Raw genomic sequence first — 56,981 nt, 5'->3', positions numbered from 1 at the left:
AGACATCGCCGTTGACGGTCGTGTCCTTGGGCACGGCGACGCCGCGGTCCGTGAAGGAGACCAGGTCGGAGGTGGTGGCGAGGCGCCAGGCCGTGCCCACCGCGCCGGTGAGGTAGTCGGCGTTGTAGAGGTAGTAGTAGTGGTACTCGCCGTCGATCCAGACCGGGCGCTGCGGGTCGTTCTTCCAGGCGTCGGGGACCGTGAAGTGGTAGGCGGCGCGATAGCTCGCGCAACTCGCCCCGGCCGCCTTGGGTTTGGCGGCGGCCGGTGGTGCGGGCAGCAGCGCGGCGGCTCCCCCGGCGGTCGTTCCGGCCAGCAGGGCTCTCCTGGACATCCCACGCATCACTCGTCGTTCCTCTCGGACGAAGACGGCTCATGTGATGCAGGACTCTGGGACCTAACTCGTTAAAGGTCAAGTCGTCCCGACCCTTGACAGGGCACTGCCGCGCTTCCCATCATCTGGGACGTCAACCCTGATCTAACACGAGTTAGGCCCTCAGATGACCGACTCGCACCTCCCCCGCCGCACACTGCTGCGGTACGGCGCCTACGGGGCGGGAGCCGCCGCCCTGGCCGGCACCGCCGCGAGCTGGGACCGGCTCACCGGAGCCGACATCCCCGGGCGCGACGACGGCTCCCTCGTCGTCGCCACCCTCGGCCCCGCCTACGGCCCGGAGGCCATCCGCACGCTCACCGAGGGCTTCCGGAAAGTGCACCCGGACATCAAGCTCCGGATCAACGCGGTGCAGGCCGTCGACTGGTCGGACTTCTTCGCCAAGATCCTCACCCAGATCGCCGCGGGTACCGCACCCGACCTGGTCTACGTCGCCACCGAGGGCGTGCAGCTCTTCGCGCAGCGTCTCGGGGTCGCGCTGGACCCCTGGGTCAAGAGAGACGCGGCCGAGCTGAAGGAGTACTTCGCCGACGTCCACCCCTCGCTGGTCGAGTCGATGATGTACGAGGGGCACCTGTACCAGCTGCCGGTCGAGTTCAACGCCGCCGACATGTACCTCGACCGGCAGGTGCTGCGCCGGGCGGGTGCGGACCTCCCCGCACCGGACTGGACCCGCGACGACTTCACCGCGCTGCTGCGGGACATGAAGAGGTCGAGCGGCTCCCAGTTCACGCCGTACTTCTGGACCAACCGGCTGTGGGGCGGTGTCGTGCCCTGGCTCTTCGCCAACGGCACCAACCTGCTCAAGGAGTCCAAGGCCCCCGGCGGCTCCTGGCTGTGGGACTCCTTCTACCCGGCCGCCCAGCGCCAGGGCCGCGGCGGCGGCTTCCGCTGGACGACCCCGCAGGCCACCGAAGAGCGGGTCGAGGAGGCGTACGACTACCTCGCCTCCCTCATCCAGGAGAACCTCTGCACCCGCCCGGAGGGCGGCAACGGCCAGAACCTCGTCGGCGTCTTCTCCACCGGCCGCGTCGGCGTCACACCCGCGGGCGGCTTCTGGGCGGGCGGTCTGCATCTGGCCGGGATGAAGTCCGACGTCTTCGACGTGCAGTACTTCCCGCGCTGGCGCACCCAGCGCCACCAGTTCGGCGCCGCGGGATACGCGCTGCTACGCACCTCCAAGAAGCAGGCGGAAGCCTGGGAGTTCATCAAGTACGCGGCCCGCAGGGACACCCTGATGCGGCTGTTCGACACCAACCAGACCACCCCGGCGCGCCGTTCGATGCTGACCGCCGCCCGCTACCAGGAGTCCGGCCCGAAGCACTGGCAGGTCTTCTACGACACCCTCGACAAGTTCCCCGACACCGGGCCCATCCCCGCCCCGCCGCAGGTCGCGGAGGTGACCGAGGTGCTGCTGAAGCACACCGGCACCGCTCTCGCCTCGCGGCGCTCGGTGCGCCCCGCGCTGCGCCGGATGCAGGGCGACCTGGAGCAGGCCATGGAGCGTGACGTATGACGAACACCCAGGTTCCCGCCGTACGGCCGCGGGCCGCCACGCCGGCCGTGGACGTACCGCGGCGCTCGCCCCTGCACACGCGCGGCACGCGGTGGCTGGCCGCGCTGTTCCTCGCACCGACCGTCGTCGGCATCGTCGTCTTCACGGTCGTGCCGATCGTCGGCTCCATCGTGCTGAGCCTGTTCCACTGGAACGTGATCGATCCGCCGAGCTGGGCGGGGCTCGCCAACTACCGCGCGGTGTTCACGGATTCGACGGTGCGCGTGTCGTTCCTCAACACCCTCGTCTTCATGGTGTTCGCGGTCACCGCCCAACTCCTGGTCGCCCTGGCGCTCGCCCTCACCCTGAACGGGCGGATGCCGACGTGGCTGCGCTCGGTGTTCCGCTCTGCGTTCTTCTTCCCGCTGGTGCTGTCCGCCGCCTCCATCTCGGTCGTCATGAAGTACCTGTTCAACCAGGACTTCGGGGTGGTGAACTGGCTGCTCGGGCTGGTCGGCATCGCACCGGTGCCCTGGCTGACGTCGGAGCACGCGGCGCTGGCCACCGTGGTCCTCGTCTACGTGTGGCAGCAGTTCGGCTTCTCGTTCCTGCTGTTCATCGGCGGACTGAACAACATACCCAAGGAGGTCCACGAAGCGGCCTCCCTGGACGGCGCGACCGGCCTGCGCAAGCACCTGCACGTGACGCTCCCGCTGCTGTCGCCCACGCTGCTGGTCGCGACCGTGGTCGGCGTCATCAACGCCCTTCAGGTCTTCGAGCAGCCGTACGTCCTCACCAACGGCGGGCCCGGCGACTCCACCCGCACCGTCGTGATGGTCATCTACGAGACCGCGTTCGAGCAGCTGCGCTTCGGCGAGGCGTCCGCGGTGGGCGTGCTGCTGTTCGTGCTGATCATGGCGGTGACCGCACTCCAGTTCCGGCTCAGCCGGCGTTTCGTCCACTACCAGTGAGCCGGGTGACTCCCATGAGCCAAGCAACCCTGTCCGTCGGCCGTGCCCGGCACTCTCTCGGGCCGTGGGCGCGCGTCGCCGGCCTGGCCGTGTGCGCGCTGCTGACCCTCGGTCCGGTCATCTACACCATCTCCACGTCCCTGCGCACCCCGGCGGAGTCCTTCGACCTGCCGCCGCAGATCATCCCGAGCCATCCGACCACGGCGGCCTACCGCGGGGTCTTCGACCAGATCGACGTGTGGCTGCTCGCCCTGAACTCCACGCTGGTGACCGCACTGATCGCGGTCGGCCAGATGGTCACGGCGGGGCTGGCCGGGTACGCCTTCGCGCGTCTCGAATTCCGTTTCAAGAAGCCCCTGTTCGGGCTGGTCCTCGCCACCATGATGGTGCCCTTGCAGGTCACGATCGTGCCGGTGTTCCTGGTGCTGAAGTCGATGGGACTCACCGACACGCTGCTCGGCCTGATCATCCCTGCCTTCCCGACCGCGTTCGGCACCTTCCTGATGCGCCAGTACTTCCTCGGCATGCCCAAGGACCTGGGCGAGGCGGCCATGCTGGACGGCGCCGGGCCCTGGCGCATCTTCCGGTCGGTCTACGCGCCTTTGGCCGCGCCCGGCCTCGCCATCGTCGGCGTCCTGGCCTTCAACTATCACTGGAACGAGTTCTTCCGCCCGCTGATCCTCGAGACCTCCGGCCAGAACTACACGCTGCCGCTGGGCCTGGTCTCGCTCCAGGGCAACCTCGGCACGGGCTCCATCTCCGTCGTCCTCGCCGGAGTCGTCCTTTCCATGATCCCCGCCGTCGCCGTGTTCGTCGTCGGCCAGCGTCCTCTGCGCGAGGGCATCACGTCCGCAGGAGTCAACCGTTGAACCTCGACCCCAACGCCCCGCGCTTCAGGGTCCGTCCGCCCGCCGGCTGGATCAACGACCCGAACGGGCCCTTCCGTTGGCGGGATCGCTACCACCTCTTCTACCAGCACAACCCCGACGCGCCCGTGCACGCGAACGTCCACTGGGGCCACGTCTCCAGCCCCGACCTCGCGCACTGGGAGCACCACCCGATCGCGCTCGCCCCGACACCGGGCGGTCCCGACGAGGCGGGCTGCTGGTCCGGCTGCGTCGTGGACGACGACAGCGTGCCGACCGCGGTCTACACGGGCGTGGACCGCCACCACGCCGGCGCCGGCTCGATCTGCCTGGCCCGGGCGGTGGTCCCCGACGACGAGACGCTCACCGACTGGAAACCCCTGCCGGTCCCCGCCGTCTCCGGTCCGCCCGCCGACCTGGACGTGGTCATGTTCCGCGACCCGTTCGTGTTCATCCACGGCGGGCGGCGCTGGGCGCTGGTCGGCGCCGGCCACGAGGACGGCACCCCGTCCGTCCTCCTCTACGACTGCGCCGACCTCACCGACTGGCGGTTCGCCGGCGTCCTCGTCGACGGCCACGACCCGGTGGCGGCCGACGCGTTCGGCGACAAGGCGGTGGGCTGGGAGTGCCCGCAGATGTACGCGACGCCCAGCGGCGACTGGGCACTGGTCCTGTCCCTCTGGGACGGAGACCCGTGCGCCACGGGCTACTTGACGGGCCGTCTCCAGCTCGGTGGAGACGATGAGTTGCGCTTCGAGGCACGAGCCGGGGGCCGGCTGGACCACGGCCGGGACTTCTACGCCCCCGCCGTGCTCCAGGAAGCGGACCGGGCCCTGATGTGGGGCTGGTCCTGGGAGGCCCGCGACCAGAGCGAGGTCGACCGTGCCGGGTGGGCGGGGGTCCTCTCGGCGCCACGGGTCGTGGACGTCCACCCGGACGGCACCCTGCGCGTCGTACCGGCTCCGGAGCTCGAACTCCTGCGTGCAGATGCCCCGTTCGTCACCGCACCCGGCAGCGCGGTACCACTCCCCCAGTCGTACGACCTCACCGTCATCGCACAAGGGCCGACCACCGTGAGCCTGCTGCGCTCCGCCACCGGCGCCGAGATGACGCTGCTGCTGGACCCGGACGCGGGCACGGTGACGCTGGACCGCACCGACTGGCCGCGGACCCGGCCCGAGGGGTCGGCACCCATCGTCGTACGGACAACCGGCAGGCACGTGCGGGTACTTGTCGACGGTTCCCTGCTGGAGGTGTTCGTGGACGACCGCGCGACGCTCACGGAGCGCGTCTACCGGCGGCCGGGGGACGTGGCCGACCTCGTCGTGACGGGCATGGCGGCCACGGTCAGCGGCTGGGAGCTGATCCCGGGACTCCACGGCTGACACCGGACAGGCCACACCCCGGGCGCGGCAGACATCAGCGCGCGCCCCGCCGGTGTGCAGCAGAAGATCGGGGGCCGCCAGGCGGCTGGAGCGTGGCGGTCGACGCCGTCAGTGGGTGGGAGCCGGTCCCACGGACGCTCGGCTGATCACCGGGCATGCGATGCGCCGCGTGGCGGCGGGGGGTGTCCGGCCGGTCTCGATGGAGTCGAGGAGGAGACGGGCGGCGGCCTCGCCCATCGCGCGGTGGGGCAGAGCGACCGTGGTCAGGGGCGGGGTGAGGAACTCCGCCATGTGTTCCTGGTCGTCGTAACCCACCACCGAGAGGTCCCGGGGAACCTCGATGCCCAGCCGGGTCGCGGCGTGCAGGACGCCCGCCGCGACCCGGTCGTTGTAGCAGAAGACGCCGGTCGGGCGGCGGTCGGGCGCGGTGCCGTCGAAGATTCGCGTCGCGCCCTCGTACCCGCCGGAGATCTCGCCGCCCGTGCGCAGGACCCAGTCCTTGGGGACCGTGATGCCCTCGGCCCGCAGGGCGTCGCGGAAGCCGCGCAGCCGCTCGACCGAGGCGATGTCGTCCTGTCCGCCGATCACGGCGACCCTCCGGTGCCCTTCCTCCAGGAGGAGCCGGGCCGCCGTACGGCCCCCGGCGCGTTCGGCCGGGATCACGGCGGGCAGGGAGTCGTCCTCGGGCAGGCAGTTGGCGAGGACGGAGTGGGTGCGGTGCAGGCCCTCGGGGACGCGAACCCGGCGCAGCGACATGGCGGCGTAGATGATGCCGTCCACGCGGCGGTCGAGGAGCTCGGCGACGGCCGCGTCCTCCTTGGCCCGGTCGCCCCCGGAGTCGACGGTGAGCACCAGGTGGTCGTTGTCCCAGGCGGTCTCCATGGCGCCGCGCAGCAGCCGGCCCGCGAAGGGCGTGGACGCGATCTCGTCGGTGACCAGGCCGATCACGGCCGTACGGCGGCTGCGCAGACCGCGGGCGACGGGGTCCGGGCGGTAGCCGAGCTGCACGGCGGCCTGGCGGATGCGCTCCTGGGTGGCTGGCGAGAGGTTGCCCTCGGCGCGGCCGTTGAACACGAAGGAGACCGCGGTGTGCGACACGCCCGCGAGCCGTGCGACGTCCCGTGACGTGGGGCGTCCCGTGCCCGCCGGCCGCTTCTCCTCGGTGCTGCCCATGCCGTCCGCTGCCCTCATCCCCCACCCGTACGGTTGATCACAGCTCACCCTATCCGTGAGGCTGGAGGTACGGCACAGTCGAGGAAAGGTCCCACGGTGATCAGCATCCCGACGCACCACCTCAACGACGGAACGACGCTTCCCGCGCTCGGCCTGGGCACCTGGCCGATGAGCGACGAGGAGGCGGAACGCGCGGTGGCCGAGGCCCTGGGGACGGGCTACCGCCTGGTCGACACGGCCACCAACTACCGCAACGAGTCCGGCGTGGGCCGCGGTGTCGCCCGCAGCGGCGTCCCCCGCGAGGAGATCGTGGTGACGACGAAGCTACCGGGCCGGCACCACGGCTACGAGGAGACCCTCGCCTCCTTCGAGGAGTCCCGCGCGCGCCTCGGCGTGGAGTACGTCGACCTGTACCTGATCCACTGGCCGCTGCCCCGCGTCGACAAGTACGTCGACTCGTGGCGAGCGATGATCAAGCTGCGTGAGGACGGCCTGATCCGCTCGATCGGCGTCTCGAACTTCACCGCCGAGCACATCGAGCGGCTCGAGAAGGAGACCGGGGTGCTTCCGTCCGTCAACCAGATCGAGCTGCACCCCCTCTTCCCGCAGGAGGAGCTGCGCGCCTTCCACGAGACCAAGAACATCCTGACCGAGAGCTGGAGCCCGCTGGGCCGCGGCACCAGCCTGCTCAAGGACCCCGTCATCGTCTCCATCGCCGAGGCCCTTGGCGTGACGCCCGGCCAGGTCGTCCTGCGCTGGCACACCCAGCTGGGCGCGGTCCCCATCCCCAAGTCGTCGGACTCCGTGCGGCAGCGCGAGAACCTCGACGTCTTCGGTTTCGAACTGGGCCCCTCGCAACTCGGTGCTGTCGCCGGGCGGGCCCATCGGCGCATCGGTGGGGACCCTGAGGTGCACGAGGAGTTCTGAGTCACGGGCCGGGTACCCGGCCAACCGCGGAACGGGGTCGTACGGAAGGAGCCGGAGGTGGCCGACCAGGAGAGGCTGCGGGAGTACCACCGCAAGCGCGATTTCGGGCGGACCGCGGAACCGCGGGGTCAGGAGGCCGGCGCGGGCGAGGAACCACGGTTCGTCGTGCAGATCCATGACGCAAGCACCATGCACTTCGACTTCCGGCTCCAGGTCGGCGACGTACTGAAGTCGTGGTCCATCCCCAAGGGCCCCTCCGACGACCCGCACGACAAGCGGCTCGCCGTGCCCACGGAGGACCATCCGCTGGAGTACGAGGAGTTCGAGGGCGTGATCCCGAAGGGCGATTACGGCGGCGGCACCGTGATCGTGTGGGACCACGGCGTGTACGAGCCGCTGAGCCACGACCGGAAAGGGCGGCCCGTCGACTTCGAGGAGTCCCTCGAACACGGGCACGCACGCTTCCGGCTCAAGGGCTCGAAGCTGCACGGCGAGTACGCGCTCACGCGGTTCCGCGGCGGGAAGGACGACGGCGAGGAGGCATGGCTGCTGGTCAGGGCGGGCGGCCAGGCCCAGGGCCACGGGACGCCCGATCCGCGCCGGGCACGCTCTGTGAACAGCGGCCGCACGCTCGCCCAGGTCGCCGCGGACGACGGGGATCGGTGAACAGCGATGGCCGGCGTCCTGGACTCGCTCCCCGACGATCAGCGCAGGCTGCTGCGCGCGGCGCGTCCGGGTGCGGAACTGGCCGCCCGCCCGATGCTGGCCACACTCATTGACGCCTCCACCGCGTGAACGGGGTGGATTCCTGGCTCACGTTGCCTGCGGCCCGGCGGGCGCGCAGGTCTTGCACGATCAGCACCAGCCGGGTTGCAGACCAGCCCGGACCAGCATCACGCGCGCGGAGTTCTTGTCCCGGGGGGACTCGGTTCCGCACGCGGTGCAGGCATACGTTCGTTCGGACAGAGGGAGTGCGTGCTTGGTTCTCGCGCCGCACTGCGCACAGTCCATCGTGGTGTGCGCGGGGTGGACCAGATGGACGATGCGCCCGTGCTTGCGGGCCATCTCCACCAGGGCCTGCTTCGTGGCACCAATCGCCGCGTCGGCCGCTATACGGGCCATGGTGGACTTCGCCAGGAACTTGGGCCGGAAGTCCTCCACCGCCAGGGCGTCATGGTCGCGGACCACGCGCTTGGCCCACTTGCGGGCGGTGTCCTGCCGCTGCCGGGCCACCTTCTGATGCAGCTTGGCGGTCTGCCGCTTCGCCTCCCGATAACCGTGCGAGGCGGCCTGGCCCTTCGCGGGGCGGCGCCGGGCCATCATCCGCTGATAGCGGGCCAGCCTCTGCGCGGCGCTCTTCCCGTGCTGCGGGTGGGGAAGATCGTGGTCGTCGGACGTGGTGGTGGCGGTCTCGCTGACGCCCCAGTCGATCCCGATCACCCGTCCGGTTTCGGGCAGCTGCTCGCTCTGGGCCGCGACGACGAAGGACGCCCACCAGTGACCGACCGCATCCCGGTACACGCGCACCGACGAAGGGGGTGTGGGAAGCGCGCGCGACCACACCGGCCGCACCACGATCTCACCGGCCAGCTGCAGCCGCCCGTCCTTGAGACGAAACCCGCGCCGGGTGTAGTTCAGGCTGGGCAGCGCCTCACGCTTCCTCTTGTACCTCGGCATCCCCGCACGCCGGCGTGCGGGCACACGCGCCGTGATGTCCTTGAGCGCCTTGGCCCGGGACTTCGCGAAGTCGCGGATCACCTGCTGCTGCGGCACCGACGCACCCTCAGCCAGCCACGGCGTCCGGCTGCGAGCCTCGGTCAGCATCTTGTCCAGCTGCGCCGCACCACACGTCACCTTCGCACCGGTCACCCGATGGAGCTGGTGGAGGGCCTTCGCCTTGGCAACCGACTCATTCCAGATCCAGCGGCACCGATCCCACTCGGCCTCCAGCGCACGCCGGGCCGTGCACGACAGGCGCAGCCGGAAGGTGCAGCGGGCATGCCCGCCCTCCCCCACGGTCTGCGCGCCTGTCGTCACGAACCCGAACCTACCGGGCAGGACTGACAGTTGAACCCTATTGATCTTGGTGGGCCTGCGTACCCCGTCCTGTAGCGGCGGGCCCATCGCCCCAGCGGCGATGGACCCGCCCCACTCGCAGGAGTCCGATTCCTCTCCGGCCTGAAGGTCGGAGCATCCTCGAAGGAAACCGGTGATGCCGCGGGTTCAGCCGGTGGTTGAACGTGTTCAAATTCGATGAGAGCATCGTAATCAACTGCTCTGAGGGGGCGACGATGAAGCACAAGCCGGCGCGTCAGCGGGCGACGACCGCGGGAGGGTCCGCCGGGCTCCTTCCCATGTGCCTGCTGTGGGCGGCGGCGGTTGCCGTCAGCCCTTGGCTGCCAATGACCGTGGGCATCCTGGACCTGTCGGGCGTTAGCGCCATCCTGAGTATGCTGATCTGCAGCTTTGTACCTTCTCTGCTGCTGGGGACGCTCCTCGGGCGTGCTCGCGCCTGCCGGCTACTGGCAGCGTGTGGCGCTGCGGGGCCGTGCCTTTGGGCTCTCGACCTCACGGTTTTCAGCGATCCCGATGTCCACGCGTCGAACGCGGTGGCAGTCGCTTTCGCGGGAGTTTTGGGCTTGGTGCTCGTCATCGCCCCTCTCATGGGGGGTGCGGTGGCAGGTCGACTGTGCCGTCGCCCCTACGCGGCTCAATGAGCGACCAACGGCTCGGCGGCCGGCTCGCCTTGCACCGACCGGAGCCGCCGCCACGTACAGCCCGAGGTGGCCACGAAGGTGATCGCGGCCAAGGCTTCACGGTCACCAGCCCGACGCCGCCCTCGCCCTTGGACACTTCACCTCCGTGAGTGGCACCACCCGCCCAAATGAACGATCACGCCCCAGGAAACTACGTCGTAGCCGGGTGTCGAAAGGGTGTCGCCGACGGCGACGGGGGTACTCACCACCTAGGAACCATTGCACAGGGCAACACTGGAGAAGGAAGCCGCCGGGACTCTCGAAGGGGTGTCGGCCGATGGCGACAACGGGCCGCTCGACCGCACGGCTGTGGAGATGGCGGAGCAATCCGCTGCGACGACGCGTCGACGTCGTGGAAGCGTGGATCATTCTCGCGGCATGGCTGTGCGCCATCGCGGGTGGCCTGGTCGCCGCCTGGGTGACAGGCAGCAAGGCCGACGAGGGCTACGACCGGATGCGGGCCGAACACCAGCCGGTGCCCGCGGTCGTCGTGAAACCCGCCAACTCCCAGGCCACCACGGGTCCGACGAGCAATCGGCGAGTACCGGCGACCGTGCGCTGGACCGGCGCCGACGGACACACGCACACCGGCGTCACCCAGGTGAAGACGGGAGTCTCCCCGGGAGACCGGATCAGGGTGTGGACGAACTCGCGTAACCACCTCACAGCCGAGCCCCTGTCCCCCGCCAATGCGATGTTCCAGTCCGCCATGGTGGGTCTCACGGCCGCGGGCGGGACAGGTGTGGTGGTACTGATCGGCATACAGGGCTTGCAGGCAGGCCTGGGCCGACGCCGTATGCACCTGTGGGCCGACGACTGGGAGAAGGCCGACAGGCGGTGGGGCGGAACCATTGTGTGAGGCCTCCGCGAGATCGCCGGAGCGTATGCGGGCGCGCGGGTGCGCAAGGGTGCGCATGGGAACGCATGGGTGCGCATGGGAACGCATGGGTCACCGCACAAGCCTGTGCCGCCGGGCCGGCCCAGGGCTAGGCTGTTGCACACTGCAATGGCCGACGTGGATGCCGCGGCTGTACACCATGCCCAGTCCCACGCCCGGCTGCGAACGAGCCGCACCGAGGTCCGTCGGCCGCGGCACCGGTTGGTAGCCCGTTGAACTTGTCGCATCCCTCGAGCGGAGTTATGACGGGACAAACGCTTCGGCGTGGTGCACGACCGCACATCGGGAGGATCACATGGCCGTAGAGATCCAGCCCCTGCTCAAGCCTTCTCGGCTCAGGCGCCGAGGCGGGTTGTGGGGTGAGTGCCTGGCGGAGTTCCTCGGAACCTTCGTCCTGATCGCCTTTGGTTGCGGTGTGGTGGCGATGGCGGTCGCCGCCCTGCCAGGGTCGGGCCGTACGTCCGGGCCGACGACGTTCTTCATCAGCGCCGGGGACTGGCTGCTGATCACCTGGGGCTGGGCGATGGCGGTCGTCTTCGGCGTGTACGTGGCCGGCGGTGTCAGCGGCGCGCACATCAACCCCGCGGTGACGCTGGCGTTCGCGGTACGCCGCAAGTTCCCCTGGGTCAAGGTCGTGCCCTACTGGATCTCCCAGCTGATCGGGGCATTCGCCGGGGCGGCACTCGTCTACGCCGTCTACCACAACGCGATCAACACCTTCGACCACGCCATGAAGGGCCCCAAGACCAACGGACACACCCTCGCGTCGTTCTCCATCTTCGGCACCTTCCCGGCGCCCTACTTCCACGGCGGCATCTGGGGGCCGCTGATCGACCAGATCGTGGGCACGGCCTTCCTCGTGCTGCTGGTCGTCGCCCTCATCGACCTGCGCAACACCGCGGTGAAGGCGAACCTCGGCCCGCTGCTGGTCGGCTTCGCCGTGGCAGCGATCGGCATGTCCTTCGGCGCGAACGCCGGATACGCCATCAACCCCGCACGCGACCTCGGCCCACGCCTGTTCACCTGGGCCGCCGGCTGGCAGGACCTGGCCATGCCGGGCACCTTGTCCGGCGCCTTCAGCGACTACTTCTGGATACCCATCGTCGGACCACTCATCGGCGGGGTGATCGGCGTGCTGGTGTACGACCTGTTCATCGGCGACGTCCTCCACATCCGCGCCCAGGAGGCCGAACCACCGGAACCCGGCCGGACCAGGCCGGTCACAACGGCGGACGAGGAATAACCGCGCTGACGCTCGCTGAGGGCGGCAGGAACGAGTCCGAAGACACCTGGCGGCTGGGACGGTCTCTCAGCTGCCAGGGCGTCGGCCGGCGAGCCGGTAGAGCACGTACGCGATGCCCAGGACGAAGTCAGCTGCCACCCAGAATCCGACGATGAGACCGACACCGATCGTGGTCCCCACGTCACTGACGTCCTTGCATGTCTTCAAGGCGTCGCCGGTCATCCCTCGGCACGAGTCGGGCGGGCCGCTCCCACTCGCGATACCTGAGATGAGCCAGATCACGAACAAGATCTGAACCCCCAGGAAGAACCACAGGAAGACCGGGCGCCGCTTCTCAGGCGGTGGTGCCCCAGCACCCGCGTCCGAGGGCCGGCCGGGCGCAGGGCCTTGAGGCGGCGCTGTCCAGGCGGGCGGCAGTGGCGGCGTCGGCGCGCCCGAACTCCTTGGTCCCCATGTCTGGTGCTGCGGCATCCTCTGATGTCGAGCGTGGTGGGTGTTCATGTCCACGTCTCCCCTGGTCCTACTCACTCCATCGTGCGCTCGGACCGCCGGTGGCGCGCTCCGATGACTGGCACATGCTCAGGGTCCTGCGTGAACCTCCGGCACCCTTCACGTCGTCGGGAGGACCGGGTCGGAGACCTCCGACCCCGCGAAGTCGCCCTCCTCGCCTGCCTGGATTCGCAGTTCGGGAGCGGGGCGGCGGAAGCCCTTGGTGATCACTGCGAGCCAGACGATGCCGAGCAGCAGCCAGGCCAGGCCGAGTTCGACGGCGATGCCGCCGAGCTGGGTGATCAGGTAGACGTCGACCGCGGCGCCGGCGGCGGGCAGGAGGAGGTACCTCACCGCCGAGTGGCGGGTTCCCGAGCGCCACTGCCGTACGGCATAGGCGATCACGCAGAGGTTGACGAGGGTGAAGCCGAGGAAGGCGCCGAAGTTGATGAAGGAGGTCGCGTCGGCGAGCGAGAGGTTCATCGCGAGCAGGCCGACGGCGCCGATGACCAGCACATTGACGACCGGCGTGAGCAGCTTGCGGTGCAGGCGGCCGAAGACCGGCCGCGGCAGAGCGCCGTCGCGGCCCATGACGAACATCAGACGGCTGGTGCTGGCCTGAATGGCGACGCAGGAGGCGAACCCGCCCAGCATGCCGACGATGTTGGCGACATCGGCGAAGGTCTTGCCGCCGACGGTGGTGGACAGGAGGTACCCGGCGGAGTCCTCGTCGGGGAAGGAACCGCCCGGGTGGGCCCATTGCATCAGGAACGAGATCGCGATGAAGATCCCGCCACCGGTCAGCACGGTCAGGATGATGGCGCGCGGGATGGTGCGCCGCGGGTCGCGCACCTCTTCGCTGAGGGTGCTCACCGCGTCGAAGCCGAGGAAGGCGTAGGCGGCGACGGCGGCGGCAGCGGTCACGGCGGAGATGCTGGTCGAGCTGTTCCAGAAGGCGTGACCCGCCGCGCCGCTGCCGCCGTGACCGAGGCCGTAGTGGACGCACAGGGCGGCGAGTACGACGAGGATGGCTGTGACGCCCAGCAGCAGCACTCGGTTGATCCGGTCGGCGACCTTGAGACCGAGAACGTTGATGGTGGTGGCCAGGACCACGTTGATGACCAGCCAGGCCCACTCAGGAACGGCCGGGAACTGGGCGTGGAGGTAGATGGCCTGGAGCAGCCAGGCGACCATCGGCAGGAAGAGGTAGTCGAGCAGGAGCGCCCATCCCGCGAGGAAGCCGACGCGGGAGTCGAGCTCCTTGCGCGCATAGGTGTAGACGGAGCCCGAACTGGGGTGGACCTTGGCCATCTTGGCGTAGCTGAGGCCGGTCAGCAGCATGGCGCCGGTGGCGATCACGTAGGCGGCGGGTGCTGCGCCGTTGCTGGTGGCGGCGATGACGCCGAAGATCGAGGTGACGACGGCGGGAGCCATGTAGGCGATGCCGAAGGCGACCACGGAGACGAGTCCGAGGTCTCCACGCAGACGGCTGGGCTGATCTGTCACGGCATTCTCGCTTCCCCGGGTGCAGTACGGCTCCCGGTGGACGGGCTGGGGAGGGGGGCCGGTGCCGTGGCGCCGGCCCAGGTCGCCGGGTCCATCCGCCCCTGGTAGAGCGGCAGGGCGAGGGGCTGGTCGTCGGGGCGGAACTGCTGCCACGGCCGGTTGAGCGCGGCCGTGCCGAGACGGCGGACGTTGGCGACCTCGTCCAGGTCGATCACGTCGGTGAGCGTGGTGTCGCTGTCGCCCACGGCCTCGGAGCGCACGTTGCCCTGCGGGTCCACGAGCAGGCTGCGGCCCGTGCCGACAGGAGCGGCGCAGTTGACGCCGGCGACGAAGAGCTGGTTGACGATGGCGTTGGCGCGGGCCAGCACGACTTCCTGGGCCCGGTCGCTGCCGGAGGTCTGGACGAAGTTCAGTACCAGCTCGGCGCCCATCCACGCGAGGTGCCGGGTGGTCTCGGGGAACCAGGCGTCGTAGCAGATCGACAGTCCCACGCGGCCGATGCCGTCGAGGTCGAAGACGGTGAACTCGGCGCCGGGCGAGACCTTTTCGTACGGCCGCCAGGGGAAGATCTTCCGGTAGGCCGCGACGCGCTCGCCGCGCGGGGAGTACACGGGGGCGGTGTTGTAGACGCGTCCGTCGGCGGCACGCTCGTAGACGCTGCCGGGGGCGAGCCAGACACCCAGGTCGCCGGCGATCTGTGCGAGGGCGCGGTCGCGCGGGCCGTCCAGGGGCTCCGCGAAGGCCTCCGCCGGCTCGGCAGGCAGGGGGGTCGTATCGCCGACCGGGCCGCCCAGATGCAGCTCCGGATAGACGATCAAGGGTGCGGCGGGGAGCCCCGCCGTGCGGGTTCGCACGTCGGCGGCCAGGCCGTCGAGGTCGTCGGCGGCACGGCGGGCCGCCTGGGCCAGGACGAGGGGAAGGGGACGGGACATGGATCACCAGATTTGAGGTCGGGGACTGATCGGAGATGGGTGGCGGACCGGACAGGGAGGGGTCCGTGATTCGTTAAACGAAATTTAGTTAATGAATGAGGGCGGGTCAATGGTTCGCACCGGGCGAGATCCGAGAGCCTGTCGGCGGTGTGCGAACATGGCGCCCATGGCCCGACCGAGAAAACAGGCGGAACGCCGCGCCCAGCTGATCGAGGCGACCGCCAGGACCGTGGTGGATCTCGGAGCCACAGCCACCAAGCTGCGCGACGTCGCCAAGGCCGCCGGCGTCACCCCAGCCTCGGTGCTCTACTACTACGCCGACATCCAAGAGCTGTTCGCCGCCGTGTTCGAGCGCAGCGCCGCGACCTACTTCGTCAGCCGCGAGAAGGCCATCGCGGAAGCTGAGGGGCCCGTGGCCCGGCTGCGCGCCTGCATCCACACCGGGGTGCCCTGGCCCGGTGAAGGCGAGGAAAGCACCCGGCTGCTCTTCGAACTGTTCCCTGTGGCACTGCGCAGCCAAGGCGCCGCCGACCGGCAACGCGTCTTCACCGCCCAGCAGAGCGACCTCTACCGTCACGTACTCGAACTCGGCCGCCAGACCGGCGAGTTCACACTCACCGGCGACGCCCACGCCCTGGGCCGCTCCTTCGTGGCCCTGGAGGACGGCTACGCGATGGACCTCCTGGTCGGCAGTGCGAGCGCTCAGGACATCGAGGACCGCCTCCTCGACCACGCGCGCATCGTCACGGGCAACCCGGCCTTCGACCGACGCTCCTGACGGACCGACGCGGGACACGTGGCGGCGATCCCCACGCGCACCTGCCCGACGGATGCGATCAGGTCGTGGCCGTCCATCCCGGAATGGTCGGAAGGACTTCGTCCGCGATGCGCAGCAGCACCGCGTCGTCCGGAACTCCGCCGTCTTCGCGCCACAGCGTCAGCTCGAAGGAGCCGCCGCGGTCCTTGGCGTCCTGGGCCACGACGAGGGCGCGAGCCGGGACACCCGGCCCGCTCTCGGAGTCCTTGCCGTCCAGGCGGAAGCGGATGCTGATGGTGTGGTCGGAGTACAGCACGGCCTGACGGCCCAGGACGTGTCGCTGCTTCGCGTCGCCTCCGAGAAGGGCGGCGGTGCCCGACACCCGAAGGCGGTCGTACGTGGCCGACAGCGACACCGTGTAGGTCGCGAACTCGACCTGGGCCGAGGGATTCGCGACCTCCTTGCCACCCGCGAACGTGAACGAACCGCCGCTGCCACTGGCCGACTTGGCGCTCTCCTGCGGCGTGCCCAGCAGTTCGGCGAGATCGGGGCGGTTGAGCGCCTCGCACAGTTGCGCCCCCGAGACGTGCGAGGACGCCTTCTTGCTCGCGGAGCTCTTGTCGGCCTCTCCGCCCGTGCACTTGGCAGGCCCGGAGCCCGTAGAGGAAGCCGAGTTCTGGCTGACAGCCCACAGCCCCAGACTCAACGCCCCCACCAGCACGAAGGCGGCAACGACCTGCCCCCATGCGCCAACGCCCTTGTCCGGCGCTGCGTTGACGCCCTTTTCGGGCGTCTCATTGTCGTCCGCCATGCCCCCACCTGACATGATCCCCCACACGTGCGGGGCGACACTAACCTGCGATCACCGAGTGGACAAGGCGATTGGCCGTCCTGGCACACCGCGCGTCAAGTGACCCCGGAATTGCGCTCGAGCACGGCGTGGCCTGGGCATAGGCTTCGTTCGGCACGGACACGGCGGGGGCGGAGTGTATGAAGTCTGAGGAAGCGCAGCGGTGGGCGTCGTCGCTCGACGCTGTTGTGGTGTACGCACAGGGTGCGCTCTGCACGCGGGTGGCCCGGGGCACCGTGCCGGCGAGCGGCAGAGTGCGGGTGGCGGGACTGCCCCGCTCGATGGACCCGGACTCTCTGCGGGCCAAAGTCGTGGGCGAGAGCGGTGTCCGAGTCACCGAGGTGCGGGTGGAGGTGGACGCCGAGCCGTCCGACACCGACGCGGCCGACGCCCTGCGGCGCGAGATGGAGCGGCTGCGTGACGTGTACGCCGCGGCACAGGTGCGCCGTGACCGGCAACTGAGCAAGATCGCCGAAGTGATGGAACTGCGCCCGGTGCCGCCGACCCGGAAGCGCGAGGACCCGCCCCGCCGCACACCCGCCGACGCGTGGCTGCGGCTCGCTGACTTCGTGGACGAGCGGCTGCGTGGCCTGCACGGCCAACTCGCCGAGCTGGAGGAGGAGTTGAGCCGCGTCGAGCACGAGCTCTCCGTGGCCACGGACCGCTGGGCACGCGCCTCCACCGACGTACAGCCGGGGCAGGTGGCGACCACGGTCGGCGCGGTCCTGACTCTGGACGGATCCGGAGCCGTGGAACTGGAGCTCGAGTACGGGGTGCCGGGCGCCGTCTGGGTTCCGGCCTACCGCCTTGCGCATCGTCAGGGCGACGACAGCGGGACCCTGGTGCTGCGTGCTTCGGTCGCCCAGCGCTCCGGTGAGGACTGGAGCGGGGTGCGCATCGCTCTCGCCACCGCGGATCTGCGGCGCCAGACCGAACTGCCGAGGCTGCGCTCGATACGTGTGGGTCGCCGGCAAGCCGCTCCCGCGCCCTCCGGTTGGCGGCAGCCGCCTGCCGGGCTCGCCGATCTGTTCTCGGGGTACGACGCGGCGGGCGCCCGGCCCGCTGCGGGCCCGGGGCCCATGGCCGTAGGCGGGTCTGCCGGTGGTGCGGCCCTGCCTCCGCCGGCGCCAGGGGGGTACGGCATGGCGCCCGCCGCGCTTGCTGGGCCGGCCGGTTTCGCCGCTGAGGCGGAGGAGTTCGACGAAGCCAGGCCGGACGTGCCGCCTCCGGGGCGGTCGGGACGGCCGACGAGGGGCGGGTCCCCGGCCGCTGCCAAGCGCGTGGCCGCTCCCGCTGCCATGGCTCCCATGGTCCCCGCGGCTCCCGGCCAGGCGGCCCCTCCCCCAGCGCCGCCGGTCGAGTTGGGTCCGCCGCAGCCGAGCGGCACCGAGTTGGACTACGCCGCGCTCGTGCTGTCCGGCGCCGATGAGCCCGAGAGCCGTAGGGGCAGGCTGTTTCCCCACGCGCTGTACGACCCGGTGGCGGTCGAGTACCGTCGCCGCGCCGACGCGGTTTCCACGCTGCCGTTGCCCGGACACGCCGTGCGGCCCCGTGAGTCGGCGGGTTCCTTCGACCACCGCTTCGACGCCGTCGCCAGGGCCGACATCCCGTCCGACGGCACGTGGCACACCGTCACCGTCACGGAGATCCCGGTCGGGCTGCGTACCGAGTATCTGTGTGTGCCGTCCGTGGAGCAGACTGTCTACGCCACGCTCGTACTCTCCAACGCCACCGACCAGGCCCTGCTCGCCGGTCCGGTGGAGGTCACCGTCGACGACGACTTCCTGCTGACGGCGGCGCTGCCGACGCTCGCCCCCGGTGGTGTGCGCCGGATGGGGCTGGGCCCGGCGGAAGGCATCAAGGTCACCCGCCGGACGAACCTGCGCGAGTCGACGGCCGGATTGCGCAACAACACCACCGTGCTCGCCCACCAGGTTCATGTGGAACTGGCCAACAGGCTCGCCAAGGCCGTCACCGTCGAGGTCCACGAACAGGTTCCGGTCACCTCCGAGGCGGATGTCCGGATCGAGGAACGGGCCGACTGGACCACACCCGAGCAGGACAGCGGACCCGACCGCCACGCCCCGGGCACCCGCGTCTGGCGGGTGGACCTGCCCGCCGGCAGCAGTGCCGCCCTCGACGGCGGCTACGAGATCCGCGTCCCGGCCGCCAAGGCCCTGGTCGGCGGCAACCGCAGGAGCTGACACCATGGCCACTCGAACCCAGCCCATCCCCCTGCCCGTCACGGCTGTCACCTGCCTGGAAGACCGCGCCCACATCGAGCGGACCGCCGAACTCGAACTGGCCGCCGGGGTCCAGCGGTTGCGCCTCGGGCCGATCAGCGCGCTCGCGGTCGACCGCACCCTTCATGCGGAACTGTCGGGCGAGCAGCAGGCGACCGTCCTCGACGTCCGCATCGTCCGCACCTGGACGCCACGGGCCCCCCTGCCCTCCACCGACGACTCCGCCCTGCGCCGGGAGATACGCGCCCTGGAAGAGGAACGGCTCTCCCTCGGCCACCGGCGCGACCGGCTGCGCGCCCGTCTCGACCTGCTGGGGCGGCTCGCCACCGATCTGCTGCGCGACATCGTCGAAGGGACCGGCAACGGCGAGACGGACGAGCCCCGTTGGACCCGCGAACTGGACCGGATCGACTCCGAGCGTGATGCGTACGGCGAGCAACTCCGCGCCGCCGACGCACGGTTGACGGCCCTGTCCGGTGAACTCATGGAGGCGCGGCATGCGATCGAGCTCTCCGAGGAGCAGCCTGCCGAACTGATCGGCCACGTAGAGCTGACCGTGCGGGCTGCGGACGCCGGGCCGGTCCGGCTGCGTCTGGCCCACCTCACCTCGTGCGCACTGTGGCGCCCCGCCTACCGGGCCGAATTGGACGGGAACTCGCTGACGCTGGAGACCGACGCGATGGTCTGGCAGCGCACCGGCGAGGACTGGTCCGACGTCCACCTCACCTTGTCGACGGCCCGCTCGGCGCTGACCACCGACCCGCCACGGCTGACCGAGGACCGTCTCACCCTCAGGGACCGCTCCGCAGCCGAGCGGCGCACGGTCGACGTGGAGCTGCGGGAGGAGGAGATCGCGGACCTCGGTCCGGCCCCGGTGCTCGGCCTCCCCGGAGTGGACGACGGTGGCGAGGCGCGTGTGCTGCACTCCCCCGTGCCCGTCTCCGTCCCCACCGACGGCCGCGCCCACCGGGTACCGCTCACGGCCGTCACCACCGCGGCGAGCACCGAATACTCCTCCTCTCCCGAGTTGTCGCCGCTGGTCACCCAGGTGGTGCGGTTCGACAACTCGTCCGGCCATGCATTGCTCGCCGGCCCTGTGGACCTGGTCCGCGGGAGCGGATTCACCGGCCGCGGCACGCTGGACTTCTCCGCTCCGGGCGCCCGTGTCGAGCTCGCCTTCGGCAGCCACGACGACTACCGCGTGACCCGGCACACCGAAGAGTCCCGCGACACCGCGACGCTGACCCAGCGGACCCTGATCACCCGCACGGTCCGCCTTCACCTCTCCCGCTTCTCCGCCCCCGGAGAACACGGCGAGCAGATCGTCGCCCTTCGCGAACGCATCCCGGTCTCCGAGGTCTCCGCTGTGGAGGTACGCCTGCGCAAGGAAGCCTGCGCACCCGAACCCGGCACGATCGACGCCGACGGCATCGCCCGCTGGTCCCTGCGCCTGCCCCCCGGCGGACAGCACACGGTCACCCTCGTCTACGAACTCTCGGCAAGCGGCAAGGTCACCGGCCTCTGAGCTACTGCCGGCACGGCCAGCCCCGGCGGCGGGCCTCCGCGCCGGTCTCGGGGGGTCAAGGAGCGGAGGCCCTCGCCGGTGTTTCCCAAGGGACCGGCCCGGCGGACGCACTGCCCTGCCGTCTTGTTCACGGAGGAGCGAGGCGGACGTTTCGCATCCTCGGGGAATCATCGGGGCCGGAAGCGGGCTTCCAGCCATGACAGCGATGACTACGGGTGGACTGTGTCCGCCGCGGGGAGGGACGGAAGCCGATGAGTCTTCGCCAGTTCGAGTACGCCCTGGCGGTCGCCGAGGAGGGCTCGGTCACGGCGGCCGCGGAAGCGTTGCGCGTCGCTCAGCCGTCGATGTCCCAGCAGATTCGCGGTCTGGAGCGGGAGCTCGGTGTCGAGCTGTTCGCGCGTACGCCGACCGGACTGGTGCCCACCGTGGTCGGCCGGGCGTTTCTGCGGGAGGCTGAGGTCGCGGTGAGCGCGGCACGGCGGGCGCGGGCGACGGCGCGGGCCGGTGCCGACGAGCTGGTGGGCGAGTTGGTGGTCGCGGTGCAGATGGGCTTCGGTACGCGGCAGTTGCCGGGCGCCCTCGGCGAGCTGCGTCGCCGCTTCCCGCGGCTGGAGGTCACCGTCTTCGAGGAGCCGAGCTCCGCCGAGCTGGAGCGGCTGTGTCGCCGGGGTGTGCTGAATCTGGCCCTCATGGCGGCGTGCGAGCAGAGTCCCGCCGACGCCCACCACCTCGGCGACGAGGAGTTCGTCGTGGTGCTGGGCGCCGGGCATCCGCAGCTCGCCGCGGAGCGGGTCACGCTGCGCGATCTGGAAGGGGAGGCGTGGGTGCGGTTCGACCGTGACAGCGCGCTCGATGCCGTGCTGCTGAACGTGCTGCGGGACAACGGTCTGACCCCGATCACGGCCGCCCGCGTGTCCCAGACGGCGACAGCGGTGCGCTGGGCGGCGAACGGCCTGGGGGTGACCCTCGTCCCGGCGTCCGCGGTGCCCCCCGGTCACGAGCACCTCGTGCGGCCCGTGTCCCCGGTCGTGCCCCAGCCCGTCATCGCCGTGGTCCGGCCCGGCGCGGGTCCGGCGGAGGCTGCCCTTCTCGAAATCCTGCGTCAGGAGACCTGGTCCGAATCCACTTCTTTCTCGTCCGCCTCCTGATGGCCGGACCTGCCGTTCCGGAATGCCGTAGGTGTCAGCCCCTGGGGAATTCGCCGCCGTCCACGAAGATATTGCTTCCGGTCAGCCAGCTCGCCCGGTCCGAAACGAGGAACAGCACGGCGTGGGCGATGTCGTCGGGCTGACCGTCGCGCCCGAGCGGGGTGGTGTCGTCGGCGTTGACCTCTGCCGGCGCCGCGTTCAGGCGCGCCCACTGCTCGCGTGTCGCCTCGCCGCCGGGGGTGGTGACCCTGCCGGGGCTCACGGTGTTGACCCGGATCCCGGACGCGGCCAGCTCCAGGGCCAGTCCCCTGCTGTAGTTCTCCAGCGCCGCCTTCGCGGTGGTGTAGTGCAGGAACGGTCCCACGGGGGGGGGAGGACCGCGGCCGAGGAGACGTGCACGATCCGCCCCGAACGGCGTTCCCGCATCCCCGGCACCAGCAGCGAGTCCAGCCGCACCGATGACAGGAAGTTCAGGTCCAGGGCGTGCTGCCACTCCTCGTCGGGAATGTCCGAAGCGCCCGCGTAGGGCTGCGCGCCACCCGCGTTGTGGACCAGGATGTCCACCCCGCCGAGCTCGTCTCGTGCGGCTGCGGCGAGCGCCTCGGCTCCGGCCCTTGTCCGGACGTCGGCCTGCACGAAGTGGGCCCCGTGCGGCACCGTGGTCGTCGCCGATCTGGCAGTCGTGAGCACCTCGGCGCCCGTGTCCAGGAGTTGGCGCACGACGGCTGCTCCGATTCCGCGGGAGCCGCCCGTGACCAGAGCTCGCTTTCCCGCGAGTTCCCGTGTTCCCGTTCCGTTGTCGATTGTGGTCATGTCAGCAGCCCTCTCGATCGTGTATTGGTCCGCTTCACGGAAATGAGCTCGACGTGCGCAGAACGCGAATCTCCGGATGAAGCGCAGTGAGCACCTCGTTGAGCTGCTTCAACGTAGGTCGGGAACAGATCGAGGGGCAAAGACGAAATGTGAGCGGACGCCATAGGGAATTCCTATGCCTGTACGGCTGCCAAAGCGGCGCGGGGCCGCCCAACAGAGGGCGACCCCGTGCCGTTCGTTGCCGCTCTCGCGGCGGGCTACTCGATGTCGATCTTGAAGGTGCTGGTCGTGTTGCGGACGTCCTGGGCGTTGCCGCTCATGCGCAGGTTGCGGAAGGTGGCTTCGCCGACGGCGGGGCCCTGGCCGGGTTCCGGGAGCTCGTTGGCCCAGATGCCGAAGCCGGACTTGGCGTCGAGCGCGTCTCCGCTCTTCTTGGAGTTGGTGATGGAGATGTCGGTGAAGATGGTGTCCTTCACCGGGAACTGGGGCTGGCCTCCTACGTAGTTGGTCTGGAACATCACGCCTCCGTAGGTGGAGTCGTCGATGTCGACGTCGTTCACGCGGATCCCCTGGAAGACCTTCGAGGCCGAGAACGCCCAGATGGCCGGGAAGACTTGGGAGCCCCAGAAGTGGCCGCCCGTTCTGTCCAGGGAGACGTTCTCGATCGTCGTGGGCTCGGTGCCGAAACCGTTCATCGGGTAGCCGAAGTCCAGCGAGGAGATCGTGATGCCGGAGTAGACCAGGGTGTCGGCGACGCGAATGTTGCGGAAGGTGTTGTTGTAGCCGCCGTAGACGGCGATGCCGGCCGCGCGCCAGGTGAGTGTCGACGTCAGGTTCTCGTAGAGGTTGTTCTTCTCGTCGGCGCCGCCGGCGTCGATCGCGGAGAACAGGGCGAAGCTGTCGTCGCCCGTGGCGCGGGCGTCGTTGTTGACGACGTGGTTGTCCGTGGAGCCGTTCGTCATGTTGATGCCGTCGGCGAACGTGTCCCGGATGCGGGAGTTCTTGATGGTCATGTTGTCGGTGTTGGCGCCCCAGTAGAGGCACACCATGTGCTCGACCCAGATGTCGTCGATGGTGATGTTCGAGACGCCGGAGAAGTCGAACACCTTGCCCGGGCCGTCGATCCGGGACGTGTAGTTGCCGAAGTAGGAGAAGCCGGCGAACGTCGAGCCGTTGGCGGTGGCGTCGGCCCGGAAGCCGACGTCGGTGTTCTCCTGCGAGGAGGGGGCGTGGAAGCGGGTGAACCACGGCCCGGCTCCGACGACCTTGACCGCCTTGCCGTAGACCTGGAACTTGCTGGAGGTCTCGTAGTCACCGGCGGGCAGGTAGACGCCGACGAGCTTGCCGGTGGTGTCCATGCGGACCTGGTCGAGCGCGTTCTGCACATCCTGGTGCGAGAAGCCGGCCGGGACCGCGTAGGCGGCGGGATCGGGGTTCGGGCCGGCCGTCGCCTGCTCGGTGTTGACGAAGTCGATCGCGTACGTGGAGGTGTTGGCGGCGTCCTTCTGCAGCCGGATCCTGGAGCCTGCCGGGACGGTCTTGCCGAGCAGCAGGTTCGCCTCGTCGTAGATGTGGCGCGGGGCGCCGGAGCCGGGCGAGTTGCCGGGCGACGTCTCGTTGCCGTAGAGCCAGGCGTACTTGGAGGTGAGGTCGACGGCCTTGAGGAACTGGCCGTCGACGTAGACGTTGAGCGTGGTGTCGGTGCCGTCGGGGATCGAGAAGCGGGTGACCAGGGTGTTGGTCGCCGCCCGGGTGGTCCACTCGACGTACTGGCCGGTCCCGGTGAGGGTCACCGCCTTGCGGCCGCTCGCCTCGCCCGCGATGTCGCCGATGGTCCGGTTGGGGCCGACGACCTTGGCGCCGCCGCCGAGTGTGCCGTCCTCGGCCTCGTACATGTCGTAGGGCATGTCGGCACCGCGGCCGATGAACAGGGGTTGTGTGGTGGTGTTGTTGGCGCGCTTGACCGGCAGTTCGTTGGCGTCGTCGGCGATGACGGTCTTGACCGTGTACTTGCCGTTGGCGGCGGTCCACGAGCCGAGGCTGACGGGTGCGGTCGTCTGGCCCGCGGCGATGGCGCCGTTGTAGGTGCCGGTGAGTGTCTTGACGGTGGCGCCCTTGGAGTCCTGGACGGTCAGCGTGACGTCGTGGGCTCCGGAGGCGGAGGCCACCGTCCCCTGGTTCTTGATCGCGACGGCAAACTTGACGTCGTCACCGGCCGAGGCGCTGGACGGGCTCCAGGAGACCGGCGCGGCGAGCAGGTCGGAGCTGGAGACGGGTTTGACGACGAGGGCGTCGGAGCGGGTGAAGGTGTTGTTCGCCTCGTTCTGCTCGATGACCTTGTTCGACGGGTCCACCTCGGCGCCGACCGGGTAACTTCCCGCGTCCCGGGCGCCTATGCTCGCCGTGACCGTCGTCGACTGACCGGCGTCGAGGGCCGGTACGTCCGCGGTCGCGGCCTTCGTGCCGCCGAGCGTGAAGTTCACGTCGGTGGCCTTGGACGCCTTGCTGCCGCTGTTGGTGACGGTCGCGGTGAGGCTGATGGCGTCCGATTCGACCGGGGCGGACGGCGAGTTGGTGATTCCGGTGACCTTGAGGTCGGGGTTGGCGGCCGGGGTGCCGATCACCTGGATCTCGGCGACCTGAGCGCCCGGGGCACCGGAGTTGGACGTGAACTTGAGCTGGATGTCGGCGGCGGAGCCGGGGACCGGGATGGTCACGGTGTTGCCGCTCGACGGGTTGAACGTGTAGTCCTTCGCCGCGACGAGGCTCGTGAAGGACGTCGAGTCCTGGTCGCGCCCGAGGACCTGGATGTTCTGCGTGCGCGTGGACCAGGCGGCGTCCGGGTTGAGTTTGACGACGACCTGAGCGAGGTCGGCGTTGGCGCCCAGCTTGGTGGTGAGGGTGGCCGGGTAGGCGCCGCCCGCGCTCTCCCAATAGGTGCTGGTGAGACCGTCGTTGGCGTTGGTGGCGACGTAGGTGAAGGTGTACGAGGAGGCCTCGATGGGCTTGCCCTGGGCGAGGTCGGAGCCGGTGCCGGTCGAGCCGGGCCGGGTGACGCTGTTGCTCGCCGTCGACACGTTCTGGGCGGCGTCCTTCGCCTTCACGTAGTAGGTGACCGTGGCGGACGCCGACGGGGTGTCGGTGTACGTCGTGACGTCACCCGCCACGGACTTGAGCAGCTTGTCGTTGGCGTAGACGTCGTAGCCGGTGACCTTGGTGTCGTCGCTCGACGCCTGCCAGGTGAGCTTCACGTCGCTGCCGGACTGCGTGTAGGCGAGGTTGCCGGGCGCCGTGGGGGCCTGGGTGTCGCCGCCCGATCCCTTGCGGGTGACGCTGTTGCTGTCGGCGGAGACGTTGCCCGCGGCGTCCTTGGCCCGTACGAAGTAGGTGATGTCGCCGCCGGCCGGCTGGGTGTCCGTATAGGTCAGCACGCTCCCGGCGACACTGGCCCGCAACTGACCGTTGGCGTAGATGTCGTAGCCGCTCACCGCGGTGTCGTCGGTGGCCGCGCTCCAGGTCAGCTTGATCTGCCCGGTGGCCGGTTCGGTGTAGCTCAGGTTCGACGGCGCGGTGGGCGCCTGAGTGTCGCCGGTCGCGGGGCCGTAGACCTCCAACTCGGACAACTGCCCTGCGGGCCAGCCGGTGTTGGCGGTGAACAGCACGCGCACGTACCGCGTCGTGGTCGTGTCGAGGCTGATGGTCGTCGACCGGTCGTCGGAACTGTCGAAGCTGTACGCCTTGGAGGCCGTCAGGTCGGAGAAGTTCTGGTTGTCGGTCGAACCCTGGACCTTGAGGGTCTGGCTGCGGGCGGGCCAGCCACCGGGCAGCCGCAGCGTCACCTGGTTGACCTTGACCGACGAGCCGAGGTCGACCTGGAGCCACTGCGGGAAGGCGTTGTTCTTGCTCTCCCAGTAGGTGTCCCGGTTGCCGTCACCGGCGTTGGCCGCTCCGTAGACGTCGGCGTGCCCGCTCTCGGTGAAGGTCTTGCCCTGGGCGAGGTTCGGGGTCGAGGCGGCGGTCGTGAGGACCTGCATCTCCGCGAGCTGGGCGGTGGAGGCGACCGAGTTCCTGGTGAAGTCGGCCCGTACGTACCGGGCCAGGGTCGCGGGGAAGGAGACCTTCACCGTGTTGCCGTTGCCGGGGCTGAAGACGTACTGCGCCGACGACTTGAGGGTGGCGAAGCTCTTTCCGTCGGCACTGCCTTGAAGCGCGAGCGTCTGCCTGCGGGTCTGCCACTGCTCGGGCAGCCGCAGCACGACCTGGCGGACACGCTTGGTCCGCCCGAGGTCGGTCTGCACCCACTGGGCCGACTTCCTTCCGGCCTGCCAGTAGGTGTCTGTGTCGCCGTCGGTGACGTTGGCGGCCGAGTGTGCGCTAAGGGCGCTGCCGGCCTTGGTGGCGGCGTCCGCGGCGGCGTTGGGGCCGCCGGCCGCCTGCGCGCCGACGGCGGGCATGCCTAGAGCCAGGACGGCGGAGGCGAGCGCGGCGATTGCCGCGCGCCGTCTCCAGGATCTGGACTTGGGTCGAATCATGCGGAGTCACTCCCTGCGGGGGTGCGCGCGCCGAAAGGGCGGCGGCGAGGGCGGCTCGTTCCTGGGCACGGTCTCCAGCGGGAGACCGTACGCGTATTCTTGCAATGTTTCATCGCAATATTGCAGAGCCATGTGAATACGTCTACGCATCGTGCGCCGCAATTTTCACCACCATCAATTGCGCCTCGGCGAGGGGTGGTTGCGTCTCCTCGCCCCCAAGCCGACAAATACGACGATGGAGGGTATGAGGTGCCAACTTCAGCGCTTGCGGCACTCTCCGCAAGCAGACGCAAGCGACGCAAATTCTTGCGTACTTTCACGTCATTGCATGACTCGAATTTGCGTAGGACGTCGACAGCCGATTCCCGAGCACCGCCGGGGAAAATTCAGGTTCCGCGCACTCGGCAGTGCGGCCACCAGAGAGGAACACCCGTGAACCACCAGCCTCAACGCCTCGCCCTCGTGACGCTTCCCACCCCGGTCGAGCCCGCTCCCCGCCTCGCGGAAACCATCGGCTTGCGGCCGGAGGACCTCTGGATCAAGCGCGACGATCTCGTGGGCATCGGGGGTGGCGGCAACAAGGTGCGCAAGCTCGAGTACACCGCGGGTCTCGCACAGCGCGACGGCGCCGACACCCTGGTCACGACCGGTGCCCCGCAGAGCAACCACGCCCGGCTCACCGCAGCCGTCGCGGCCAAGCTCGGAATGAAGGCTGTGCTCGTCTTCCCCGGTGCTCCTGGTACGTCGTCGTCGGGAAACCTGGTCCTCGACGGTCTGCTCGGTGCCCGCATCGTCTGGAGCGGCGACGTCGAGACCCATGCTCTCGCCGAGGCCGCCGAGAATGTCCTCGCCGAACTGCACGCCGACGGTGCCCGTCCGGCACTCATCCCGTTCGGGGGGTCCAGCGCTGTCGGCGCCCAGGGGTACGTCGACTGCGCGGAGGAACTTCTCGAGCAGGTGCCCGACCTGGCACACGTCGTGGTCGCGCTCGGCTCGGGCGGGACGATGGCAGGGCTCGTCGCCCGCCTGGGCGCGGACCGCGTCCTCGGGGTCGACGTCGGGGCGCGCCCCGATCCCGCCGAGGCCGTCGTCACCTTCGCCCGTCCGCTGTCGCGCACACCACTCTCGGCCAAGGAACTCCGCGTCCGCGACCAGATCGGCGCCGGCTACGGGACGTATACGGCCGAGGCGGCCGACGCGATGGTCACGACGGCACGCGCCGAAGGCGTCATCCTCGATCCCACATACACGGGCCGGGCCATGGCAGGACTGATCGCAGCGGTCAAGGACGGCGACGTCCGCCGCGGGCAGACCACGGTCTTCCTCCACACGGGCGGGCTGCCGGGCCTGTTCGGGCACGCCGCCGCCGTCGCACACGCGGAAAGCCTGATCTGAACGGCGGTTCGGCGCACGAGAGTTACCGCCACCCCTCGGTCAACTCTCCTACGTGACAACCCATTGACGCTCCGCTTCCCCTTCACTACCTTCTGAGAGCGCTCTCTCCATTCATCCACAGCATGTCCCCCGGTCTCGCCGTCACGGGCCCCTCCCCGGATGACGTCTGCGGACCGACGGCGCGGCCAGGGGGCTTGCGTCGGCTGGGAGGCCCCATGACTCCCGTACGAAGACACCGAAGAGCCAACCTCCTCACAGCGAGACGCCTCGTCCTCGGACAATCGGCCGCGGCGTTCACCCTCGCGCTTCTCGCCGGCCTCGCCCCGGGGCCGGCTGCCGCAGCGGACGCCTCAACCACCGTCGCCGCGGCCACCATCTGCAACAAGTACTGCGATGCGCGTGACCCGGCCCTCTCCTCCGGCGACCGGCAGCCGGTCACCGCGACCCTCTACGGGCGGTCGATGGCCCTCCACTTCGACGACGCCGACGCGATGGGCTGGGCATCCGTCGACAACGGAAGTCCGGGCGACGAGGTGTGGCTCGACCGTTCCTTCGACGGCGGCCGCACCTGGAGTTCCGGAAGCAGGCTCGGCGACACCACCGTCCCCCCGGGACAACGGGGTTGGCGCACCCTCATGTACAACGTGGACGACTGGAACAACCAGGGCGTCGGCGCCCTGCGCGCCTGCGGCAAGGCCGGCGACCGCGCCGAGATCGCCTGCACCCCCTGGGCCCGCACCACCTGGAACGCCGGCGACCGGCGCACCGCGGCGGCGACCGGGCTGATGGCCTTCTACAACAACTCGACCGGCCTGTTCGACACCACCGGCTGGTGGAACTCCGCCAACGCCCTGACCGCCGTCATCGACAACATCCGCGTGACGGGGATGGGCAGTTACTCGTACGCGATCTCCCGCACGTACGACCTGAACGTCAACGCACAGGGCGGGCAGTTCCGCAACGACTACATCGACGACTCCGGCTGGTGGGGGCTCGCCTGGGTGGCCGCCTACGACCTGACCGGCGAGAGCCGCTACCTCAATACCGCCCGCGCCGACGCCGAGCACATGGCCGCCTACTGGGACAACACCTGCGGCGGCGGAGTGTGGTGGAGCACGGCGAAGACGTACAAGAACGCCATCGCCAACTCCCTCTACATCCAGCTCAACGCGGCACTGCACAACCGGATCCCGGGCGAGACGACCTATCTGCAGCGCGCCCGCGCCGGCTGGACCTGGTTCCAGACCACCGGAATGATCAACGGCTCGAACCTGGTCAACGACGGCATCGACCTGTCCACCTGCCGCAACAACGGCCAGGCCGTCTGGTCCTACAACCAGGGCGTCCTGCTCGGTGCCCTCACCGAACTCAACCGGGCCACCGGGGACGGCGCGCTGCTCACCCGTGCACGGCAGATCGCCGACGCCGCGACCACGACGTCATCCCTCCACACCGCCGACGGCATCCTCCGCGACCCGTGCGAGACCGGCGACTGCGGCGGCGACGGGCCGTCCTTCAAGGGCGCGGACGTGCGCGGCCTGGGCAAGCTCAACGCGGCGCTGGCGGACCATCCCTACACCGCCTATCTGCAACGCCAGGCGGACCGCGCCCATACGGGCGATCGCAACGCCCTGGACCAGTACGGACTGCGCTGGTCCGGCCCGCTCGACAAGGTGGACGCGGCACGGCAGCAGAGCGCGCTCGACCTGCTCAACGCGACGCCCTGAAGCGGTAGTTACGGCCGCGCGAGCCCATGGTCCGTTCGACAACGTTGTCCCACCGGGCCTGACGACCACGGCGGGCGAACAACCACCGCTCCCCCAGGCGGCCGCCCTCCTCCCCGGGCGGCCGCCGACTCCCCTTCCGCGTACGGCCCTCACAGACAGGCGGTACGTCATGTCTGCTCGGACCCACCCCGTCATCGGCGGACTGCTGGCCCTTCTCCTGGCCCTGACCGGCCTCGTCGCCCTCCCCACGCCCTCCCGTGCCGCGACGTCGGTCTGCGCCCTGGCCTGCGACACCCTGGACCCCTCGAAGGCGCAACAGGAGACCTTCCCGGTGCCCGGCAAGAACCTCAACGGCCGCACCCTGCGACTGCACGTCTCCGACCCGGACGACATGGCCTGGGCGAGCATCGACGACGGCGTGAGCGGCGACTCGGTCTGGCTGGACCGCTCCTGGGACCGGGGCGCCGGCTGGGAACCGCTGCTCGGCAAGGCGAGCATTCCCAGCACATGGACCGGCACCCGCACCCTCATGTACAACATCACCGACCCGGTCGGGCACCGGCGCGGCTGGATCCGTGCCTGCGGTGACGCCGCCGGCGTCGCCTGCACCGACTGGGTCTACCCGAAGGTGTGCGACGGCACGTCCTGCGACGGCGCCGACCCCGCCACCGCGGCGGGCGACGCCACGCCCGTCCCCTCGACGCCCCTTTACGGACGCACCATCAGCCTGCACGTCGACCAGCAGGGCGGCATGGCCTGGGGCGTGATCGCGGGCGGCGGCGCGGGCGACGAGATCTGGCTCGACCGCTCCTGGGACGGCGGCGCGAGCTGGTCCGAGGGATCGTCCCTCGGCCGTACGAGCGTGCCGTCGGGCACCGCGTCGACCCGGACCGTCATGTTCGCCACCCGGGACCCGCGCGGCCTGCTCTACGGCGGAGCGGTCCGCGCCTGCGGCCGCGAGGTCTCCCACCAGGAGGGCAGCTGTACGGCCTGGGTCCGGCCCGCGCCGACCCGGGCACGTGCGGCAGCGGACGTTCTGATGGCGTCGTACCAGACCAACGAAGGCTGGTGGCAGAGCAGTTGGTGGAACTCCGCCGCCGCCCTCACCGCGCTGATCGACTTCGCGAAGCGCAGTGGGCGGCACGACTACGACTGGGCGATCGCCCGTACCTTCGAGCAGAACCGCGGCGTCTTCCCCGCGGGCGGCCGCAGTTCGGACCCGATCGAGGGCCACTTCATCAGCCGTGCGATCGACGACGCGGCGTGGTGGGCGGTGGCGTGGGTCGCGGCCTACGACTACACGGGCGAACGGCGCTATCTGGACGAGGCGGTCACGATCACCGACTACGTCCACCAGTACTGGGACACTGGCACCTGCGGCGGCGGTGTCTGGTGGAACCGCGAGCGCACCTACAAGAACGCCGTCACCAACGGGCTCTACCTGTGGCTCACCACCGCTCTCCACCAGCGGATCGCGGGCGACACCGAGTGGGGCGGCCGGGCGACCACGGCGGGCGACTGGTACCTGTCCAGTGGGTTGATCAACTCCTCGGGTCTGGTCAACGACGGACTGACCGCGGGTTGCGCCAACAACGGCCAGACGGTGTGGAGTTACAACCAGGGCCTGGCCATCGGCGCGTTCACCGAGCTGTGGCGGTCGACCGGCACCGGGCGCTACCTGGACAGCGCGAAGCGCCTGGCCGACGCGGCGATGTCCTCGACCGCCCTGACCCGCGACGGCGTACTGACCGAGTCCTGCGACGTCGGCACTGGCTCCTGCGACGACAACCAGAAGCAGTTCAAGGGGATCTTCATCCGCCACTTCGCCGACCTCGCGGGCGCCACCGGGTCCGCGGCCTACCAGGCGTACGTCAGCAAACAGGCGGACTCGATCTGGGCCACCGACCGGGACTCCCTCAACCGCCTTGGTCAACGCTGGTCCGGCACGAGTCCGAACGTGTCGGACTGGCGTGCGCAGGCGAGCGCGCTGGAGGCGCTGACGGCTGCGGAGCGGCCCTAGATCCGTGCTCGGCGGTGTCGGTCACGAGGAACGCGGCAGCGCGAGCCACTCCTGCCAGGTGATGTCGCGGCCGACGTAGCGGGGTTGCCGGAAGGGCCAGTCGGCCGCGATCCACTTCGGTACCAGGGCGTCGAGGGAGCGCTCCGTGTCGCCGCCCACGAGGTCGTCCACCACCCACCAGGAGATGTCCGCGTCGGCCCCGGTTCGCTCGGGCGGGTCGATGTAGACACAGCCGAGGATCGCCGTCTCCTCCCCGTCCAGCAGCGCGTAGTTGAACGACTGGTGCGCGGCGATCTCCTGCTCGTGCCGCAGCAGGTCGACGCGGTCCTCTTCGTAGGTCATCGTCTCCTTGGGCCAGCCCCAGGCCGGGCCGAACATCTCCCACAGGCGCGCTCGGGAGCCCATGACGGCGGGGTGGTCGATCGGGGTGTCAGCCTCCCGGATCGGCCGCAGGTGAACCGCGGTGCCGGGCACGGGCACGTGGACGGGGTGGACGAAGTCGTCAGGCAGCCAGCTCATAGGGCCTGACGCTACCCCCGGGCGGCGCGGGACCCGCCGGCATTTTTCGCCGCACCGAGGCGGAGTCGATCCTCGGTACAGCGCCCGGTGCCCGGGCGGACGGGATCAGCTGGTGCGACCGCAGGGAGTGCGTCGGTGACCGCAGGGCATCAGCTCTCTGGGCTCGTCCGGCGGCCCTGAACGCTCGGTCCTCATGGTTCAACGGGAGTTTCGCGTGATCGTCGACGGCATACCGGCACCGGCACTCGCCGCCCGTGGCGCCCACCCTGACGCCGAGCTGCGCAAGCAACGTCTGCGGCGCCGTCTGGAGCGGCTGATCGGCGTGGCCGCCACCGAGGGAAACGAGCTGGTGCCGCTCCGCAACGGCCAGGCGATCTTTCCCGCGATGCTCGAAGCGATCCACTCCGCGCAGCACACGATCGACATGATGACGTTCGTCTACTGGCGGGGCCAGATCGCCCGCGACTTCGCCGCCGCTCTCGCCGACCGGGCCCGTGCGGGGGTACGGGTGCGGCTGCTGCTCGACGGTTTCGGCGCCAAAAGGATCGAAGGGGACCTGCTGGAGCTGATGGACTCCGCCGGTGTGCAGGTGGCCTGGTTCCGTAAGCCGGTCTGGCTGTCGCCGTTCAAGCAGAACCACCGTTGCCACCGCAAGGCCCTCATCGTCGACGAGCACACGGCCTTCACCGGTGGCGTCGGCATCGCGGAGGAATGGTGCGGCGACGCCCGCAACCCCGGCGAGTGGCGGGACACCCATGTGCAGGTGCGCGGTCCGGCCGTTGACGGGATCGCCGCCGCCTTCGCGCAGAACTGGGCCGAGTGCCACGACGAACTCTTCGACGAGCGCGACCGGTTCACCGAGCACAGCCAGCCCGGCTCCTCGGTCGTACAGGTCGTGCGCGGCTCCGCCAGCATCGGCTGGCAGGACATGCAGACCCTCATCCGGGTCATGCTCACCTCCGCCGAGGAACGCTTCCGCCTCGCCACCGCCTACTTCGCGCCCGACCGGTACTTCGTCGACCTGCTGTGCCGGACCGCGCGCCGCGGTGTGCGCGTGGAGATCCTGCTGCCCGGCCCCCATACCGATCAGCGCGCCTGCCAACTCGCCGGCCAGCACCACTACACCCGCCTGCTGGAGGCGGGCGTGCACATCCGGCAGTACCAGCCGACGATGATGCACGCCAAGATCATGACCGTCGACTCGGTCGCCTCCCTCATCGGCTCCACCAACTTCAACCGCCGCTCCATGAACCACGACGAAGAGGTCATGCTCGCCGTCCTGGACGAGACACTCACCGCCTCACTCGACCGCGACTTCGAGGAGGACATGAAGCACAGCGTCGGCATCGACCTCGCCCGGTGGAAACGCCGGGCGGCACTCCAACTGGCCAAGGAGGCCGCGGTCACGCCGATCCGGCGATTCCTGTAGGCGGATGCCCAGTCCTGCCTCCCTGGCTCCCACTGGCCGTCCTCGTCGGCCCTCGTCGGCGTGCACGAGACGTCGTAGGGTGACGGTCGTGGACACGGGGGCAGTGAACGAGTTGGTCGCCATCCCGCCGGGGCGGGTGACGTTGTCGGACCGACGGACGCAGACCAGTTGGCAGGTCGAGGTCGCGGCGTTCCGGATCTCGCCGTTCCCGGTCACGCAGGCTTGGTACGCGCAGGTCACCTCTCTGCGGCCGAGCAGCAGCCAGGGCCGCCGGCTGCCCGTCGAGGGCGTCTCGTGGTGGGACGCGGTCCAGTTCTGCAACGAGTTGTCCCGGCGCGAGAGGTTGACACCCGCCTATCACCTGCATGTCGGCGCCGGGACGGCCCAATGGGTCACCTCCGCGGACGGGTACCGGCTGCCGACCGAAGCCGAGTGGGAGCACGCCTGCCGTGCGGACACCACCGGTCCGCGGTACGGCCGGCTCGAGGACGTCGCCTGGTACCAAGGCAACTCGGGCGGCCAGGTACGCCCGGTGGGCGGCAAACAGCCCAACGGCTGGGGCCTGTACGACATGCTGGGCAATGTGTGGGACTGGTGCTGGGACATCTACGACGCCGAGGTGTACGACACCTATCGCGTGCTCCGTGGTGGTGGATGGGCCGATGAGCACTGGAGCTGCCGAGCCTCGGTGCGGCGGCGCAGCCACCCGACCTTCCGGATCGACGACGTGGGATTCCGCGTCGCCCGCTCGATGCCGCCGAACAGGACGTGACACGACCCAAGTCACCGCACGCCAGAAGCCTCAGCGGCGGGACATGTAGAGGTCGAGGGCCTTGTGAAGGATCTTGTTGAGCGGGTAGTCCCACTCACCCAGGTATTCGACGGCGTCGCCGCCGGTGCCGGACTTGAAGCGGAGCAGGCCCAGTAGGTGGTTGCCCTCGTCGAGGGTCTCGGTGATACCGCGGAAGTCGTAGACACCGGCGCCGAGTTCGTGGGCGTCGCACATCATGCGCCACTGGATGGCGTTGTTCGGCTGGACCTCGCGCTTACGGCTGGTGGAGGCGCCGTAGGAGTACCAGACGTGCTCGCCCACGGTGAGCATGGTGGCGGCGGCGAGTACGTCTCCCTCGTGGTGCGCGAGGTAGAGCCGCATGCGGTTGGCGTCCTCGGCTCGCAGCGCGGTCCACATGCGCTGGAAGTAGGCCAACGGGCGGGGAATGAACCGGTCCCGTTCGGCGGTCTCGACGTAGAGGTCGTAGAAGGCGGGCAGGTCCTCGTAGCCGCCCTGGACGACCTTGACGCCGGCCTTCTCCGCCTTCTTGATGTTGCGGCGCCACTGCTGATTGAGACCGCTGTGAATGTCCTCCAAGGACCGTCCGGCGAAGGGGACTTGGAAGACGTAGCGCGGCTGGCCGGCGGCGAATCCGTCCTCGCTGCCGGGTTCGGTCTGCTGCCAGCCCATCCGGCGCAGCCGCTCGGCGAGGTCGAATGCCGACGGGTCCTGCTCGGTGGCCTCGACGTCGCGCAGCCAACGGGCCCGCGGATCGGCGATCGCCGCCTTCACTGCGTCGGCACTCCAGCGGCGGACGACGACGGGTGGGCCCATCTTGACCGTGAAGGCGCCCCGTTGCTTCAAGTACGCCAGCATGGGCTGAAGCCACTGCTCCAGATCCGCCACCGCCCAGTCGATCACCGGGCCTTCGGGCAGATAGGCGAGGTACCGCTTCAGCTTCGGCAACGGCCGCAGCAGCACCAGCCCCACGCCCACCAGACGGCCGCTGTCGTCGATCCATCCCAGGCTCTCCGCCCGCCACTCCGGCTTCACGTCTCCCCATGAGGGGACCTGCATGTGACTCACCGAAGAACGGGCCGTCACGAACGCCAGATGCTCCTCGCGGGTGATCGCCTTCAGGCGGTAGCTCATGCGCACTGCTCCTTTGTGATCACGGTTCATGCCGATCACATCTTGCCCACTGATGTGGCGCTACGGCGACGTCTTCCACCGTGGCGCCGTTCGCGCCCACGCTGTGTCCCACGCTGCGAGGTTGCGGCGCTGGATGACGTGGTGGGCTGTGCCGTAGGCGGCCGCCGCGACAGCGTGGACGGCGAGGGCCGCGATGAGGGCCGAACCCATGGCGCGGTTGCGGACCTGGTCGGGACTCAGGGGCGGCTCGGTGATCCTTCCCTCGGTGTCGGCCCAGATGCGGATGGTGCTGCCCTTGGGCAGGGCCGGTTCCACGTCGGTTGTGGCGGTGTGGGCGCGGCCGTGGGGGTCGGCGAAGCGGACCTTCGTCGGGTAGCGGGTCTCCCTGGCCTCGGCCGAGCCGGGCTCGGGGTGGCGGCGGGCGGTCTCGACGAGGGTGGCGGTGGTGTGGTGGCGCGTTGCGGCCTGGTGCTGGGCGGTGCGGTGATAGTGGCCGTAAGCGGTGTCACCGGCGAGGAACATCGCCGGCAGCGTCGCCGCCAGTGCGGCCAGCAGCAGCCCGACGCCGATCCACGCCTGGGTCAGGTCGCTGCGGCGGCGCAGGGGGTTGCGCCGCAGCCGCCAGAACATGAGCCGTGGCAGCTCCGTGGGAGGCGACGGCGGGGGCAGGCGGGCGGGCATGGTCTCCTCCTTTCCACGCCGCCGATGGCGCGGGCATGAACCGCCGGTGGCGAGAGCCGGGGCGCGGCTAGTTGAGCTGCGGGGCGGGTGGTGGGGAGCCGCAGGCGGAGGGGTGGGCGTGCGCTGCGTGCAGCAGCTTCGCGGCGCCGCGGACCGCCGCTGTGTACGGGGCGGGAACGACCCGAAGCGGCGCCTGCAGCCGGCCGGTGAGGTGGTGGGTGATCTCGGGACGCAGAGCACCACCACCGGCCAGAAGGATGCCGCGACGAAGGGCGTCGGCGGTGACGGAGCGGCGGTCCTGGCGGAGCATCGCGGTCAGCATCCGGGCCACCGCCTCGCTCAGTTGCTCGGCCGTGGTCTCCTCGTCCAGGTCGCCGGTGCCCAGTGCAGTGGTGCGTGCGTCCGTGACCGCGCCGTCGCACAGCAGCACCACCTCCGTCAGGTGGGCGCCGATGTCCACCACCAGCAGCGGCAGGGACGTGTCGGCCCCGGCGGCCAGGGCGATGCACCGGGCGCCGGGCACGGTCAGGACGCTGCGCGGCCGCAGCACACCGACCGCGGCACGGGCCTCGGTCCGGTAGGCGAGGCCGTCCAGGACCGGCGCGGTGACGATCACCATCGGGCGCACACGCTCCGGCAGGCGGTCGGCGAGCAGGCGCTGCAGCATCCGGGCGCAGCCCGGGGTGTCGATGATGGTGCCGCGCTGGATGGGGTGGTCCACGGCGCTGCCGGGAAAACTCACGGTCGGCACGTCGGCCACGACACCCCGGCCGGCGATCCAGGCGCGCGTACGGGCGCTGCCCATGTCCAGGGCGAGGCCGCAGCAGCTCCGGCACAGCGGCCGGAACCGGTGCCGGTCGGCAGCGGTGTGCGGGTGGGGAGCGCCGCTCACCGGATCGCCTCCTTGACCTGCTGGCAGCGGGCGCAGTAGCGGGCCTGCGGCACGATCGTCAGCCGGTCGAGGCCGACGTGGTGCCGGCACAGGTGGCAGGCGCCGTACGTGCCCTGGTCCATGCGGTGCAGCGCCGCCTCGACGTCGGCGAGGACCATGCGGGCGGACGCGGTCAGCTGGACGCGGACCTCGAGCTGCGCCGCGGCCTGCCGCTCGCCCCGCTCCTCGACGCGCGTGCCGGCCGGGCCGGCGAGCTGGCGCAGCTGCTCCCGGCGGAACAGCCGCTGTTCGTGCAGGTTCTCCCGAAGTGCGGCGAGATCCTCGGCCGACAGGTGCTTCGTACGGTGTCCGATGGTCTGGTGGTTCACCACGTCACCCCCCTTTCGTAGGGCAGGGACTTTCCTGGGGCAGGGCGGAGTTCGCCGGTACGGGCGGTGGTCAGGTGGCGTGGCGCCGGCACGGGACGCAGTGGCGGGTGTAGGGCAGGATCTCCAGCCGCTCCGCGGGGATGGGTTTGGCGCAGCCCTGGCAGGTTCCGTAGGTGTCGTCCTCAATACGGGCGAAGGCGTCGTCGATCTCTTTGAGGACCCGTTGCATCGCGGTTTTCTGTTCGGACAGCAGGTGATCGTCCGTGCTCGGCCCTCTCTCGCCCAGGGCCTGCAGCTGCGCCAGCCGTGAGGTGCGGGCGTGTTCGAGGCGCTGACGCGCTTCGTGCAGATGGGGCTCGGCCCGGGTGACATCGAGCGACATGGTCGTCTCCTCTTCTCGGCGGTGTACGGCGGGCGGTGTCTTCCACCCTGGCCGCACCGGCGCTGGATCAATATCGGGCGCAGACCCCATTTCCGCCGGGGCGAGGGGTCCATGCGGACGCGCCGCGGGCGAGGGGTCCATGCGGCTCCGCCATGGGTGCTCGCGGTCGGCACAAATGGGGGTCAGGGCCCATGGACGACCCGCTCGGGGCGAGGGCAGGCTGGCGACAGGCTCACCCGAGCACCCCGCCGCCGTCGACACGCTCGACGTTCGGGCGGTGTCCGACAGGAGAGGTGGCCCTTGGCGAGTTGAACTGGAGGCGCAAGACCGGTGTCGTTGTTCTGGCGGATCTTCGCCCTCAACGCCGTGGTGCTGGGCATGGCCACGGCACTGCTGTTGTGGGCTCCGGTGACGGTCTCCGTGCCGGTGGTGCTCACCGAGGCGATCATCCTGGTCGGCGGCCTGGCCGTCATGCTGGTCGCCAACGCCGCGCTGCTGCGGCTGGGCCTGGCCCCGTTGGACAGGCTCGCCAGGCTGATGGCGGGCGTGGACCTGCTGCGCCCCGGCCAGCGTCTGCCTGCCAGCGGGGGCGGCGAGGTCGCCAAGGTGATCCATACGTGCAACGCCATGCTGGAGCGGCTGGAGCAGGAACGGGCCGCGAGCAGTGCCCGGGTGCTGCTCGCCCAGGAGGCCGAACGCCGCCGTATCGCACAGGAGTTGCACGACGAGGTCGGCCAGAGCATGACCGCGATCCTGCTGGGCCTCAAGCGAGCCGCCGACGACGCGCCGGAACCGCTGCTCAAGGAGCTGCACGAGGTGCAGGAGATCACCCGGGAGAGCCTGGACGAGATCCGCCGTCTGGTACGTCGGCTCCGGCCGGGCGTGCTGGAAGACCTCGGGCTGGTCAGCGCACTGACCTCGCTCACCGAGGACTTCGCCGCCCACACCGGGCTGCGGGTCACCCGCCGCTTCGACACCGAACTGCCCGTGCTGGAGCCGGAGACGGAGCTGGTCCTCTACCGCGTCGCCCAGGAATCGCTGACCAACGCCGCCCGCCACGCGGACGCCGAACGCATCGTCGTGGCCCTGCGGCGCACCGAGGACGGTGTGGTGCTGGCCGTCACCGACGACGGCTGCGGCATCAGTGCCCCGCGCGAAGGCGCCGGCATGCGCGGCATGCGCGAGCGGGCCCTGCTCATCGAGGCCGACCTGGACATCACTCCCGCCGGCACGAGCGCCGGTCCCGGCACCGGCACCGGCACCCAGGTCAAGCTCACCGCGCCCGTTCCCAGGAAGGAGCCGTGACCATGCCCGACACACCGGCCACCGCCACCGCCACCGCCACCAGAGCGATCCGCATACTCCTCGCCGACGACCACGCCCTGGTCCGCCGCGGTGTCCGCCTCATCCTCGACCGGGAGCCGGACCTCGACGTGGTCGCCGAAGCCGGCGACGGCGCCGAAGCCATCGATCTGGCCCGCGCGCACGATGTCGACCTTGCCGTCCTCGACATCGCCATGCCGCGTCTGACCGGGCTGCAGGCCGCGCGCGAACTGGCCGCTCTCCAGCCGGGTCTGCGGATCCTGATGCTCACCATGCACGACAACGAGCAGTACTTCTTCCAGGCCCTCAAGGCCGGCGCCAGTGGCTACGTGCTGAAGTCCGTCGCCGATCAGGACCTGGTCGCCGCCTGCCGGTCCGCGATGCGCAACGAGCCTTTCCTGTACCCCGGCGCGGTGACGGCCCTGATCCGCAACTACCTCAACCGGGTCCGCCACGGCGAGGAGACCCCCGACCAGATCCTCACTCCGCGCGAGGAAGAGGTCCTCAAGCTGGTCGCCGAGGGCCACTCGTCCAAGGAGATCGCCGACCTGCTGTTCATCAGCGTCAAGACCGTTCAACGCCACCGCGCCAACCTCCTCCAGAAGTTGGGCCTGCGCGACCGCCTGGAGCTCACCCGCTACGCCATCCGCGCCGGCCTGATCGAACCCTGATCTGCCGGTCCTCGACGGCCCTGACGCATACGGAAAGACTCTTACGGAGAAGGGGGATCGTGCATGCACCACCCGCGCCGCACCTCCCCCGTCACCAACCGTCCCCGGTCCCGCACGGCTGCCGTGGTGACGGCTGTCGTACTGGCGTTGCTGGCCGCCCTCTGCGCCGCCGGACCGACCGGCACGACGAGCGGGCAGGTCATCGACTCGACCGCGACCATTGGCGATCACCGGGACGCCGGACCGCGCCACGACGACACGTGCGACACCGCCTGCGCCGTCTCGGCGGCCACTCGCCACACGGCGCACGGTGAGCACCCCGCCCCGCGCAACCATCTCACGCCCGTCCCCGACGACGGCACGGTCATCGCCCCACCGCAGCCCGCACCCCACCAGGCGACGGCCCGGCGCATCACATCCCCCGAGCCGCCCCCATCCCCAGACCGCGACCGCGCACCCCCTGCCCCCTCCGGCATCTGACACCCCCTTCTCCTCACTCCTCGACACCGCCCGGCCGGACCCGTCCGCCGCTGCGGCGGTGCGCCTGCCGGAGGCTTGCTTTGACCCGTTCCGCCCGTGCGAGGGCGCTGCTCGCCCTCGCCGTGATCGCCGTATCGCTGTACGTCGCCGTCGCCGTGCCGGTCCGCCTCGGACTCGACCTGCGCGGCGGCACCCAGATCGTGCTGGAGACCCGCTCCACGTCCACCACCACCGCAGGCCGCGAGGCCACCGACCGCGCCCTGGAGGTGCTACGCGGCCGTATCGACGCACTCGGGGTCGCCGAACCCACCCTCGTCCGCTCCGGCGACAACCGGATCATCGTCGAACTCCCCGGCGTGCAGGACCCGAAGAAGGCAGCCGACGTCCTGGGCCGCACCGCGGCGCTCACCTTCCACCCCGTACTCGGCACCGACGACAGCACCGACGACAGCACCGAAGACAGCGCCGACGACGGCGCCGAGACCAACGCCCGGCCGCTGCCGAAACGGCCTCACGACCAGGTCCTGCCGGACGAGTCGGGCACGTCACTCCGCCTCGGTGCCCCGGCTCTGACGGGCGAACACGTCAAGCAGGCCGCCGCCCGATTCGACCAGCAGAGCGGCGCCGGCTGGCACGTCACCGTCGACTTCGCGGGCGCCGGCCGTGACGGCTGGGCCAGGCTCACCGGCGACGCCGCCTGCCACACCGCAGGCGACCCGGCCCGCCGGGTGGCCATCGTCCTCGACGACAAGGTCATCTCCTCCCCCCAGGTCGCCCCCTCCATCGGCTGCGAGGCGGGCATCCGCGACGGCGCCACCCAGATCACCGGCTCCTTCGGCCCGGAAGAAGCACGCGAATTGGCCCTGCTCATCAACGGCGGCGCGCTGCCCGTACCCGTCGAGACGGTCGAACAGCGCACCGTGGGCCCGACGTTGGGCGCCGAGGCCATCACCGCCAGCGTCTGGGCCGCAGCCATCGGCACCGTCCTGACCTCGCTGTTCATCATCGTCGTGTACCGGCTCATGGGCGCGCTCGCCGCCATCGCCCTGGCCTGCTACGGTCTCCTCTCCTACGCCGCCCTGGCCGCCCTCGGCGCCACGTTGACCCTGCCGGGACTGGCCGGATTCGTCCTGGCGATCGGCATGGCCGTGGACGCCAACGTGCTGGTCTTCGAACGGGCCCGCGAGGAGTACGCGGCCCGTCGCCGCCCCAGCACCCGCTCGGCGCTGGCCGCCGGGTTCCGCAACGCCTTCAGCGCGATCGCCGACTCCAACATCACGACTCTCATCGCGGCAGGTCTGCTGTTCTTCCTCGCCTCCGGGCCCGTGCGCGGCTTCGCCGTCACCCTCGGCCTCGGCGTGCTCGCCTCCATGTTCAGCGCCCTGGTGATCACACGCGTGCTGGCCGAATCCGCCGCCGGCCGCCCCTACTTGCGCCGTCGTCCCCGCCTCACCGGAATCGCGACCACAGGCGCCGTCCGCGACCGTCTCACCCGCCGCAATCCCCAACTGATGCGCCACCCGCGCCGCTTGCTGGCCACCGCGGCCGCCGCGCTGATCCTGGCCGGCTCCGGCATCGCGGTCCGAGGCATCGACCTCGGCGTGGAGTTCACCGGAGGCCGCCTCATCGAATACGCGACCGCTACCCCCGTCGATCCCGACAGGGCCCGCACCGCGCTCGCCGACGCCGGATTCCCGCGAGCCGTCGTGCAGTCCTCCGGCGACACAGGGCTGACGGTACGCACCGAAGCGCTCACCAACGCCCAGGAGGCCGAGGTCACCACCGCCGTACGCGACCTCGCGGACGGCGCGGACAAGATCCGCGACGAACTGATCGGGCCCAGCCTCGGCGAGGAGCTACGCCGCGGCGCCCTCATCGCGCTCGCCGTGGCCCTCGGCGCCCAACTCGTCTACCTCGCGGCCCGCTTCCGCTGGCTGTTCGGCACCGCCGCCGTCACAGCCCTCGCCCACGACGTGCTCATCCTGGTCGGCGTCTTCGCCTGGCTCGGCAAGCCCGTCGACGGGGTCTTCGTGGCCGCCCTGCTCACCGTCATCGGCTACTCGGTCAACGACTCCGTGGTCCTCTTCGACCGCATCCGTGAACTGACCCGCAAGGTCCCGAGGGCGCCGCTGCCCGACATCGCGAACCGGGCGATCCTGCAAACCCTGCCCCGCACCGTGAACACGGGCATGGGCGCCGCCTTCATCCTCACCGCCCTCGCCGTACTCGGCGGAACCTCGCTCACCGACTTCGCCCTGGCCCTGCTCATCGGCCTCACGGTCGGCACCTACTCGTCCGTCTTCACAGCCGTCCCCCTCGCCCTCCAGCTCCAGGCCCGACGGCGCGAACCCCGGCGCTGAGCAGGGGAGTTGCCGTCTCGGCGATACCACGGCCCCGCCGCCGCATCCCGTCGGCCTACCTGATGATTTCGCCGATCGCCATCAGCGTGCGCTCCTCCAGCTGATGGCGATCGGCGTCGGGCACCTCACGTAGCGGCCCCTGCCCGGACAGGACCGCCATGCCGTGCACGGTGGACCAGACGGGGTATTCGAGCGCGGGCCGGCGCTGCGGATCGAGTACGCCGGCGTCGACCAATTCATCCAGCGCGGACCGGAGTTGGCCCAGGGGCGAGCGGTCCGTCCCGGACGCGTCGCCCTGCGTCGGGTAGGCGTGCTGCTGCGGCAGCGCGAACGCCGTGGCGAACCAACCCGGCTCCTCACGCGCGAACGCGAAGTAGGCCGTTCCGATGGCCCGCAGCCGCTCGCCCGCCGCAGCGGGATCGCCATGCCTTCCGGGCACGCGTGCCACGCCTTCGGCCATCCGGCCGGCGAGCTCGCCGATCGCCGCCGCGCACACCGCGGCGAGGAGTTCGTCCCGGTCGGCGAAGTGACGGTAGGCGGCGTTGGGCACCACGCCCACGATCCGCGTCGCCTCGCGCAGGACCACCGCGTCCGGGCCGCCGCTGCGGGCGAGTTCGAGCCCGGCGGCGACCAGCCCGTCCCGCACCGCGCCGCGCGGCCGCCGCTTCCGCGCTGGTGCCGCAGATGCTTCCGCTGCTGCCCGATCAGGTGTCACGAGCGCCAGAATAGCAATAGTGGACACTGTCCACCGATCTCGCTAAAGTGGACGGCGTCCACTAACGCGACGCGGAATTGCGCCGACCCGGTCGGCCCCCGGCCCGACCGTTCAGCAGGACGGAGAAGCACCTTGACTCCTCCCCCTCCTGAAGGACTCCGTTGGCAAAAGGGCAAGGCGGGCAGCGAAGCTCGACTGCCGACCGGAAGTGGATCAATCGACCTGCAGTTTCACGCCCCGAGGCGATCTTCCCGGCCGGTAGTTTCTCCCTTTCCCAACGGAGTCCTGAAGAAGGGGGATTCCTAGCTCACGTTGCCTGCGGGCCCGGCGGACCAGCAGGTCTTCCACGATCAGCACTAGCCGGGACAGAGACCAGCCCGGACCAGCATCACGCGGGCCGAGTTCTTGTCCCTGGGGGACACGGCTCCGCACGCGGTGCAGGTATACGTTCGTTCGGAAAGAGGGAGTGCGTGCTTGGTTCTCGCTCCGCACGATGCGCAGTCCATCGTGGTTTGCGCCGGGTGGACCAGGTGCACGGCGCGGCCGTGCTTGCGGCCCATCTCAATCAGGGCCTTCTTGGTGGCGCCGATCGCGGCGTCCGCCGCCTTGCGCGCCATCGTGGACTTCGCCAGGAATCTGGGGCGGAAGTCCTCCACGGCCAGCGCGTCATGCTCGTGCACGACCCGCTTGGCCCACTTGCGGGCGGTGTCCTGCCGCTGCCGGGCCACCTTCTGATGCAACTTGGCGGTCTGCCGCTTCCCCTCCCGATAGCCTCGCGAGGCGGCCTGGCCTTTCGCGGGGCGGCGCCGGGCCATCATCCGCTGGTAGCGGGCGAACTTCGGCGCGCCCGCCTTCCCGTGCCGCGGGTGGGGCAGGTCGTGGGCGTCACTCGTGGTGGTGGCGATCTCCCTGACACCCCAGTCGATCCCGATCACCTGGCCGGTTTCGGGCAGGCGTTCGGCCTGAGTCCGGACGACGAAGGACGCCCACCAGTGCCCCACGCTGTCGCGGTACACGCGCACGCTGGAGGGCGGCGTGGGCAGCTCGCGCGACCACACCGGCAGCACCACGATCCCGCCGGCCAGATGCAGGCGGCCGTTCTTCAGGCGGAACCCGCGCCGGGTGTACTCCACCGTGGGCAGCGCCTCCCGCTTCTTCTTGTGCCTGGGCATCCCGGCCCGCTGCCGCATCGGCAACCCCGCAGTGATGTCCTTCAAGGCCTTCGCCCGGGACCTGCCGAAGTCGCGGATCACCTGCTGCTGGGGCACACACGCACCCTCGGCCGGCCACGGCGTCACCGCACGGGCCGCGGTCAGCATCTTCGCCAGCTGCACCGGCCCACACGACGCCTTCTCGCCGCTTGTCCGGTTGCACGCATGATCCGTCTTCGCCTTCACCACGCATTCATTCCAGACCCACCGGCACCGATCCCACTCGGCCTCCAGCTGACGCCGGGCCGTCTTCGACAGGCGCACACGGAAGGTGTACCGGGCATACCCGGACCCCTGCGTGCTCGCCTCAACGGTCATGCACCCGAACCTACCTGGGAGGACTGACAGTTGAGAGCTCCCGATCACAGCGGGCCCGCCCACGTCGCCGTAGAAACGGCTTTTCGCCCTGAAGGCGAAACCCTGCCCCCTGCCCTGCTCCGCAGGAGCTCGTTCCCTCCCCCGGCCGAATCCGGGGGTATCCACGAAGGAGAACGCTGATGACCAGGCTGGCTCACCTCCTCGACCACAACGAGCAGTTCGCCCGTGACCACACCCCGGTCCCACTCGGCCTGCCCACCACGCGGCTGATCCTCGTCACCTGCCTCGACCACCGCATCGACCCCGCCGCCGTCCTCGGACTCCAGCCCGGCGACGCGCCCGTCATCCGCAACGCGGGCGGACGCGTCACCCAGTCGGTGATCGGCGACATCGCCTACCTGGCCTTCCTGGCCGAGTCCTTGCTCGGCGCGACCGGCCCGCTCTTCGAGGTGGCAGTCCTGCACCACACCCAGTGCGGCACGGGATTCCTCGCCGACCCCGAGTTCCTGCGGCGGGCCACACGGGCGACGGGCGTCGCCGAGGCGGTGCTGAGCGGGTCCCAGGTGGCCGAACCGGACAGCACGGTCCGGGAGGATGTCGAGCGCCTGCTCGCCTCACCGCTCGTGCCGCCGACGGTGTCCGTCTCAGGGCACGTCTACGACATCGAGACGGGACGCGTGACGACCGTGACCGATGCCCGGTATCCCGAGGAGGCCGCCACAACAGGCGCCCGTAGGCAGTGAGTTCAGTTCACCGGCACCGGCACCGGCTCGGCGGCCGGCCGGGGCATGGGCCGACCGGCGGCGGCCCGGCGCGCGACCGGCCCCATGGCGTACGCCGCCAGCACCATCAGCAGGCCCAGCGCCAGCCAGCCCGACGCTCCCCAGCCCAGCAGCAGCGTCGTCACCACCAGCGGGCCCAGCGTGCGGGCGACCGTCACGCCCGTACCGAAGAAGCCCTGGTACTCCCCCATCCGGTCGGCCGGTGCCAGGCCGAAGGACAGCTGCCACGATCCCGCCGACTGCTGCATCTCCGCGACGACCTGGAGCGCCGCACCGACGACCATGATCACTGCGGCGGGCCAGGCCGACCGCCCCGTCGACAGCGCGAACACCGCGCACGACGCCAACATCACCAGCCCGGACCGGCGTAGCACCTTCAGCGCACTGCCGAGCCCGGTCACGGCCCTGGCCGTCCGCACCTGGAACAGCGTCACCGCAAGGGTGTTGAGCACGAACAGCCCCGAGGCCAGCCAGGCCGGCGCCCCGGTCCGCTCGGTGATCCACAGCGGAAGCGCCAGGCTGAGCAGCGGCAATCGCAGCAAGAGCACGGCGTTGAGGAGGGCGAGCAGGGCGTACGGGCGGTCGCCGAGGACCGCGGTCCGCCGACCGTCGCCGGCCGCCGCGCCAGCGGTCATGACCTTCACGGCGGGGAGCCGCAGCAGAAGCAGCGCGCAGACCAGGAAACAGAGGGCGTCCAGTGCGAGCACGCCCCGGTACGCCGCCGCCGTCCCGACGCTGAGTGCGCCGCCGCCGAGCGCCGCGCCCATGGCCAGTCCGCCGTTGAGCGTCGATTGCAGGCGGGCCAGCAGCCCCGTGCGTTCCTCGGCCGGCACCAGTGCTGCCAGCAGGGCCTGGCGGGCCGCCGCGAGCCCCGACTGAGCGGCGGCGTACAGACTGGCCGTGACGACGAAGGCCACGAATCCCGAGACCAGCAGGAAGGTTGCGATCGCCGCCGCGGTGGCCAGGGCGAGCAGCACCGCCGTGCCGCGGGGCCCGCGGCGGTCCGCGAGCCGCCCGAGCGGCACTCCGACCAGCGAACCGAAGCCCCAGGCGAGGGTCAGCCCGAGCCCCACCCGTGCGGGAGCGAGATGGGCGACCTGGGTGAAGTACAGCGCCGAGGTCACGTAATAGGCGCCGTCGCCAATGGAGTTGGCGAGCTGTGCGAGGGCCAGCAGGCGTCCCGGTCGATTGGTCATGACGATGACGGTATTGCCTTAATGGATCGCTGATCAGGCCCAATCACGAGGTGATTTCTTGGCCCAATTACACCTCTCGTACCCTTGCGGCATGCGCATGCGCCCCACTCTGAGCTGGACCCCTACCGAGGAGCTGCCTGCGGGCACCACGGATCTGGGGCCGGTCGCCGACGTGCTCAGCACCGGTGGTGTGCTGGTCCTCAGTGGGGCCGGCATCTCCACGGAGTCGGGCATCCCCGACTATCGGGGCGAGGGCGGAAGCCTGAGCCGGCACACCCCGATGACGTACCAGGACTTCACGGCCGGGGAGCAGGCTCGGCGCCGGTACTGGGCACGCAGTCACCTCGGATGGCGCACGTTCGGCCGCGCCCGTCCCAATGCCGGGCACGAGGCCGTGGCCGCGTTCGGGCGGCACGGTCTGCTCTCGGGGGTGATCACGCAGAACGTCGACGGACTGCACCAGGCCGCCGGCAGCGAGGGCGTGGTGGAACTGCACGGAAGCCTGGACCGGGTGCGCTGCCTGTCGTGCGGCGTCCTCAGCCCACGGAACGACCTCGCCCTCCGGCTGGAGGCGGCCAATCCGGGCTTCGATCCGGTGGCCGCCGGCATCAACCCGGACGGCGACGCCGACCTCACCGACGACCAGGTCGGCGACTTCCGCGTGCTGCCCTGCACGGTCTGCGGCGGCATCCTCAAGCCGGACGTGGTGTTCTTCGGCGAGAACGTACCGCCGCAGCGGGTGGAGTACTGTCGCGCGCTGATCCGTGAGGCGTCCGCGCTGCTGGTCCTGGGCTCGTCGCTCACGGTGATGTCCGGGCTCCGGTTCGTCCGGCAGGCCGCCCAGGCCGAGACCCCGGTCCTGATCGTCAACCGGGATCCCACCCGGGGCGACAAGCATGCCCTCACTCGGGTCGCGCTCCCGTTGGGAGCAGCCCTCACCACCGTGGCCGACCGGCTGGGCATCGCCGTCGACGGCCAGGCGGTGGCCTGACCTGCCGAACGGGACGCCCAGCAGGCCGACCGAACGGGACGTCCAGCCGGTCCGACGCTCAGTCCGTGGTCAGCAGGCCCTCGCGCAGGCGGCCCAGGAGACGGGTGAGCAGGCGCGAGACGTGCATCTGCGAGACTCCGAGGCGCTCGCCGATCTCGGCCTGCGTGCGCTCCTCCACGAAGCGCAGGTGCAGGATCAGGCGATCGCGTTCGTCGAGTTCGTGGATCAGCGGTGCCAACGCGTGGTACTCCTCCACGAGTTCGAGCGCCGCGTCCGCGCTGCCGATGAAGTCCGACAGGACGCTTTCGCCGTCCTCGCTGCTGGAGATGGCGGCGTCGAGGGAGGAGGAGTTGTAGCCGTTGGAGGCCACTCGTGCCTCGATGACCTCCTCCTGGGAGAGGCTCATCAGCTGCGACAGCTCGGCGACCGTCGGGGTCCGGCCGAGGCGGCTGCTCAGCTCCTCCGTGGCCTGGGCCAGTTGGACCCGGGCCTCCTGGAGCCGACGCGGCACATGGACGGCCCAGGAGGTGTCGCGGAAGAACCGCTTGATCTCGCCGACGATGTAAGGGATCGAGAAGGAGGTGAACTCGACCTCGCGCGCCACCTCGAACCGGTCGATCGCCTTGATCAGCCCGATCACGCCGACCTGGACGATGTCCTCCATCTCCTGCGGCCCACGGCTGCGGAACCGTGCGGCGGCGTAGCGCACCAGCGAGATGTTCATCTCGATCAGCGTGTTGCGGGCGTACTGGTGCTCCTCCGTGCCCTCTTCCAGCACGGCCAGCCGCGCCAGGAAGTGACGGGTCAGCTCGCGGGCGTCCTTCGGAGCGACGTGAATGGCATCGGCGACCTCCGACAGCTGTTCCGCACGGGCCTCAGTCGTCAACACCGGCGTCATCATGGGTGCCTTCCCTCATATCCCTGGTATTCGAAGCGGCTGGTCAGCCGCTCGCTGCCGACTACCCCTGATTCTCGTTTTCATCGGTCCTTCACGCACCTCAGCGAACACCTGGCCGAATTCGATCGCCCGTCGGGGCGCGCAGCAGGCGGTTCCGCCCCCGGTCGGGCAGGTGCGTGCGCACCAGGTCGCCCGCGAGGACGAGGCCGTATTGCGGCGTGTCCACGGCAATACGGTCGTGGCCTCCGACCGGAAACAACGGGCAGTCCTGCCGCCATTCGTGACGCTCGTCGAGGGATCTCCGTGCGTCGCGTGTCTCCAGCTGACGTCGCCAAGGGGCGATATCCGGCCATGCCCAGGACGTCGATCCGGTCCGCGAGGGAGCGGTCCAGCCAGCGGAGGGAGACGAGGGAGGCCGCGGCGCCGTGCAGCCGGCCGATACGTTCACGCCACGCCGCGTAGCCGAATTGGGGCGCCCGGGCGAGCAGGGTGCGCAGTCCGGGGGCGCCGAAGGCCAGGACCATACTGTCGTGCCGCGTCTCCTGTCGGTCGGTGACGAAGGTGAAGGCGCCGTCCGCGGTAGGCACCACGTGCCAGACCGGCGTGGAGGTGTGATCGTCATGCCCATCACCGATGGATGACCGAGCCGCGGCCCCTCCCCTCGGGACGGACGAGCGTGGCTGCCCCGCGCCGCCGTCGTCCAAACGGTCGTGGCCTCGTCCGAGCGCCCCGGCTTCACCGCGGCCCGCGCGGCGGCACCGGTGCTGCGCCGCCTCGTGGCGTCGACGGCCGGACGCCTGTGACGCGACGACCAGGTCCATGCGGAACGCCGCCCACCGATGCCCTCCACAGGCCGCCTCCCCGGCTGACCCTCCTGGTCCCGGAATCAGGCTCCCGGGTGCAGACCGTTGAAGCGGCCGTTCGGGGGCAGTCGGAACAGACACACGCCGGTGAGACGACCCGGTCCGGTGGAGGGAGCCTGCCCGCGATGGGAACGGCCGTACACGTCCCGCAGACCAGGGACATGATCGGGGAGGAGCTCTCCGGCGACGAGGCGCTGACCGCACTGCGGCACTACGGCGGCATACGGCTGCTGGTCGACTCCTTCGCCCGGTTCCGCTACGCCGACGGCTTCTCCCACGCACGCGCCCTCGGATTCCAGATCGTGGTCGGCCTGGTCCCGCTCACCCTCGCTCTCGTCGGCCTCGCCACGTCCGTGCACACCGACGCGGTGGGCCGGATCGTCGAACGGTCCCTCGGTGACATCGTGCCCGGTACCGGTGCCCAGGTGCTCAAGGAGGCGTTCGCCCGCTCGCGGCAGAGCGCGCACGGCGACGTCTGGAGCACCCTCGCACTCTGGCTGGGCCTCGCCTTCGCCCTGCTCAACCTCGCCTCGGCGATGGGCCAGATCGAGCGAGGCGCCAATCGCATCTACGGCATCGAGCGGGACCGCCCCTTCACCCACAAATACGGCCGTGCGCTGCTGCTCGCGATGGCGGCCGGCCTGCCGATGGTGCTCGGGTTCGTGGTGCTGGTGGCCGGAGAGCCGGTCGGTGACGCCATCGCCACGACCCTGGGCTCGCCCGACGACACGGACCACTGGTGGGCCGCCCTCGAGATCCCGGTCGGACTGGCGCTCGCGTGGATCGCCTCCGCCGTGATCTTCCGGTGGTCACCGCGCCGCAGGCAGCCCGGCTACACCTGGCTCGCCTTCGGCAGCGGGGTCCACCTCGTCCTGTGGGTCGCGGCCACCTGGCTGCTGGCGCTCTACGTCGGCAAGAGCAGCTCATTCGGAGCCGTCTACGGGCCCCTCACCGCCTTCGTCGCCCTGATGCTGTGGGCCAACGTCACCGGCGTCGCCCTCTTCCTCGGCATCGCCTTCGCCGCCCAACTGGAAGCGGCGCGCGCCGGCATCACGTCGGCGGTGCGTCCGGATCCGGGGCCCGGCAACTGACGCGACAGTCGAGGGCCACAGCCGAGGGCCACACCTCCTGCCGACATGTCGGCTCCAAATTGTGCAGGACGACGCTCCCGTGACATCGGCGCGGGGGGGGGGGGGGGCGGCGGCCCCCCCCCCCCCCCCCCACCCCCCCCCCCCCCCCCCCCCCCCCCCCCGCGCCGGTGCCTGCCCTCAACCTGCTTTCGCGCTAGGCGAGATGGGCCTTCCTGGCGCGCTTCCAGGCCTTCGGCAGCTGACGTACGCGTGCCTCACCCGCGGTCTTCTCCTCGCCGTGCAGCACGCCCCAGGTGAAGCCGGGCTCGCCTGCGGCGTGGGCCGCGATGGCCAGGTGGCGCAGAAGGTCGCGGGCCACGACGCCGTCGTGGTGGTCGCCGCTGATCTGCTGCACGGTCTTCACACGCTTGCCGAGGCGCTTCGCGGGCTTGCCGAGGGCCGGGCGGGCCGCCTCCGTGGCGTAGCGGACCCGCTTGGCCGCCTTGCGGGCGTGGTGGATGCCGGCGTCGCGCTCGGTGCCCGTGGGCAGCGCCAGCGCGCGGTCCATGCGGCTGCGCAGCCGCCCCTGTTCCTTGGCGATCGCCTTGGCCAAAACCTTCTTGGGCTTGCCCGACGCCTTGGCACGCAGGGGCGGATCCTCGAGCAGCCGGGTCAGCGACTCCAGCAGCTCCAGATAGCGGGGCGAGGCCAGCGCCGCGAGCGTACGGCGGCGGGCTTCCGCCTGCTCTGCGGCGTCCCAGGCCTGCAACCGCGCGCTGACCGGACCGAGGACGATCTCGCCGGGCAGCTCCTTCACGCCTGCCGTCAGCCGGTCCCGCAGCACCTCGTGGTCGCGTTCGGAAGCCAGCTCTCCTGCGAGCCACTTCAGCTCCGCCCGGACCGGATCGGTGACCTCGCGGTCGAGGACGGAACGGTAGGACCGCAGACAGCCGCGCAGCCGGCGGGTCGTGGTGCGCATCTGGTGCACCGCGTCCGGTCGGTCGCGCCGTACCGCCGGGTCGAGGTCGGCCAGGGCCCGCACCAGGCGTTCGATGTAGCCCTGGACGTACGCGCCGGCCGAACCCGGCTCGATGCGGCCGTCCAGATCCCCGTCGGGGGCCGGTGTCGTCTCCTGCAGTGCCCGGGCGACCTTGGACGGGCTGGATGCCCGCTCGATGCCGTTCTTCCGCAGCACCTTCTCGACGCGCTTCAGTAGCTTGGGGTCCGCGCCCTCGGCGAGCTCGACCTCCATCTCCGTCCACATGGCATGCAGACCGGACACGAGCCGGGAGTCCGCCCGGACCGAGTCGAGACTGAGCTCGGCCACGGCGACGCCCTCGGCATCGAGCAGATCGCGCAGGGAACGGGTGGAGCGGATCCGCACCACCGGTCGCAGCGGTGCTCCACGGGTGCGGGACAGCGACAGTTCCCGAAGTTCGTCCGGAACGTCCTCGGACAGCGGGAGGCGAACCTCCTCCCGGCTGTCCCCGGACAGGGGGAGCTTGAGATGCCACCCCGCGTCCGTGCCGCCGGTCCTGCGCCGCAGACTCGCACCGCCACTCGTCAGGCGCAGGTCCTCGGTGTCGTAATAGACGGCGTCCAACTCATGAATTCCCCGGTCGGCCACCGACACGACCGGCCCCACACCGGCCAGCTCGGACAACCAGGAGATGTCATCGGCCGCAGGCGCCGCGTACTTGCGTTCTGTTTCCTGTATCGACTGGGCCATACCTTCCGGCTGTACCGGATCGCGGGGATCAAACCGGCTGGAGAGCGAAATGCCTGGCATTGGCGTAACTGCGGTTCCGCCGCGACATTTGCGTGCACCGATCGGCCGCATGTCACACGCGGCGCCCGGCGATCGTCGTAGACATGTGGAATGTCGACCCGACGGCAAAGGGAGGCGGACAGCATCGTGGTGGATGAGGACAAGAAGCGGGCGGCGCAGCAGGCGCTGGTCAAGCGGGTGCTCGGCGGGGAGGGCAAGGCTTCTGCGGAGCAGCGGGCGGTTGCCTTCCGCAACGGCGGCGGGCTCGCGCCGCCGCTCGACGCGCTGATCGGCAAGGTCGTGGACGCGCCTGCGCAGGTCGGCGCTGCCGACCTGGCGGCGGCGAAGGCGTCGGGGTGCACGGAGGACGAGCTGTTCGAGCTGGTGGTGTGTGCCGCGGTCGGCCAGTCCGCACGGCTGTACGACGCCGGGCTGGCGGCCCTGGTCGAAGCGACCGCCGAGGAGGCCTGATCATGAGACTTGACGTCCTCAACCACGGCTACGCCCCCGGAACCAAGCTGCTCTTCGCGATCATCCGGTTGTTCTCCCGGCAGCCGGTGCCCGACGCCGCGAAGCTCGTCTTCTACCGGCCCGATTTCTACGGCACCCACGCCAAGGCGTTCACGCACGAAGCGATGCGCGGGCCCTCCGACTGGTCGGTGGGCGACCGCGAGCTGATGGCGGCCTACGTGTCCAAGGTGAACGAGTCCGCCTTCTGCGTCGGCGCGCACACCGCGACCGCCGGGCAGGCCTACGGGGACGGCAAACGGGTCGCGGCGGTGCTGGACGACCTGGAGACGGCGCCCGTCGCAGAGCCGCTGCGGGCCACGTTGCGGATGCTCGGCAAGCTGACCCGGGAGGGGAAGGTCGGCGCCGAGGACATGCGGGAAGTGCTGGCCGCCGGTGTCTCGCCCCAGCAGGTCAGGGACGCGCTCGCGGTCTGCGCCGCGTTCAACATCACCGACCGGCTCGCCGATGCCTTCGGATTCGAACTGCTCAGCCCTGAAGGGTTCGAGGCTGGGGCCAAGTATCTGCTCAAGAGGGGTTATCAGTAGGCGGGGCAATCAACCGCGCCGACGTGGGCACTCGGTTGCCATGCGAGCGGAAGCGCACGGTGAGCGGAACCCGTCCGGAAGGCCGGAGCGTTTCACGACCTCTCGGGAAGTCGCCGCAGAACTCGTGGCGACGGCACGTGAGTTGGTGCTGCGCCAGCGTCAGCTCAAGGAAGAAAACCTGCGGCTCGTGGAAGAGTGCCGGCGCATCACTGAGGGGCGGACCCGGCCTCGCGGATCGCGCAAACCGGAATGAGCTGAGTGACCCGTGGCGGGCTCACCCTGCGCCACTCTCACCATCCGCTGCTCCTGCGGAGGCCCCAACAGCACGCTGCCGTAGGTCAGTTGTGGTCGTAGCGCTCCCCCAGGCCGAGCGCCTCCGGCAGGCCGACCGTCGTGAAGAAGTCGTCGAGTCCGGGCAGGTGCCGTACGGCGTCGACGGGCGTGCCCGCTGCCGCGACCTCGGCGAGAACGTCCCGCACGGCCGTCGTCGCGGCGAGGAGTGTCGACAGCGGGAAGATGACCAGGCGATAGCCGAGTTCGGCGAGGCGGGCAAGGTCGGTGGGCGGGGTCTTGCCGCCCTCGGCCCAATTGAAGAGCAGCGGGGTGTCCGGGAAGGCCGCCGCGGCCGCCTCGATCTCGGCGTCGGTCTGCAGCGCCTCGATGAAGAGCATGTCGGCGCCGGCGTCGCGGTAGCGCCGGGCTCGCTCCAGTGCCGCGACGAAGCCTTCCACGGCCCGGGCGTCGGTACGGGCGATGATCACGAAGTCGGGGTCGTCGCGGGCCTCCACGGCAGCCTCGATCTTGCCGGCCATGGTGCCCGCCGGAATCACCGCCTTGCCCTCCATGTGGCCGCAGCGCTTGGGGGCCGGCTGGTCCTCCAGGTGGATCGCGGCGACGCCGGCGGCCTCGTACTCGTGGACGGTGCGGATCACGTTGATCGCGTTGCCGTAGCCGGTGTCGGCGTCCGCGATCACCGGGACGCCGACGGCCGAGACGATACGGCGGGCGGCGTCCGTCATCTCGCTCATGGTGAGCAGGCCGATGTCGGGTCGGCCGAGCAGGGAGGCAGTGGTGCCGAAGCCGGTCATGTACACGACCGGGAAACCCGCCTGTTCGACGAGCAGAGCGCTCATCGCGTCGTACGCTCCCGGCGCGAGCACCGGGCCGGGCCCGCGCAGCAGCTCCCGTAGCCGCCGCGGCCCGCTCGTCCGCGATTCCAGCAGTCCGGCCATGGTCCCTCCTCGTCGCACGCGGGTCGCGGGTCGACGGACTGCGTACCCAGGGGGCGGCGGTCCTGCACATGGGCCCGGTCGCCTGGCCGGCGAGCCGGCGATACCCTGCCCCGGTATGGTCTGCCGGCAGGCGTCGAGTGAGATCGAACGAGAGGGACGGGTACGACCGTGGACGGCGCACAGACAGGCAGGCGGGGCGTGTCCCGGCTGCCGGCCGTGTGCGCGCTGCTGTTCGGCCTGTTCCTCATGCACGGCGCCCCGGCCACGGCGGCGGAAGGCTGCCACGGCGCCATGACCGCCGTCGCGGACTCGACGATGACGGCGACTGCGGGCACGGTTACTGCGGGCACGACGATGATCGGCGGTCACCACGCCGTCATGACGTCCCCGGCTCCTCCGGTCGTACACGACTCCGGCCCCACGGTTCGAGGTGCCGACGTGTCCGGGATGCCCGGGACGCTGTGCGTGTCGACGCCGGCTCACGACCGTGTCCCTCTGCCCGCGCCCGGTCTCCTCGCCCTTGCGGGCTCCGTAGCCCTCGTCCTGTGGGGACTCGCCCGGCTGCGGGCGGCGGCCGGTGGGACAGGGAGACGTGGGCCACCGGCAGGCGGTCGAGATCTTCTGCTTCAGGTGTGCGTCGCGCGGACGTGACGGGCGCGCCGGAGCCGGCCCTGGCCGGATCCGGGACCGCGTCCTGCTCGTTTCCGCGCGCCACCGGTGTGGTGCGCCCACCCGGAAAGACCCACATCCATGCTTTCTTACCGGCCTACCGACCGGCCCTCTTCCCGTTCCACCGCGCACCGCCGCAGCCTCGTTGCGGCCGGCGCGGCCACGGCTCTCGCACTGGGCCTCGCCGCCTGCGGTTCCTTCAGCGACTCCTCGTCGTCCAAGCCCGGCATGGACCACGGTGCCAAGTCCTCCGCGTCCTCCGTCCCCAGCGGCTCGAAGTCGATGGGTGACATGCCGGGCATGGAGCGCACGGCCGCCGGCAACGGCCTGGCCGCCGCCAAGGACGGCTACCGGTTCGCCTCCAAGGAGACGACCCTGCCGTCGGGCGAGCGGGCCGCCTACCGGTTCACGGTCACGGGCCCCGACGGCAAGCCGGTCACCGGCTTCGCCGTCGACCAGACCAAGCGGATGCACTTCTACGCCGTCCGCTCCGACCTGACCGGCTTCCAGCACCTGCACCCCGCCATGGCCGCCGACGGCACCTGGACGGCCGACCTGGCCTCGCTCGCGCCGGGCTCCTGGCGCGTGTTCGCCTCCTTCACGCCCGCCGCCGGGTCAGGCAAGGACCAGGACTTCGTGCTCTCCCGGACCGTCTCCGTGCCCGGCAAGGCCACGAAGACCCCCCTGCCCGCCCCCGCCGGCAGCACGCAGGTCGACGGGTACACCGTCACCGTCAAGGGCGAGCCCATGGCGGGGATGGCGCACCCGCTGACCGTCAGCGTCGCCAAGGGCGGCAAGCCCGTCACCGATCTCCAGCCCTACCTGGACACCTACGCCCATCTGACCGCGTTCCACGAGGGCGACTCCGCGTTCGCCCACCTCCACCCGACCACCAAGGTGAGCGGCGCCCATGGCGGCCCGGAGCTGTCCTTCCACGCCGAGCTGCCCACCTCCGGCAACTGGCGGCTGTTCCTGCAGTTCCGGACCGGCGGCACGCTGCACACCGCCGCGCTGACCCTGCGCGTCGGCTGACCCTGTGGGGGGGGGGGGGGGGGGGGCGCCCCGCCGCCCCCCCCCCCCCCCCCCCCCCCCCCACCACCCGCAGCGGGAGGGCCGCGCCCCGCCCCGCGCCGGGGGAC

At 70.5% G+C, this 56,981-nt stretch carries 47 protein-coding genes and 3 pseudogenes (1 of these 50 running past the window's edge); 30 read left to right on the top strand and 20 right to left on the bottom strand.

What is annotated here, in order from left to right; translation table 11 throughout:
* Positions 1–343 carry the 5' end (the start) of a glycoside hydrolase family 32 protein gene (locus ACGFYN_RS31460; RefSeq protein ID WP_393869288.1) on the bottom strand. Its footprint begins 1,208 nt before the window's first position, so the window shows 343 of its 1,551 coding nt (coding positions 1–343); it begins with the start codon at positions 341–343; the stop codon falls past the left edge of the window.
* 157 nt (positions 344–500) lie between these two features.
* Here ACGFYN_RS31460 and ACGFYN_RS31455 point away from each other — a divergent pair, with 157 nt between their 5' ends.
* The 4 genes from ACGFYN_RS31455 to ACGFYN_RS31440 are packed head-to-tail and all read left to right on the top strand — an operon-like array spanning position 501 to position 5,111.
* The gene (locus tag ACGFYN_RS31455) at positions 501–1,910 is read left to right on the top strand and encodes an extracellular solute-binding protein (RefSeq protein WP_393869287.1); all 1,410 of its coding nucleotides are present in this window, start codon (positions 501–503) and stop codon (positions 1,908–1,910) included.
* Positions 1,907–2,860, top strand: coding sequence for a carbohydrate ABC transporter permease (locus ACGFYN_RS31450; protein WP_393869286.1), 954 nt, complete (start codon positions 1,907–1,909; stop codon positions 2,858–2,860). Before ACGFYN_RS31455 ends, ACGFYN_RS31450 begins: the two co-directional genes overlap by 4 nt.
* Before the next feature lie 14 nt (positions 2,861–2,874).
* On the top strand, positions 2,875–3,729 hold the full coding sequence (locus ACGFYN_RS31445; RefSeq protein ID WP_393869285.1) for a carbohydrate ABC transporter permease: 855 nt from the start codon (positions 2,875–2,877) through the stop codon (positions 3,727–3,729).
* Positions 3,726–5,111, top strand: a complete 1,386-nt coding sequence (locus ACGFYN_RS31440) for a glycoside hydrolase family 32 protein (protein WP_393869284.1) — start codon at positions 3,726–3,728, stop codon at positions 5,109–5,111. Before ACGFYN_RS31445 ends, ACGFYN_RS31440 begins: the two co-directional genes overlap by 4 nt.
* Positions 5,112–5,219: 108 nt before the next feature.
* Here the strand turns inward: ACGFYN_RS31440 and ACGFYN_RS31435 are convergent, their stop codons facing one another.
* Complete coding sequence (locus ACGFYN_RS31435) at positions 5,220–6,284, bottom strand: LacI family DNA-binding transcriptional regulator (protein ID WP_393869309.1); 1,065 nt, start codon at positions 6,282–6,284, stop codon at positions 5,220–5,222.
* 96 nt (positions 6,285–6,380) lie between these two features.
* On the opposite strand from ACGFYN_RS31435, the gene ACGFYN_RS31430 reads away from it, so the two are divergent.
* Genes ACGFYN_RS31430 through ACGFYN_RS31420 form a run of 3 tightly spaced genes read left to right on the top strand, consistent with a single transcriptional unit; the run spans position 6,381 to position 8,006 of the window.
* Positions 6,381–7,211 (top strand): aldo/keto reductase, encoded by an 831-nt coding sequence (locus ACGFYN_RS31430; protein WP_393869283.1) that lies wholly within the window; start codon positions 6,381–6,383, stop codon positions 7,209–7,211.
* 57 nt (positions 7,212–7,268) lie between these two features.
* Positions 7,269–7,877, top strand: coding sequence for a DNA polymerase ligase N-terminal domain-containing protein (locus ACGFYN_RS31425; protein WP_393869282.1), 609 nt, complete (start codon positions 7,269–7,271; stop codon positions 7,875–7,877).
* Between the two features lie 6 nt (positions 7,878–7,883).
* Positions 7,884–8,006, top strand: coding sequence for a hypothetical protein (locus ACGFYN_RS31420; RefSeq protein ID WP_393869311.1), 123 nt, complete (start codon positions 7,884–7,886; stop codon positions 8,004–8,006).
* Between the two features lie 35 nt (positions 8,007–8,041).
* Here the strand turns inward: ACGFYN_RS31420 and ACGFYN_RS31415 are convergent.
* Positions 8,042–9,248, bottom strand: a pseudogene (locus ACGFYN_RS31415) (RNA-guided endonuclease InsQ/TnpB family protein); the annotation flags it as partial.
* Between the two features lie 996 nt (positions 9,249–10,244).
* On the opposite strand from ACGFYN_RS31415, the gene ACGFYN_RS31410 reads away from it, so the two are divergent.
* Positions 10,245–10,826, top strand: a complete 582-nt coding sequence (locus tag ACGFYN_RS31410; RefSeq protein WP_393869281.1) for a hypothetical protein — start codon at positions 10,245–10,247, stop codon at positions 10,824–10,826.
* Between the two features lie 334 nt (positions 10,827–11,160).
* Entirely contained in the window at positions 11,161–12,108 is a 948-nt protein-coding gene (locus ACGFYN_RS31405; protein WP_393869280.1) for an MIP/aquaporin family protein, read from the top strand.
* A gap of 609 nt (positions 12,109–12,717) precedes the next feature.
* Here the strand turns inward: ACGFYN_RS31405 and ACGFYN_RS31400 are convergent.
* The gene (locus ACGFYN_RS31400; protein WP_393869279.1) at positions 12,718–14,103 is read right to left on the bottom strand and encodes an APC family permease; all 1,386 of its coding nucleotides are present in this window, start codon (positions 14,101–14,103) and stop codon (positions 12,718–12,720) included.
* Complete coding sequence (locus tag ACGFYN_RS31395; RefSeq protein WP_393869278.1) at positions 14,100–15,035, bottom strand: carbon-nitrogen hydrolase family protein; 936 nt, start codon at positions 15,033–15,035, stop codon at positions 14,100–14,102. The genes ACGFYN_RS31400 and ACGFYN_RS31395 overlap by 4 nt, the downstream gene beginning before the upstream one ends.
* 166 nt (positions 15,036–15,201) lie before the next feature.
* Between ACGFYN_RS31395 and ACGFYN_RS31390 the strand changes: the two genes are divergently transcribed.
* Positions 15,202–15,813, top strand: coding sequence for a TetR/AcrR family transcriptional regulator (locus ACGFYN_RS31390; protein ID WP_393869277.1), 612 nt, complete (start codon positions 15,202–15,204; stop codon positions 15,811–15,813).
* 58 nt (positions 15,814–15,871) lie between these two features.
* Here ACGFYN_RS31390 and ACGFYN_RS31385 read toward each other — a convergent pair whose 3' ends face one another.
* Positions 15,872–16,603, bottom strand: a complete 732-nt coding sequence (locus ACGFYN_RS31385) for a DUF6215 domain-containing protein (RefSeq protein WP_393869276.1) — start codon at positions 16,601–16,603, stop codon at positions 15,872–15,874.
* A 179-nt stretch (positions 16,604–16,782) separates the two neighbouring features.
* Here ACGFYN_RS31385 and ACGFYN_RS31380 point away from each other — a divergent pair, with 179 nt between their 5' ends.
* The 3 genes from ACGFYN_RS31380 (at position 16,783) to ACGFYN_RS31370 (ending at position 21,558) form a co-directional block, all read left to right on the top strand.
* Positions 16,783–18,846, top strand: coding sequence for a DUF4139 domain-containing protein (locus ACGFYN_RS31380; protein WP_393869275.1), 2,064 nt, complete (start codon positions 16,783–16,785; stop codon positions 18,844–18,846).
* Positions 18,847–18,850: 4 nt separating this feature from the next.
* Positions 18,851–20,410 (top strand): mucoidy inhibitor MuiA family protein, encoded by a 1,560-nt coding sequence (locus ACGFYN_RS31375; protein WP_393869274.1) that lies wholly within the window; start codon positions 18,851–18,853, stop codon positions 20,408–20,410.
* Positions 20,411–20,661: 251 nt separating this feature from the next.
* On the top strand, positions 20,662–21,558 hold the full coding sequence (locus ACGFYN_RS31370; RefSeq protein ID WP_393869273.1) for a LysR family transcriptional regulator: 897 nt from the start codon (positions 20,662–20,664) through the stop codon (positions 21,556–21,558).
* A gap of 34 nt (positions 21,559–21,592) precedes the next feature.
* Here the strand turns inward: ACGFYN_RS31370 and ACGFYN_RS31365 are convergent.
* Together ACGFYN_RS31365 and ACGFYN_RS31360 are read right to left on the bottom strand one after the other, a co-directional pair.
* Positions 21,593–22,371 (bottom strand): annotated as a pseudogene (locus ACGFYN_RS31365) (SDR family oxidoreductase).
* A gap of 257 nt (positions 22,372–22,628) precedes the next feature.
* The gene (locus ACGFYN_RS31360; RefSeq protein ID WP_393869272.1) at positions 22,629–26,903 is read right to left on the bottom strand and encodes a discoidin domain-containing protein; all 4,275 of its coding nucleotides are present in this window, start codon (positions 26,901–26,903) and stop codon (positions 22,629–22,631) included.
* A gap of 432 nt (positions 26,904–27,335) precedes the next feature.
* Between ACGFYN_RS31360 and ACGFYN_RS31355 the strand changes: the two genes are divergently transcribed.
* The 3 genes from ACGFYN_RS31355 to ACGFYN_RS31345 all read left to right on the top strand — a co-directional run bounded on the left by ACGFYN_RS31355 (position 27,336) and on the right by ACGFYN_RS31345 (position 32,045).
* A complete protein-coding gene (locus ACGFYN_RS31355; protein ID WP_393869271.1) occupies positions 27,336–28,298 on the top strand; it encodes a D-cysteine desulfhydrase family protein in 963 nt (320 codons plus the stop codon).
* Positions 28,299–28,513: 215 nt separating this feature from the next.
* Positions 28,514–30,025 (top strand): glycoside hydrolase family 76 protein, encoded by a 1,512-nt coding sequence (locus ACGFYN_RS31350; RefSeq protein WP_393869270.1) that lies wholly within the window; start codon positions 28,514–28,516, stop codon positions 30,023–30,025.
* A 169-nt stretch (positions 30,026–30,194) separates the two neighbouring features.
* Positions 30,195–32,045, top strand: coding sequence for a glycoside hydrolase family 76 protein (locus tag ACGFYN_RS31345; RefSeq protein ID WP_393869269.1), 1,851 nt, complete (start codon positions 30,195–30,197; stop codon positions 32,043–32,045).
* Positions 32,046–32,066: 21 nt separating this feature from the next.
* Here the strand turns inward: ACGFYN_RS31345 and ACGFYN_RS31340 are convergent, their stop codons facing one another.
* Entirely contained in the window at positions 32,067–32,564 is a 498-nt protein-coding gene (locus ACGFYN_RS31340) for an N-acetyltransferase (RefSeq protein ID WP_393869268.1), read from the bottom strand.
* A 214-nt stretch (positions 32,565–32,778) separates the two neighbouring features.
* Between ACGFYN_RS31340 and ACGFYN_RS31335 the strand changes: the two genes are divergently transcribed.
* The gene (locus ACGFYN_RS31335; protein WP_393869267.1) at positions 32,779–33,993 is read left to right on the top strand and encodes a phosphatidylserine/phosphatidylglycerophosphate/cardiolipin synthase family protein; all 1,215 of its coding nucleotides are present in this window, start codon (positions 32,779–32,781) and stop codon (positions 33,991–33,993) included.
* A gap of 88 nt (positions 33,994–34,081) precedes the next feature.
* Entirely contained in the window at positions 34,082–34,765 is a 684-nt protein-coding gene (locus tag ACGFYN_RS31330) for a formylglycine-generating enzyme family protein (RefSeq protein ID WP_393869266.1), read from the top strand.
* Between the two features lie 30 nt (positions 34,766–34,795).
* On the opposite strand, the gene ACGFYN_RS31325 is transcribed toward ACGFYN_RS31330, so the two are convergent.
* The 5 genes from ACGFYN_RS31325 to ACGFYN_RS31305 form a co-directional block, all read right to left on the bottom strand.
* Positions 34,796–35,917, bottom strand: a complete 1,122-nt coding sequence (locus ACGFYN_RS31325; protein ID WP_393869265.1) for a lipid II:glycine glycyltransferase FemX — start codon at positions 35,915–35,917, stop codon at positions 34,796–34,798.
* Between the two features lie 60 nt (positions 35,918–35,977).
* On the bottom strand, positions 35,978–36,598 hold the full coding sequence (locus ACGFYN_RS31320; RefSeq protein WP_393869264.1) for a hypothetical protein: 621 nt from the start codon (positions 36,596–36,598) through the stop codon (positions 35,978–35,980).
* Positions 36,599–36,665: 67 nt separating this feature from the next.
* Positions 36,666–37,403 (bottom strand): rod shape-determining protein, encoded by a 738-nt coding sequence (locus tag ACGFYN_RS31315; protein WP_393869308.1) that lies wholly within the window; start codon positions 37,401–37,403, stop codon positions 36,666–36,668.
* Positions 37,404–37,486: 83 nt separating this feature from the next.
* Entirely contained in the window at positions 37,487–37,861 is a 375-nt protein-coding gene (locus ACGFYN_RS31310; protein ID WP_393869263.1) for a TraR/DksA family transcriptional regulator, read from the bottom strand.
* A gap of 67 nt (positions 37,862–37,928) precedes the next feature.
* Entirely contained in the window at positions 37,929–38,240 is a 312-nt protein-coding gene (locus ACGFYN_RS31305) for a TraR/DksA family transcriptional regulator (RefSeq protein WP_393869262.1), read from the bottom strand.
* 330 nt (positions 38,241–38,570) lie between these two features.
* Here ACGFYN_RS31305 and ACGFYN_RS31300 point away from each other — a divergent pair, with 330 nt between their 5' ends.
* The 4 genes from ACGFYN_RS31300 (at position 38,571) to secD (ending at position 43,074) form a co-directional block, all read left to right on the top strand.
* Positions 38,571–39,545: a HAMP domain-containing sensor histidine kinase gene (locus tag ACGFYN_RS31300; RefSeq protein ID WP_393869261.1), complete on the top strand. Its 975-nt coding sequence runs from the start codon at positions 38,571–38,573 to the stop codon at positions 39,543–39,545.
* Positions 39,546–39,547: 2 nt separating this feature from the next.
* The gene (locus ACGFYN_RS31295; RefSeq protein ID WP_393869260.1) at positions 39,548–40,234 is read left to right on the top strand and encodes a response regulator; all 687 of its coding nucleotides are present in this window, start codon (positions 39,548–39,550) and stop codon (positions 40,232–40,234) included.
* Positions 40,235–40,297: 63 nt separating this feature from the next.
* On the top strand, positions 40,298–40,714 hold the full coding sequence (locus ACGFYN_RS31290; RefSeq protein WP_393869259.1) for a hypothetical protein: 417 nt from the start codon (positions 40,298–40,300) through the stop codon (positions 40,712–40,714).
* A gap of 80 nt (positions 40,715–40,794) precedes the next feature.
* Positions 40,795–43,074, top strand: a complete 2,280-nt coding sequence (secD, locus tag ACGFYN_RS31285; RefSeq protein WP_393869258.1) for a protein translocase subunit SecD — start codon at positions 40,795–40,797, stop codon at positions 43,072–43,074.
* 55 nt (positions 43,075–43,129) lie between these two features.
* Here the strand turns inward: secD and ACGFYN_RS31280 are convergent, their stop codons facing one another.
* Entirely contained in the window at positions 43,130–43,789 is a 660-nt protein-coding gene (locus ACGFYN_RS31280) for a TetR/AcrR family transcriptional regulator (RefSeq protein WP_393869257.1), read from the bottom strand.
* Between the two features lie 307 nt (positions 43,790–44,096).
* A pseudogene (locus tag ACGFYN_RS31275) lies at positions 44,097–45,318 on the bottom strand (RNA-guided endonuclease InsQ/TnpB family protein).
* 179 nt (positions 45,319–45,497) lie between these two features.
* On the opposite strand from ACGFYN_RS31275, the gene ACGFYN_RS31270 reads away from it, so the two are divergent.
* On the top strand, positions 45,498–46,061 hold the full coding sequence (locus ACGFYN_RS31270) for a beta-class carbonic anhydrase (protein WP_393869256.1): 564 nt from the start codon (positions 45,498–45,500) through the stop codon (positions 46,059–46,061).
* A 2-nt stretch (positions 46,062–46,063) separates the two neighbouring features.
* Here the strand turns inward: ACGFYN_RS31270 and ACGFYN_RS31265 are convergent, their stop codons facing one another.
* Complete coding sequence (locus ACGFYN_RS31265; RefSeq protein ID WP_393869255.1) at positions 46,064–47,296, bottom strand: MFS transporter; 1,233 nt, start codon at positions 47,294–47,296, stop codon at positions 46,064–46,066.
* A gap of 91 nt (positions 47,297–47,387) precedes the next feature.
* Between ACGFYN_RS31265 and ACGFYN_RS31260 the strand changes: the two genes are divergently transcribed.
* A complete protein-coding gene (locus ACGFYN_RS31260; RefSeq protein WP_393869254.1) occupies positions 47,388–48,287 on the top strand; it encodes an NAD-dependent protein deacetylase in 900 nt (299 codons plus the stop codon).
* A 58-nt stretch (positions 48,288–48,345) separates the two neighbouring features.
* Here the strand turns inward: ACGFYN_RS31260 and ACGFYN_RS31255 are convergent, their stop codons facing one another.
* Complete coding sequence (locus ACGFYN_RS31255) at positions 48,346–49,185, bottom strand: SigB/SigF/SigG family RNA polymerase sigma factor (RefSeq protein WP_393869307.1); 840 nt, start codon at positions 49,183–49,185, stop codon at positions 48,346–48,348.
* Between the two features lie 710 nt (positions 49,186–49,895).
* Here ACGFYN_RS31255 and ACGFYN_RS31250 point away from each other — a divergent pair.
* Together ACGFYN_RS31250 and ACGFYN_RS31245 are read left to right on the top strand one after the other, a co-directional pair.
* On the top strand, positions 49,896–49,988 hold the full coding sequence (locus ACGFYN_RS31250; RefSeq protein ID WP_393869253.1) for a hypothetical protein: 93 nt from the start codon (positions 49,896–49,898) through the stop codon (positions 49,986–49,988).
* 185 nt (positions 49,989–50,173) lie between these two features.
* Positions 50,174–51,139, top strand: coding sequence for a YihY/virulence factor BrkB family protein (locus ACGFYN_RS31245; RefSeq protein WP_393869252.1), 966 nt, complete (start codon positions 50,174–50,176; stop codon positions 51,137–51,139).
* 193 nt (positions 51,140–51,332) lie between these two features.
* On the opposite strand, the gene ACGFYN_RS31240 is transcribed toward ACGFYN_RS31245, so the two are convergent.
* Positions 51,333–52,847: a CHAD domain-containing protein gene (locus tag ACGFYN_RS31240; RefSeq protein WP_393869251.1), complete on the bottom strand. Its 1,515-nt coding sequence runs from the start codon at positions 52,845–52,847 to the stop codon at positions 51,333–51,335.
* Between the two features lie 186 nt (positions 52,848–53,033).
* On the opposite strand from ACGFYN_RS31240, the gene ACGFYN_RS31235 reads away from it, so the two are divergent.
* Positions 53,034–53,357, top strand: coding sequence for a hypothetical protein (locus ACGFYN_RS31235; RefSeq protein WP_393869250.1), 324 nt, complete (start codon positions 53,034–53,036; stop codon positions 53,355–53,357).
* Positions 53,358–53,359: 2 nt separating this feature from the next.
* Complete coding sequence (locus tag ACGFYN_RS31230) at positions 53,360–53,941, top strand: carboxymuconolactone decarboxylase family protein (protein WP_393869249.1); 582 nt, start codon at positions 53,360–53,362, stop codon at positions 53,939–53,941.
* Between the two features lie 338 nt (positions 53,942–54,279).
* Here ACGFYN_RS31230 and ACGFYN_RS31225 read toward each other — a convergent pair whose 3' ends face one another.
* On the bottom strand, positions 54,280–55,173 hold the full coding sequence (locus tag ACGFYN_RS31225; RefSeq protein ID WP_393869248.1) for an oxaloacetate decarboxylase: 894 nt from the start codon (positions 55,171–55,173) through the stop codon (positions 54,280–54,282).
* A gap of 168 nt (positions 55,174–55,341) precedes the next feature.
* Between ACGFYN_RS31225 and ACGFYN_RS31220 the strand changes: the two genes are divergently transcribed.
* Positions 55,342–55,824 carry a hypothetical protein gene (locus ACGFYN_RS31220; RefSeq protein ID WP_393869247.1) on the top strand — a complete coding sequence of 161 codons (483 nt, stop codon included), beginning with the start codon at positions 55,342–55,344 and terminating at the stop codon, positions 55,822–55,824.
* A 99-nt stretch (positions 55,825–55,923) separates the two neighbouring features.
* Positions 55,924–56,874 carry a hypothetical protein gene (locus ACGFYN_RS31215; RefSeq protein ID WP_393869246.1) on the top strand — a complete coding sequence of 317 codons (951 nt, stop codon included), beginning with the start codon at positions 55,924–55,926 and terminating at the stop codon, positions 56,872–56,874.
* The last annotated feature ends 107 nt before the right edge of the window (positions 56,875–56,981 follow it).

It is taken from the genome of Streptomyces sp. NPDC048419, assembly GCF_043200415.1.
Lineage (GTDB): Bacteria > Actinomycetota > Actinomycetes > Streptomycetales > Streptomycetaceae > Streptomyces.
This window is presented reverse-complemented; position numbering and strand designations above follow the sequence as displayed.

Bases quoted from the DNA above. Each gene is read 5' to 3' on its own strand.
- ACGFYN_RS31255 (WP_393869307.1), bottom strand. From the start codon at position 49,185: ATGACGCCGGTGTTGACGACTGAGGCCCGTGCGGAACAGCTGTCGGAG.
- ACGFYN_RS31420 (WP_393869311.1), top strand. From the start codon at position 7,884: ATGGCCGGCGTCCTGGACTCGCTCCCCGACGATCAGCGCAGGCTGCTG.
- ACGFYN_RS31360 (WP_393869272.1), bottom strand. From the start codon at position 26,903: ATGATTCGACCCAAGTCCAGATCCTGGAGACGGCGCGCGGCAATCGCC.
- ACGFYN_RS31225 (WP_393869248.1), bottom strand. From the start codon at position 55,173: ATGGCCGGACTGCTGGAATCGCGGACGAGCGGGCCGCGGCGGCTACGG.
- ACGFYN_RS31375 (WP_393869274.1), top strand. From the start codon at position 18,851: ATGGCCACTCGAACCCAGCCCATCCCCCTGCCCGTCACGGCTGTCACC.
- ACGFYN_RS31295 (WP_393869260.1), top strand. From the start codon at position 39,548: ATGCCCGACACACCGGCCACCGCCACCGCCACCGCCACCAGAGCGATC.
- ACGFYN_RS31345 (WP_393869269.1), top strand. From the start codon at position 30,195: ATGTCTGCTCGGACCCACCCCGTCATCGGCGGACTGCTGGCCCTTCTC.
- ACGFYN_RS31245 (WP_393869252.1), top strand. From the start codon at position 50,174: ATGGGAACGGCCGTACACGTCCCGCAGACCAGGGACATGATCGGGGAG.
- ACGFYN_RS31260 (WP_393869254.1), top strand. From the start codon at position 47,388: ATGCGCATGCGCCCCACTCTGAGCTGGACCCCTACCGAGGAGCTGCCT.
- ACGFYN_RS31450 (WP_393869286.1), top strand. From the start codon at position 1,907: ATGACGAACACCCAGGTTCCCGCCGTACGGCCGCGGGCCGCCACGCCG.
- ACGFYN_RS31215 (WP_393869246.1), top strand. From the start codon at position 55,924: ATGCTTTCTTACCGGCCTACCGACCGGCCCTCTTCCCGTTCCACCGCG.
- ACGFYN_RS31435 (WP_393869309.1), bottom strand. From the start codon at position 6,284: ATGGGCAGCACCGAGGAGAAGCGGCCGGCGGGCACGGGACGCCCCACG.
- ACGFYN_RS31230 (WP_393869249.1), top strand. From the start codon at position 53,360: ATGAGACTTGACGTCCTCAACCACGGCTACGCCCCCGGAACCAAGCTG.
- ACGFYN_RS31240 (WP_393869251.1), bottom strand. From the start codon at position 52,847: ATGGCCCAGTCGATACAGGAAACAGAACGCAAGTACGCGGCGCCTGCG.
- ACGFYN_RS31385 (WP_393869276.1), bottom strand. From the start codon at position 16,603: ATGGCGGACGACAATGAGACGCCCGAAAAGGGCGTCAACGCAGCGCCG.
- ACGFYN_RS31405 (WP_393869280.1), top strand. From the start codon at position 11,161: ATGGCCGTAGAGATCCAGCCCCTGCTCAAGCCTTCTCGGCTCAGGCGC.
- ACGFYN_RS31395 (WP_393869278.1), bottom strand. From the start codon at position 15,035: ATGTCCCGTCCCCTTCCCCTCGTCCTGGCCCAGGCGGCCCGCCGTGCC.
- ACGFYN_RS31320 (WP_393869264.1), bottom strand. From the start codon at position 36,598: ATGCCCGCCCGCCTGCCCCCGCCGTCGCCTCCCACGGAGCTGCCACGG.
- ACGFYN_RS31290 (WP_393869259.1), top strand. From the start codon at position 40,298: ATGCACCACCCGCGCCGCACCTCCCCCGTCACCAACCGTCCCCGGTCC.
- ACGFYN_RS31380 (WP_393869275.1), top strand. From the start codon at position 16,783: ATGAAGTCTGAGGAAGCGCAGCGGTGGGCGTCGTCGCTCGACGCTGTT.
- ACGFYN_RS31270 (WP_393869256.1), top strand. From the start codon at position 45,498: ATGACCAGGCTGGCTCACCTCCTCGACCACAACGAGCAGTTCGCCCGT.
- ACGFYN_RS31350 (WP_393869270.1), top strand. From the start codon at position 28,514: ATGACTCCCGTACGAAGACACCGAAGAGCCAACCTCCTCACAGCGAGA.
- ACGFYN_RS31340 (WP_393869268.1), bottom strand. From the start codon at position 32,564: ATGAGCTGGCTGCCTGACGACTTCGTCCACCCCGTCCACGTGCCCGTG.
- ACGFYN_RS31305 (WP_393869262.1), bottom strand. From the start codon at position 38,240: ATGTCGCTCGATGTCACCCGGGCCGAGCCCCATCTGCACGAAGCGCGT.
- ACGFYN_RS31445 (WP_393869285.1), top strand. From the start codon at position 2,875: ATGAGCCAAGCAACCCTGTCCGTCGGCCGTGCCCGGCACTCTCTCGGG.
- ACGFYN_RS31370 (WP_393869273.1), top strand. From the start codon at position 20,662: ATGAGTCTTCGCCAGTTCGAGTACGCCCTGGCGGTCGCCGAGGAGGGC.
- ACGFYN_RS31455 (WP_393869287.1), top strand. From the start codon at position 501: ATGACCGACTCGCACCTCCCCCGCCGCACACTGCTGCGGTACGGCGCC.
- ACGFYN_RS31390 (WP_393869277.1), top strand. From the start codon at position 15,202: ATGGCCCGACCGAGAAAACAGGCGGAACGCCGCGCCCAGCTGATCGAG.
- ACGFYN_RS31410 (WP_393869281.1), top strand. From the start codon at position 10,245: ATGGCGACAACGGGCCGCTCGACCGCACGGCTGTGGAGATGGCGGAGC.
- ACGFYN_RS31265 (WP_393869255.1), bottom strand. From the start codon at position 47,296: ATGACCAATCGACCGGGACGCCTGCTGGCCCTCGCACAGCTCGCCAAC.
- ACGFYN_RS31325 (WP_393869265.1), bottom strand. From the start codon at position 35,917: ATGAGCTACCGCCTGAAGGCGATCACCCGCGAGGAGCATCTGGCGTTC.
- ACGFYN_RS31315 (WP_393869308.1), bottom strand. From the start codon at position 37,403: ATGGGCAGCGCCCGTACGCGCGCCTGGATCGCCGGCCGGGGTGTCGTG.